Origin of the sequence: Sphingomonas hankookensis (genome assembly GCF_001619955.1) — a bacterium.
Taxonomy (GTDB): domain Bacteria; phylum Pseudomonadota; class Alphaproteobacteria; order Sphingomonadales; family Sphingomonadaceae; genus Sphingomonas; species Sphingomonas hankookensis_A.
The window spans coordinates 110887-166775 of sequence record NZ_LQQO01000001.1 but is presented as its reverse complement, the minus strand read 5'-3'; the positions used below and the strand labels follow the sequence as shown (position 1 = coordinate 166775).

At 68.0% G+C, this 55889-nt stretch carries 60 protein-coding genes and 1 tRNA gene (2 of these 61 only partly in view); 14 read left to right on the top strand and 47 right to left on the bottom strand.

The window, feature by feature from the left end:
- The 4 genes from AVT10_RS00875 to kduI form a co-directional block, all read right to left on the bottom strand.
- Nucleotides 1-249 carry the beginning of a PAS domain-containing protein gene (locus AVT10_RS00875; protein WP_066687089.1) on the bottom strand. It extends 2340 nt beyond the left edge of the window, so the window shows 249 of its 2589 coding nt (coding positions 1-249); the start codon lies at nt 247-249; the stop codon falls past the left edge of the window.
- A 54-nt stretch (nt 250-303) separates the two neighbouring features.
- Complete coding sequence (locus AVT10_RS00870) at nt 304-1305, bottom strand: sugar kinase (protein ID WP_066687087.1); 1002 nt, start codon at nt 1303-1305, stop codon at nt 304-306.
- Nucleotides 1302-2054 carry a 2-dehydro-3-deoxy-D-gluconate 5-dehydrogenase KduD gene (gene kduD, locus AVT10_RS00865; protein ID WP_066687083.1) on the bottom strand — a complete coding sequence of 251 codons (753 nt, stop codon included), beginning with the start codon at nt 2052-2054 and terminating at the stop codon, nt 1302-1304. The genes AVT10_RS00870 and kduD overlap by 4 nt, the downstream gene beginning before the upstream one ends.
- A gap of 104 nt (nt 2055-2158) precedes the next feature.
- The gene (gene kduI, locus AVT10_RS00860) at nt 2159-2998 is read right to left on the bottom strand and encodes a 5-dehydro-4-deoxy-D-glucuronate isomerase (protein ID WP_066687080.1); all 840 of its coding nucleotides are present in this window, start codon (nt 2996-2998) and stop codon (nt 2159-2161) included.
- A gap of 183 nt (nt 2999-3181) precedes the next feature.
- Here kduI and hemF point away from each other — a divergent pair, with 183 nt between their 5' ends.
- Together hemF and AVT10_RS00850 are read left to right on the top strand one after the other, a co-directional pair.
- Nucleotides 3182-4024, top strand: a complete 843-nt coding sequence (hemF, locus tag AVT10_RS00855; protein ID WP_066687077.1) for an oxygen-dependent coproporphyrinogen oxidase — start codon at nt 3182-3184, stop codon at nt 4022-4024.
- Between the two features lie 4 nt (nt 4025-4028).
- Entirely contained in the window at nt 4029-4622 is a 594-nt protein-coding gene (locus AVT10_RS00850; protein ID WP_066687074.1) for a GNAT family N-acetyltransferase, read from the top strand.
- Here AVT10_RS00850 and AVT10_RS00845 read toward each other — a convergent pair.
- Nucleotides 4595-5329: a hypothetical protein gene (locus tag AVT10_RS00845; protein ID WP_126012312.1), complete on the bottom strand. Its 735-nt coding sequence runs from the start codon at nt 5327-5329 to the stop codon at nt 4595-4597. The genes AVT10_RS00850 and AVT10_RS00845 overlap by 28 nt on opposite strands.
- Nucleotides 5326-6162, bottom strand: a complete 837-nt coding sequence (locus AVT10_RS00840) for a hypothetical protein (protein ID WP_066687068.1) — start codon at nt 6160-6162, stop codon at nt 5326-5328. Before AVT10_RS00840 ends, AVT10_RS00845 begins: the two co-directional genes overlap by 4 nt.
- 60 nt (nt 6163-6222) lie before the next feature.
- Between AVT10_RS00840 and lipB the strand changes: the two genes are divergently transcribed.
- The 4 genes from lipB (at nt 6223) to AVT10_RS00820 (ending at nt 8590) form a co-directional block, all read left to right on the top strand.
- The gene (lipB, locus tag AVT10_RS00835; RefSeq protein ID WP_066687065.1) at nt 6223-6909 is read left to right on the top strand and encodes a lipoyl(octanoyl) transferase LipB; all 687 of its coding nucleotides are present in this window, start codon (nt 6223-6225) and stop codon (nt 6907-6909) included.
- A gap of 89 nt (nt 6910-6998) precedes the next feature.
- Complete coding sequence (locus tag AVT10_RS00830; protein ID WP_066687061.1) at nt 6999-7271, top strand: hypothetical protein; 273 nt, start codon at nt 6999-7001, stop codon at nt 7269-7271.
- Between the two features lie 205 nt (nt 7272-7476).
- Nucleotides 7477-8148, top strand: a complete 672-nt coding sequence (locus AVT10_RS00825; protein ID WP_066687050.1) for a hypothetical protein — start codon at nt 7477-7479, stop codon at nt 8146-8148.
- Between the two features lie 307 nt (nt 8149-8455).
- The gene (locus tag AVT10_RS00820) at nt 8456-8590 is read left to right on the top strand and encodes an entericidin A/B family lipoprotein (RefSeq protein ID WP_066687046.1); all 135 of its coding nucleotides are present in this window, start codon (nt 8456-8458) and stop codon (nt 8588-8590) included.
- A 98-nt stretch (nt 8591-8688) separates the two neighbouring features.
- Here AVT10_RS00820 and tatC read toward each other — a convergent pair whose 3' ends face one another.
- The 37 genes from tatC to AVT10_RS00640 form a co-directional block, all read right to left on the bottom strand.
- On the bottom strand, nt 8689-9477 hold the full coding sequence (gene tatC / locus AVT10_RS00815; RefSeq protein ID WP_066687042.1) for a twin-arginine translocase subunit TatC: 789 nt from the start codon (nt 9475-9477) through the stop codon (nt 8689-8691).
- Nucleotides 9474-9884 (bottom strand): Sec-independent protein translocase protein TatB, encoded by a 411-nt coding sequence (gene tatB, locus AVT10_RS00810; RefSeq protein ID WP_066687039.1) that lies wholly within the window; start codon nt 9882-9884, stop codon nt 9474-9476. The genes tatC and tatB overlap by 4 nt, the downstream gene beginning before the upstream one ends.
- A 47-nt stretch (nt 9885-9931) precedes the next feature.
- Complete coding sequence (locus AVT10_RS00805) at nt 9932-10210, bottom strand: twin-arginine translocase TatA/TatE family subunit (RefSeq protein ID WP_066687035.1); 279 nt, start codon at nt 10208-10210, stop codon at nt 9932-9934.
- 38 nt (nt 10211-10248) lie between these two features.
- Nucleotides 10249-10815 (bottom strand): SMC-Scp complex subunit ScpB, encoded by a 567-nt coding sequence (gene scpB, locus AVT10_RS00800; RefSeq protein WP_066687032.1) that lies wholly within the window; start codon nt 10813-10815, stop codon nt 10249-10251.
- Entirely contained in the window at nt 10812-11543 is a 732-nt protein-coding gene (locus AVT10_RS00795) for a segregation and condensation protein A (RefSeq protein WP_066687029.1), read from the bottom strand. Before AVT10_RS00795 ends, scpB begins: the two co-directional genes overlap by 4 nt.
- A 32-nt stretch (nt 11544-11575) precedes the next feature.
- A complete protein-coding gene (locus AVT10_RS00790) occupies nt 11576-12007 on the bottom strand; it encodes a hypothetical protein (protein ID WP_066687026.1) in 432 nt (143 codons plus the stop codon).
- Nucleotides 12008-12072: 65 nt separating this feature from the next.
- Entirely contained in the window at nt 12073-13077 is a 1005-nt protein-coding gene (nagZ, locus tag AVT10_RS00785; RefSeq protein WP_066687023.1) for a beta-N-acetylhexosaminidase, read from the bottom strand.
- Nucleotides 13078-13123: 46 nt separating this feature from the next.
- Nucleotides 13124-13855: an SPOR domain-containing protein gene (locus AVT10_RS00780; protein ID WP_232307819.1), complete on the bottom strand. Its 732-nt coding sequence runs from the start codon at nt 13853-13855 to the stop codon at nt 13124-13126.
- On the bottom strand, nt 13855-15582 hold the full coding sequence (argS, locus tag AVT10_RS00775) for an arginine--tRNA ligase (protein ID WP_066687020.1): 1728 nt from the start codon (nt 15580-15582) through the stop codon (nt 13855-13857). Before argS ends, AVT10_RS00780 begins: the two co-directional genes overlap by 1 nt.
- A 62-nt stretch (nt 15583-15644) precedes the next feature.
- On the bottom strand, nt 15645-16790 hold the full coding sequence (locus AVT10_RS00770) for a DUF1501 domain-containing protein (protein WP_066687018.1): 1146 nt from the start codon (nt 16788-16790) through the stop codon (nt 15645-15647).
- Between the two features lie 3 nt (nt 16791-16793).
- Nucleotides 16794-18212 (bottom strand): DUF1800 domain-containing protein, encoded by a 1419-nt coding sequence (locus AVT10_RS00765; protein WP_066687016.1) that lies wholly within the window; start codon nt 18210-18212, stop codon nt 16794-16796.
- 72 nt (nt 18213-18284) lie between these two features.
- A complete protein-coding gene (locus AVT10_RS00760; protein ID WP_066687013.1) occupies nt 18285-19445 on the bottom strand; it encodes a deoxyguanosinetriphosphate triphosphohydrolase in 1161 nt (386 codons plus the stop codon).
- Entirely contained in the window at nt 19442-21376 is a 1935-nt protein-coding gene (locus tag AVT10_RS18650) for an SPOR domain-containing protein (protein ID WP_066687010.1), read from the bottom strand. Before AVT10_RS18650 ends, AVT10_RS00760 begins: the two co-directional genes overlap by 4 nt.
- Entirely contained in the window at nt 21373-21525 is a 153-nt protein-coding gene (locus AVT10_RS18010) for a hypothetical protein (RefSeq protein WP_157092656.1), read from the bottom strand. Before AVT10_RS18010 ends, AVT10_RS18650 begins: the two co-directional genes overlap by 4 nt.
- Nucleotides 21526-21689: 164 nt before the next feature.
- Nucleotides 21690-22091 carry a hypothetical protein gene (locus tag AVT10_RS00750; RefSeq protein WP_157092655.1) on the bottom strand — a complete coding sequence of 134 codons (402 nt, stop codon included), beginning with the start codon at nt 22089-22091 and terminating at the stop codon, nt 21690-21692.
- 11 nt (nt 22092-22102) lie between these two features.
- Nucleotides 22103-23611 carry a cell division protein FtsZ gene (gene ftsZ / locus AVT10_RS00745; RefSeq protein ID WP_066687005.1) on the bottom strand — a complete coding sequence of 503 codons (1509 nt, stop codon included), beginning with the start codon at nt 23609-23611 and terminating at the stop codon, nt 22103-22105.
- Nucleotides 23612-23721: 110 nt separating this feature from the next.
- Nucleotides 23722-24981, bottom strand: a complete 1260-nt coding sequence (ftsA, locus tag AVT10_RS00740; protein ID WP_066686999.1) for a cell division protein FtsA — start codon at nt 24979-24981, stop codon at nt 23722-23724.
- Between the two features lie 14 nt (nt 24982-24995).
- On the bottom strand, nt 24996-25928 hold the full coding sequence (locus AVT10_RS00735) for a cell division protein FtsQ/DivIB (RefSeq protein ID WP_066686997.1): 933 nt from the start codon (nt 25926-25928) through the stop codon (nt 24996-24998).
- Nucleotides 25925-26848, bottom strand: a complete 924-nt coding sequence (locus tag AVT10_RS00730; RefSeq protein ID WP_084401242.1) for a D-alanine--D-alanine ligase — start codon at nt 26846-26848, stop codon at nt 25925-25927. The genes AVT10_RS00735 and AVT10_RS00730 overlap by 4 nt, the downstream gene beginning before the upstream one ends.
- A gap of 172 nt (nt 26849-27020) precedes the next feature.
- Nucleotides 27021-27902 (bottom strand): UDP-N-acetylmuramate dehydrogenase, encoded by an 882-nt coding sequence (gene murB / locus AVT10_RS00725; RefSeq protein WP_126012323.1) that lies wholly within the window; start codon nt 27900-27902, stop codon nt 27021-27023.
- Nucleotides 27899-28093, bottom strand: coding sequence for a hypothetical protein (locus AVT10_RS00720; protein WP_066686993.1), 195 nt, complete (start codon nt 28091-28093; stop codon nt 27899-27901). Before AVT10_RS00720 ends, murB begins: the two co-directional genes overlap by 4 nt.
- On the bottom strand, nt 28090-29496 hold the full coding sequence (gene murC / locus AVT10_RS00715; protein WP_066686990.1) for a UDP-N-acetylmuramate--L-alanine ligase: 1407 nt from the start codon (nt 29494-29496) through the stop codon (nt 28090-28092). The genes AVT10_RS00720 and murC overlap by 4 nt, the downstream gene beginning before the upstream one ends.
- Nucleotides 29493-30638 carry an undecaprenyldiphospho-muramoylpentapeptide beta-N-acetylglucosaminyltransferase gene (murG, locus tag AVT10_RS00710; RefSeq protein WP_066686988.1) on the bottom strand — a complete coding sequence of 382 codons (1146 nt, stop codon included), beginning with the start codon at nt 30636-30638 and terminating at the stop codon, nt 29493-29495. Before murG ends, murC begins: the two co-directional genes overlap by 4 nt.
- The gene (locus tag AVT10_RS00705) at nt 30635-31858 is read right to left on the bottom strand and encodes an FtsW/RodA/SpoVE family cell cycle protein (RefSeq protein WP_198158476.1); all 1224 of its coding nucleotides are present in this window, start codon (nt 31856-31858) and stop codon (nt 30635-30637) included. The genes murG and AVT10_RS00705 overlap by 4 nt, the downstream gene beginning before the upstream one ends.
- Before the next feature lie 5 nt (nt 31859-31863).
- Nucleotides 31864-33225, bottom strand: a complete 1362-nt coding sequence (murD, locus tag AVT10_RS00700; protein WP_066686982.1) for a UDP-N-acetylmuramoyl-L-alanine--D-glutamate ligase — start codon at nt 33223-33225, stop codon at nt 31864-31866.
- Nucleotides 33222-34292 carry a phospho-N-acetylmuramoyl-pentapeptide-transferase gene (mraY, locus tag AVT10_RS00695; RefSeq protein ID WP_066688029.1) on the bottom strand — a complete coding sequence of 357 codons (1071 nt, stop codon included), beginning with the start codon at nt 34290-34292 and terminating at the stop codon, nt 33222-33224. Before mraY ends, murD begins: the two co-directional genes overlap by 4 nt.
- Nucleotides 34292-35662 (bottom strand): UDP-N-acetylmuramoyl-tripeptide--D-alanyl-D-alanine ligase, encoded by a 1371-nt coding sequence (locus AVT10_RS00690; protein WP_066688028.1) that lies wholly within the window; start codon nt 35660-35662, stop codon nt 34292-34294. Before AVT10_RS00690 ends, mraY begins: the two co-directional genes overlap by 1 nt.
- 1 nt (nt 35663) lies before the next feature.
- Nucleotides 35664-37079 (bottom strand): UDP-N-acetylmuramoyl-L-alanyl-D-glutamate--2,6-diaminopimelate ligase, encoded by a 1416-nt coding sequence (locus AVT10_RS00685; protein ID WP_066686979.1) that lies wholly within the window; start codon nt 37077-37079, stop codon nt 35664-35666.
- Entirely contained in the window at nt 37076-38791 is a 1716-nt protein-coding gene (locus AVT10_RS00680) for a peptidoglycan D,D-transpeptidase FtsI family protein (RefSeq protein ID WP_066686975.1), read from the bottom strand. The genes AVT10_RS00685 and AVT10_RS00680 overlap by 4 nt, the downstream gene beginning before the upstream one ends.
- Complete coding sequence (locus AVT10_RS00675; RefSeq protein ID WP_157092654.1) at nt 38788-39336, bottom strand: hypothetical protein; 549 nt, start codon at nt 39334-39336, stop codon at nt 38788-38790. Before AVT10_RS00675 ends, AVT10_RS00680 begins: the two co-directional genes overlap by 4 nt.
- Nucleotides 39337-39356: 20 nt before the next feature.
- On the bottom strand, nt 39357-40280 hold the full coding sequence (gene rsmH / locus AVT10_RS00670) for a 16S rRNA (cytosine(1402)-N(4))-methyltransferase RsmH (protein ID WP_420038490.1): 924 nt from the start codon (nt 40278-40280) through the stop codon (nt 39357-39359).
- Nucleotides 40281-40306: 26 nt separating this feature from the next.
- The gene (locus AVT10_RS18455; RefSeq protein WP_198158467.1) at nt 40307-40819 is read right to left on the bottom strand and encodes a division/cell wall cluster transcriptional repressor MraZ; all 513 of its coding nucleotides are present in this window, start codon (nt 40817-40819) and stop codon (nt 40307-40309) included.
- Nucleotides 40820-41171: 352 nt separating this feature from the next.
- Nucleotides 41172-41453 (bottom strand): hypothetical protein, encoded by a 282-nt coding sequence (locus AVT10_RS00660; RefSeq protein ID WP_232307818.1) that lies wholly within the window; start codon nt 41451-41453, stop codon nt 41172-41174.
- 12 nt (nt 41454-41465) lie between these two features.
- Nucleotides 41466-42458: a cysteine synthase A gene (locus AVT10_RS00655; RefSeq protein WP_066686960.1), complete on the bottom strand. Its 993-nt coding sequence runs from the start codon at nt 42456-42458 to the stop codon at nt 41466-41468.
- A gap of 84 nt (nt 42459-42542) precedes the next feature.
- Complete coding sequence (locus AVT10_RS00650) at nt 42543-43334, bottom strand: LysR family transcriptional regulator (RefSeq protein ID WP_066686957.1); 792 nt, start codon at nt 43332-43334, stop codon at nt 42543-42545.
- Complete coding sequence (gene apaG, locus AVT10_RS00645; protein ID WP_066686954.1) at nt 43331-43729, bottom strand: Co2+/Mg2+ efflux protein ApaG; 399 nt, start codon at nt 43727-43729, stop codon at nt 43331-43333. The genes AVT10_RS00650 and apaG overlap by 4 nt, the downstream gene beginning before the upstream one ends.
- A complete protein-coding gene (locus AVT10_RS00640) occupies nt 43726-44934 on the bottom strand; it encodes a trans-sulfuration enzyme family protein (protein ID WP_066686951.1) in 1209 nt (402 codons plus the stop codon). The genes apaG and AVT10_RS00640 overlap by 4 nt, the downstream gene beginning before the upstream one ends.
- 89 nt (nt 44935-45023) lie before the next feature.
- On the opposite strand from AVT10_RS00640, the gene recJ reads away from it, so the two are divergent.
- The 8 genes from recJ to AVT10_RS00600 all read left to right on the top strand — a co-directional run bounded on the left by recJ (nt 45024) and on the right by AVT10_RS00600 (nt 53617).
- Nucleotides 45024-46787: a single-stranded-DNA-specific exonuclease RecJ gene (gene recJ / locus AVT10_RS00635; protein ID WP_066686948.1), complete on the top strand. Its 1764-nt coding sequence runs from the start codon at nt 45024-45026 to the stop codon at nt 46785-46787.
- Between the two features lie 64 nt (nt 46788-46851).
- A tRNA-Glu gene (locus tag AVT10_RS00630) sits at nt 46852-46926 on the top strand.
- 308 nt (nt 46927-47234) lie between these two features.
- Complete coding sequence (locus AVT10_RS00625) at nt 47235-48161, top strand: cation diffusion facilitator family transporter (protein WP_066686946.1); 927 nt, start codon at nt 47235-47237, stop codon at nt 48159-48161.
- Nucleotides 48162-48285: 124 nt separating this feature from the next.
- Nucleotides 48286-48747: a MarR family winged helix-turn-helix transcriptional regulator gene (locus AVT10_RS00620; protein WP_066686944.1), complete on the top strand. Its 462-nt coding sequence runs from the start codon at nt 48286-48288 to the stop codon at nt 48745-48747.
- Nucleotides 48748-48774: 27 nt separating this feature from the next.
- Complete coding sequence (locus AVT10_RS00615) at nt 48775-49641, top strand: SDR family oxidoreductase (protein ID WP_066686941.1); 867 nt, start codon at nt 48775-48777, stop codon at nt 49639-49641.
- 144 nt (nt 49642-49785) lie between these two features.
- Nucleotides 49786-50292 carry a 2Fe-2S iron-sulfur cluster-binding protein gene (locus AVT10_RS00610; RefSeq protein ID WP_066686939.1) on the top strand — a complete coding sequence of 169 codons (507 nt, stop codon included), beginning with the start codon at nt 49786-49788 and terminating at the stop codon, nt 50290-50292.
- Nucleotides 50289-51278, top strand: a complete 990-nt coding sequence (locus tag AVT10_RS00605) for an FAD binding domain-containing protein (RefSeq protein ID WP_066686937.1) — start codon at nt 50289-50291, stop codon at nt 51276-51278. The genes AVT10_RS00610 and AVT10_RS00605 overlap by 4 nt, the downstream gene beginning before the upstream one ends.
- On the top strand, nt 51275-53617 hold the full coding sequence (locus AVT10_RS00600; RefSeq protein ID WP_066686935.1) for a xanthine dehydrogenase family protein molybdopterin-binding subunit: 2343 nt from the start codon (nt 51275-51277) through the stop codon (nt 53615-53617). Before AVT10_RS00605 ends, AVT10_RS00600 begins: the two co-directional genes overlap by 4 nt.
- On the opposite strand, the gene AVT10_RS00595 is transcribed toward AVT10_RS00600, so the two are convergent.
- The 4 genes from AVT10_RS00595 to AVT10_RS00580 form a co-directional block, all read right to left on the bottom strand.
- Nucleotides 53609-54313 (bottom strand): NAD-dependent deacylase, encoded by a 705-nt coding sequence (locus AVT10_RS00595; protein WP_066688027.1) that lies wholly within the window; start codon nt 54311-54313, stop codon nt 53609-53611. The two genes, AVT10_RS00600 and AVT10_RS00595, sit on opposite strands and share 9 nt — an antisense overlap.
- Nucleotides 54314-54373: 60 nt before the next feature.
- Nucleotides 54374-54805 (bottom strand): hypothetical protein, encoded by a 432-nt coding sequence (locus tag AVT10_RS00590; RefSeq protein ID WP_066686933.1) that lies wholly within the window; start codon nt 54803-54805, stop codon nt 54374-54376.
- Between the two features lie 395 nt (nt 54806-55200).
- Entirely contained in the window at nt 55201-55812 is a 612-nt protein-coding gene (locus tag AVT10_RS00585) for a TetR/AcrR family transcriptional regulator (RefSeq protein ID WP_066686930.1), read from the bottom strand.
- Between the two features lie 48 nt (nt 55813-55860).
- Nucleotides 55861-55889, bottom strand: partial view of a hypothetical protein gene (locus AVT10_RS00580; RefSeq protein ID WP_066686927.1) — the end only. 2311 nt of this gene lie beyond the right edge of the window; 29 of the gene's 2340 nt are visible here — the last part of the coding sequence; its start codon lies beyond the right edge, outside the window; the stop codon is at nt 55861-55863.

Sequence of the window (55889 nt, the reverse complement as noted above, 5' to 3'; positions counted from 1 at the left end):
ACGACAATTCCGCCCGATAATCTCCGCGCGAGCATAACCCGTCAGGCGGCAGAAGGCGTCGTTGACGAAAACCACCGGATTGTCGGGCAGCCGCGGATCGGTGATGAGCATCGGCATGCGGGTCGCCCGCACCGCCGCGACGAACGGATCGGTCCCGCCATCCGCGCCGGCGATTTCCAGCGCGATACGGCGGTCGTCGCTCGCCGCCTGCCCGCTCGTGTCACGCCCCTGTTCCACGTCGCCTCGCATCCATGGCAGAACGTGGCGCCCCACCGGCCGTTCCCCCGGCCCGCTATGCTCGGATCAGCGTCGAACGTCCAGTCCGCCGGACAGGAAATCATCGATATCTGCCTGACGGAACAGGTTGAAATCGCCCGGCAGCGAATGTTTGAGCGCGGCGACCGCCAGCCCCCATTCGGCGGCGGTCGCTTCGTCCCGGCCCGACATCAGGGCGTGCAGCACGCCGCTGGCAAAGGCGTCGCCGCCGCCGATCCGGTCGACGATGCCGGAGATCGCGACCTCCCCGATCTGTACCGCGCCCGTCGGCATATCGATCCGCGCCGACAGCCGGTGCCGGTCGGCATCGTCGACATGCCGCGCGGTCGAGGCGATGTGGCGGAGGTTCGGAAAGGCCGCGAACGCCGCCTCGGCCGCTTCGCGCCGCCGGTCCTCACCATCGCCCGAAAATTGCTTACCCAGCAGCAGCGAGACGTCGCGATGGTTTCCGAACAGCAGGTCCGCCATCGACACCAACCGGGTCAGCACAGCGCGCGGGTCGCTGTCCCACGCCTCCCACAGCCGGGCGCGGTAATTGCCGTCGAACGAGACGGTCAGCCCGCGCGCCCGGGCCGCTTCGGCGGCGGCGATGGCGGCGTGCGCGGTTTCGTGACCCAGCGCCGGCGTGATGCCCGACAAGTGCAGCCGCGTGCAGCCCGCCAGCAGTGCGTCCCAGTCCCAGGCCGCCGCCGGGGTCGTGGCAAAGCTCGATCCGGCACGGTCATAGACGATGTCGGACGCCCTGAGGCCCGCGCCGGGGCTGAGGAAATACAGCCCCATCCGCCCCTCGCGGGTTACGACGCGCGAACAATCGACGCCCTGCGCGCGGACGGCGGCAATGGCACCGCGCCCCAACGGATTGTCGGGCACCGCGCTGACCATCGCGCTCGCATGGCCCAAACTGGCGAGCCCGACCGCGACATTGGCCTCCGCCCCGCCGACATGGACGTCGAACCGCCCGGTCTGCATCAACAATTCGCGGCCCGGCGCGGTCAGCCGCAGCAGCAATTCGCCGAAACACAGGATCATCGCGCCAGCCACCCGCCATCGACCGCAAGGATATGCCCCTGCACATAGGCCGCGGCATCGGACGCCAGGAACACCGCCGCCCCGCCCAGATCGCCTGGGTTCCCCCAGCGTCCCGCCGGAATACGGTCAAGGATCGCGGCATTGCGCGCAGGGTCCGCCTGCAACGCAGCGGTGTTGTTGGTCGCGATATAGCCCGGCGCGATAGCGTTCACCGTGACGCCGTGCTTCGCCCATTCGTTCGCCAGCAGTTTGGTGAGGCCACCGATACCCGATTTGGACGCGGTATAGCTCGGTACGCGCACCCCGCCCTGAAAGGTCAGCATCGACGCGATATTGATGATGCGCCCCTGCCCTTGCGCGATCATGTGGCGCCCGGCGGCCTGACACAGGAAGAACACCGATTTGAGGTTGGTGTCGACCACGGCGTCCCAGTCCTCCTCGGTAAAGTCGACCGCATCGGCGCGGCGGATGATCCCGGCATTGTTGACCAGGATGTCGAGCCGCCCGAGCCTTTCCAGCGTCTCCGCCACGACCCGATCGACCGGCGCGATGGTCGACAGGTCGGCGGAGACGATTTCCGCCCGGCGGCCGAGCGCGCGGACCTGTTCGGCTGTGTCGGTGGCGGGCGTGCGGCCAATCAGGGCGACATCGGCACCGGCGGTGGCCAGGGCGACGGCGATCGCCTGACCGATACCGGTATTGGCCCCGGTGACGGCCGCGACCCGGCCCGAAAGATCGAAGGGATTCATGGCAACTCCTTGGTTTCCCGCTCGGGCGGGATGCAGGCTATCGCGCGGCGCCCGTTCATTCGCATCGCGTATACCCGCGCAGGCGGGGATCCCCAGGGGTCAACTCACGCCAACTGGCAGATGTCGAGCACCTTCATGTCGGTATAGTCCTGGTTCTCCCCAGCCATCGCCCAGATGAAGGCATAGGCGCGGGTGCCCGACCCCATATGCACCGACCAGGGCGGGCTGATGACGGCCTCTTCGTTCCCCATGACGATGTGGCGCATTGCTTCGCCCTCGCCCATGTAATGGAACACCTTGTCATTGTCGGTGGGCAGTTCGAAGTAGAAATAAATCTCGCTGCGGCGTTCGTGGATGTGCGGCGGCATGGTGTTCCACACGCTGCCGGGCTTCAGCACGGTCAGGCCCATCACCAGCTGCGCCGAATCGCACACGCCGGGAATGACCAGCTGGTAGATCGTCCGCTCGTTCGATTCCTCGAGGCTGCCGCGATCGAGCGCGTTGGCATCGGCGATGCCCAGCTTGCGGGTGGTGAAGCCCTTATGCGCGGGGCACGACGCGATGTAGAAGCGCGCACCCTTGCCTGCAAACTCGACGTCGACCGCACCCATGGTGACGTAGACGCAGTCCTTGTTGCCAAGGATGAACACCTCACCGTCGACGGTCACGCTGCCCTCGGCCGAACCGACATTGACCACCGCCATCTCACGGCGTTCGAGGAACGGATGGCCCTCCGCCGATTTCGGCTCGGTCTGCGCTGGCAGCTTCACCGGCGCATCGCCGACCGCCACACCGCCGATCACGAACCGGTCGGCATGGGTGTAGTTCAGCACGCACTCGCCCTCGCGGAACAGCCCGTCGATCAGGTAGCGGTCGCGCAGCTCCTCGTTCGACACGCATTCCATCATGTCCGGGTGGGTGGCATAATAGGTACGGTCGAACATCACTCTCTCCTGATGGTAACCGGTATCAGCGGCCTTTGGCGGCCGAACCGGCATTCCTCGCTCTGATTGGCGCCTCTTCTACCGGCGAACCCTGCTGACGTCGACCCCGTTTTTGACACCGGTTTCCTGTGCTCATAACGAGAGGCTTTGCGAGCGCGTGCGTTCCGGCCTAAGTCGCGTGCCATGCAACCGCTCGATCTCCAGCAACAATCCGCCCGTACCTGGTTCGAATCGCTGCGCGACCGCATCTGCTCCGCGTTCGAAGCGATCGAACGCGAGGCGGGATCGGACGCCGCCTTCGCCTATACCCCATGGGACCGGGTCGATCCGTCGGGTGCGCCGGGCGGCGGCGGCGTGCGGGGCGTGATGAAGGGAAAGGTCTTCGAAAAGGTCGGTGTGAACGTCTCGACCGTCGGCGGCACCTTCGAGGGCGAATTCGCCAAGTCGATCCACGGCGCGGCGGACGACCCGCGCTTCTTCGCGACCGGCATCAGCCTCGTCGCGCACATGACCAATCCGCATGTCCCCGCGGTGCACATGAACACCCGCTTCCTCGTGACGACGAAGCGCTGGTTCGGCGGCGGAGCCGATCTCAACCCGCCCATCCCCTATGCGGAGGACACCGCGGATTTCCATGCCGCGATGCAGGCGGCGTGCGACGCGCACGATCCGGCGCATTACCCCAAATTCAAACAATGGGCCGACGACTATTTCTACATCCCGCATCGCGGCGTCCATCGCGGCGTCGGTGGCATTTTCTACGACCATCTGGGCAATGATTGGGACGGTGATTTCGCCTTCACCCGGGATGTTGGAGAGGCGTTCCTGTCGATCTATCCGCAGCTGGTGCGGCGGCGCAGGGCGATGCCCTATGACGATGCCGACCGGGCGCGACAGCTCGAATGGCGCGGCCGCTATGCCGAGTTCAACCTGGTCTATGATCGCGGCACGCTGTTCGGCCTGAAGACTGGCGGCAATATCGATGCGATCCTGATGAGCCTGCCGCCGCTCGCGACCTGGAGCTGACGCCATGGGGTTGATACCGGTCAAGCCGGGCGAGGTCGCGACCATCGTCACCTCGCTGGAGATGCTGGAGCGGCCGCGCCCCGCCCCGCTGCCGCCCTCTCCGCTGCGGCTGGTGCGCTGGGAAAGGCCGGGCGTCGATCGGTATCGCGCGCTGTTCCGGCGGGTCGGCGGGCCGTGGCTGTGGTTTTCGCGGCTGGTGATGGACGACGACCGGCTGACCGCGATCATCCACGACGATGCCGTCCGCATCTGGGCCGTGGTCGACCGCGCGGGGATCGAGATCGGGATGCTCGAACTCGACTTTCGCACGGCGGGCGAATGCGAGCTGTCCTATGTCGGCCTGATCCCCGAACTGGCCGGCAAGGGCCATGGCCGCTGGCTGATGGCGCATGCGCTGGCGATGGCGTGGGCGAAGGACGTGCGGCGGGTATGGGTGCATACCTGCACGCTCGACCATCCCGGCGCGCTTGGCTTCTATCGCCGGTCGGGCTTCGTGCCGTACCAGCGCACCATCGAAACCTTCGCCGACCCGCGAATCGCCGGGGCGTTGCCCGACGATTGCGGCGCGCATTACCCCTTGCTGGCTAGCCGGCGGTAGATCGTCGCGCGGACCAGCGTATAGGCGATAGCCGCCGCCATCGACATTGCCGAGATCGCGATCGCGATGATGCCGGCGGTAAACGGATTGGTCCCGCCCGCCGACGCCGCGCGGGCGATGCTCTGCAGCGCCGACTGGATGAAATAGGCGCCAAGGTGGATCAGCGCCCAGAGCGACAGCAGTTGCAGGACCCGACCGCGCGTCAGATCGAGCGCCCGCCCGACCGCATCGCCGAACCGCCGCTCCGGCTCGGCCAGCAGCACCGGCATCACCATCGCCGCGCGACCGATGACATAGAGCCCGGGCACGATGAACAGCGCCACGCCGCACACCAACGCGATGTTGAGTAGCATCGTCGCGGCGATCAGTACCGGCAACCGCCGCGCGACGATCCGCAGCGCGTCGCCGACGGTGGGCCGCGCCGGATCGAGCAGCAGCGCGAGCAGCACGGCGACGCCGACCAGTTCCGCAACCATCTGAAACGCCAGTAACGGGGCATTGTCGACCAGGAAGGACTGCATCGACGCCATCAGTGCCTGATCGTCCTTCGGCTCGACCGGTACCGTAACGCTCGACTCGCGCATGAACAGCGCCAACGCCAGATTAGGCAGGAAGAAGAACACGCCCCCGACCGCGGCGATCACGTCGCGGTCCCGCTTCCAGATCTGTACCGCGTCGTGACAGGCGGCCGCGACGTTCAACCTCATGCGAAGACGGCCGCGTCGTCCTGCTGGCCGACGACTTCGCGGTACAGCTTGCCGACGAACGCGCTCTGGTACAGCGCCAGCGCCGCGCTGACCGCTGCCACGGCAAACGCCCCGGCGATGATGGCCGGCGACAGGCCACCGTCGTTGGCGGTGAACAGCCCGATCAGGCCGCCGACCACGAACTGCGCCGCCGACACCGCGACGCCGGCGACGATGCCGTAGAGGATCAGCACGCCGATCAGCTTGAACGTCATGCCGCGCGTCACGGCGAAGGCGCGGCCGATCGCGCCGACGCCCCGCCGCTCATGCGCGACCACGGCGTTGATCGGCAGCAACCGGGCCGACACCCACAGCAGGAACAACGCGAGCACAAAGAAATACAGCAGCGCGAAGCCGAGCTTGCCGATTTCCGAGGGCTGGGGCGGCACGCCGTTCATCACCGATGTGAAGTCGAATCCGCTCGCAACGGCCAGGACGACTCCGGGGATCGCCAGCACCGCCAGGATCGCCATCAGCACGATGCTGACCCCGATCATCGGCAGGAAGCGCGTGCGGGCCAGCGACAGCGCGACGCGATGCTGTTCCTGTCCGTTGGGCTGCGCCGAGAACGCGACCAGATAGAGCGCGCCCCATAGCGACACGACGGCGGTCACCAGCGACAAAACTCCCAGTAGCGCCGCCATGCCGCCAGTCGCATCGGCGCGGACGCCGTTCAGGCTGCCGCTGAGCGCCGGCACCGCGAATTGCGTGACCAGCAGCACCGGCATCAGTTCGCCGGCATGGTCGCGCACGAAATCCACGGCGCGGTCCCAGATCGTCCCGATCTTTGCCATCGTTGCACTTGCTCCCCTTTTATCCGATGGAAGCTCTACCCATCCTGATCCTGAATGAAAATGGCCCCTGACCCCCACGTCCCGCCCGTCGCGACCGCGCAGCAGATCGAATGGCGCCCCGAAACCGGACAGATCGACTACCCCGTGGCGCTGGCGACCATGGAGACCCGCGCGACCGCGATCGCCGATGGCATGGCGGCCGAAATGATCTGGCTGCTTGAACATCCGCCGCTCTACACCGCCGGCACCAGCGCCGACCCCGCCGAGTTGCTCGACCCGCGCTTTCCCGTTCATGCCGCGGGGCGCGGCGGGCGCTACACCTATCACGGTCCTGGCCAGCGGATCGGTTACCTGATGCTCGACCTGACGCGGCGCGGACGCGACGTGCGCCGCTTCGTCCATGCGGTGGAGTCGTGGGTGATCGGTGCGCTGGCGACCTTCGACATCCATGCCTATGCCGTGCCCGATCGCATCGGCATCTGGACGTCCGATGGCGGCACCGAAGCGAAGATCGGCGCGATCGGCGTACGGGTGCGCCGCTGGGCGACGCTGCACGGATTTTCGGTCAATCTGGCCCCAGATTTGTCACATTTCGGGGGCATCGTCCCGTGTGGGATCGCCGAATTTCCCGTGACCAGCGCAGCGGCGCTTGGAAAGACGGTCGACCCGGGAATGTTCGATGCAGCGCTCGCCGCCGGGTTGCCGGCTTTTCTGGACGGGCTGTACCCCCCTGCGAAAGAGGCTTGAGGGCAAGCACCCCTTCGACTAATGTCCAGCACGGATTGGGTATTAACGGCAAAAGAAACGCCGCCTATCCATAGCTTAGGGAGCTTACCATGCGTGCATTCTCGAAGATCCTGACCGGTTCGATCATCGCCGGCGCGGCGCTGGCGCTGTCGGCTTGCGGCGGCAACACCGAAACCACCGCCGACAACGCGACCATCACCGACCTGAACTCGACCGACATGATGGACGGCACGATGTCGGACAACATGACCGCCGTTGACGGCGCCATGGGCAACGACACCATGATGATGTCGAACGACAGCATGATGATGTCGAACGACACCATGATGTCGAACGAAGCCGGCATGACCAACGCCATGTAATCAGCCGATTTCGGCTATTCTGGCGAGGGGCCGTCCGGGCGACCGGGCGGCCCTTTTCGTTATCCGTCCCCGGCCGGCCGGATCGTTACGCCCCTGTGCGGCGAAACGTGGCGATCCGATGCAAGTTGGGGCTTGGGTCGCCACGAAAAACGCCTTAACCATCGCTGCTTGCCCTGGCGCCAAGCCCGCGCCGTGAAAGGAAGAGATGAGCGTAGTGCGTACCCTGGTCCTGGCCGCTGCCGCCGCCCTGACCGTCGCGGCATCCCCCGCGTCGGCCCAATTTTTTTTCAAGCCCTATGATCTGGAGGGCCCGCGCGTCACCGGGGAGGAACCGGGCGTCACGACGCAGGTGCTGCCCGGCGCGACCCCGGCCGAGCTGCGCGCGGCGGTGCTGTGGAACATGCGCTCGGCGCTGAACGTCGCGGCGCTGCAATGCCAGTTCGAACCGACGATGCAGACGCTGAACAACTACAACGCGATGCTGTTCGACCATGCCGACGAGCTGAAGGACAGCTATGCCGCGCTGGACAAGTATTTCGATCGGACCACCGGTTCGCTGAAGGCCGGCCAGACCGCGCTCGACCAGTTCGGTACGCGGGTGTATTCCAGCTTCTCGACCGTGTCGGCGCAGCTCGGCTTCTGCCAGGCCGCGAACGAGATCGGGCAGGAAGCGCTGTTCGTGCCGCGCGGCTATCTGGGCGAATTCGCCCAGCTGCGGATGCGCAAGCTGCGCAATTCGCTGGTTCCCTACGGCGAACAGCAGTTCACGCGGCAGATTCCGTATATGCGCCCGGTGCGCCTGTACCAGTTCGAAAACCCGAAATGCTGGCGCAAGGGCATCTGGCAGACCAAGAAGTGCGGCGCGTTCCCCAGCTGACGCCGCTTTCCAAAAAAAAACGCGGAATACCGGAACCAAGGATAAGGCCTGCCGTTATCACCCTCGGATAGCGATCTTATGCCCCCCCGCTCTCGCTATCCGCTAAAAGGACCCGGTAGGCGCAAACCCTCCCCCCCCCCCCGGTAGTGCCACCGGGTCCATATACTGGTTTCACCTAAGCGACCCGTCGGCCTCAAAACCGGCGGGTCGCTTTTTGCTGGCCATCCCATTTCCATGCCGGAACGAATATTTTCGCCAAACATTCTTTCGCCGGAGCGAGCGAGTCTCGCGAAACCGGGAGATCGATATGCGTAAGATTCTGAGCCTTGCCGTAGTGGCCGGCGCCCTGGCCGTCAGCGCCTGCAACACCGTCGAAGGTGTCGGTAGGGACGTGTCGTCGGCCGGCAACGCCGTCGCGGGCGCCGCCAAGGACAGCAAGTAAGTCGCATCCGGCGCTAGAGACGCCGGAACGACAAGGGCGGCCCGGACCATGTCCGAGCCGCCCTTTTTCGTGTCGGACGCCAGAGAGCCACGCCGGCGTCAGATGGTCTGGTCGTCGACCTCGCTGACTTCGTCCGTAGCGGGATCGCGCTTCGCCCGACGCTTCTCGGTGAACCAGATCGCGATCAGCGCCAGTTCGTAGAGCAGGATCAGCGGTACAGCGAGCAGGAACTGTGACCCGATGTCCGGCGGCGTCGCGACCGCAGCGATCGCGAAGGCGGCGACGATCGCGTACCGCCGCGCCCCGACCAGCTGCTTGCGCGTAACGATGCCGGCCAACTCCAGCAGCATCAACAGCACCGGCAACAGGAAGGCAAGGCCGAACGCGAACAGAAACTGCATCACGAACGAGAGGTAATTCTCGATCGAGGGCATCGCCTCCTGCTCGACGCCGCCCAGATTGCCCTGATATCCGAGCAGGAAATGCAGCGCGACCGGGATGGTGACGTAATAGGCCAGCGCAGCACCGGCGATGAACAGCACCGGCGTCGCCAGCAGGAACGGGAACAGCGCCTTCTTTTCGTTGCGGTACAGGCCCGGTGCCACGAACTGCCAGAGCTGGTTCGCGATCACCGGAAAGGACAGCATCATCGCGGCGAAGAACGCCACCTTGATCTGGACGAAGAACGCCTCGAAAATCTGGGTGAAGATCACGCGCTTCTGCCCCGCCGCCAGCAAGGGCTTGAGCAGGAACGTCAGGATCTGGTGCGAAAAATAGAAGCAGAGCGCAAAGCACGCGGCTACCGCGACCACCGAATAAAGCAGGCGACGGCGCAATTCGATCAGGTGATCGAGCAAGGGTGCCTGGCTGTCGTCGATATCGTTCATGACGGGGCCTTGCCATCAGCGGCGGGCGGATGGTCGCCGGGTGCTTCACGCAGTTCGGGCCGTTCGACCATCACCGGAGCCGGATCGTCCTCGGGCGATGCCGGAGCGGGATCATGGACCGGCGGCGGCGGCGAAGGCGCGTCGATCGGGTGCACGGCCGCCGGCGGATCGGCGGGATGCTCGCGCATGATCCGGGCGTTTTCCTCCGCCCATTTCTTTTCCATTTCCGCCAGTTCGGCTTCGCGCACCATCGTGTCGAAACCTGAGCGGAACTGGCGCGCGACGCCACGCGCCTTGCCGACCCACAGGCCGACGATACGCATGGCCTTCGGCAAATCCTTGGGACCGATGACGACCAGCGCGACCAGCGCGACGACCATCAATTCGGTGGGAGCGATATCGAACATCGGCGCTCAAGGTCGGGCGGGCGCCACGGCCCGCCGGGGAATGGAAGTCAGCGGTCGCCGTGTGGGCGGTCGTCGCGAACGGGGTCGCGGTGCAGCGGGTCTCGCGGCGCCGGATCACGATCATAGCCAGTATCGAGCGGACGCTGTTCCAGCCGTTCGCGCGGACGCGCGGGCGGCGGCACATCGTCATCCTCGGCCATGCCCTTCTTGAAGCTCTTCAGCCCCTTGGCCACGTCGCCCATCATGTCGGAAAACCGACCCTTGCCGAACAGCAGCAGGATCGCGACGCCGACGATAAGCCAGTGCCAAATGCTAAGACCACCCATCGTCTACACTCCAAGCGAAACGGATCGTTGCCGTCCACTTAGTCGCTATCGCCGCCGCTTTCCAGCACGCTTGCAAAGGCATCGTCGATTGGTTCGAGCAGACTCGCCGCGCGCAAATCGTCGATCCCCGGCAGGTCGCGGCGACTGTTCAGCCCGAAATGGTCGAGAAACGCCTGCGTCGTTGCGTACGCCAGCGGACGGCCCGGCACCTCGCGCCTGCCCGCCGGTCGGACCCAACCCGCCGCCAGCAACACATCGATCGTGCCCTTGGAAATCTGCACGCCGCGGATCGATTCGATGTCCGCACGGGTCGCCGGCTCATGATAGGCGATGATCGCCAGTGTCTCGATCGCGGCGCGCGACAGGCGGCGCGACTCGTCGCGGTCGCGGCGCAGGAAATGGGCTAGGTCGGGCGCAGTTTCGAAATGCCAATGCTCTCCCCGCCGGACCAGGCCGAAGCCGCGCCCGGCATGATCCGCCTCGATCGTGGTGAGCGCGGCACGGACATCCCCGTCCCCGACATAGGCGGCGATCATCGCGACCGTCATCGGTGCTTCGCTGGCGAACAGCACCGCCTCTACCGCACGGACGAACGGATCGGTCATGCGATGCGCCGGATATCGATCGGCCCGAACGGCGCATCCTGCCGGATCGCCACCCGCCCCTGCCGCGCAAGTTCGAGCGTCGCCAAAAAGGTCGATGCGAGCGCCGAACGCCGATAGCGCTCCTCGGCATCGATCGGCAGGAAGGCGGCGATCGAGGTCCAGTCGATCCGCGTGCCGAGCATCGCCTCGACCCGTTCGATCGCAACCTCCAGCGTCATCACCGGTCGCGTCGCGACGACATGCAGCACCGGGCGGGTCCGGGCGCTGATCCGGCCATAGGCTTCGATCAGATCGTACAGGCCGGCGTCCCACCGCGCCTTGCGCACGACGTTCAGCCCTTCGGGATCGCCACGCAGGAACACGTCGCGGCCGATGCGGTCGCGCGCCATCAATCGCGCGCCGGCCTCCCGCATCGCATCGAGTCGTTCGAGCCGCAGTTGCAGGCGCAGCGCCAATTCCTCCGGGTCGGGATCCATTTCCGGTTCGCGCGGCAGCAGCAACGCGGATTTCAGATAGGCAAGCCACGCCGCCATCACGAGCCAGTCGGCCGCCAGTTCGAGCCGCAGGGCAGTGACCCGATCGATCCAGCGCAGATATTGCTCGACCAGCGCAAGGATCGATATCCGGCGCAGATCGACCTTCTGCGTCCGGGCGAGCGCCAGCAGCAGGTCGAGCGGCCCTTCCCACCCGTCCAGTTCGATCGTCAGTACCGGCGCATCGGCGTCCATGGCGCGATCCTACCGGCTCGCCGCGCGATCCGTCACCGATATTCGTGCGTGACGTCCTGATGCACGCCGCGCAGCCGGACGGCTCGGCCGTTCTCGATGTCGGGGGCGGCAACGATACGGAGCCAGCGGAACGGCTGACCGGGCGCGTCGACCGCCGCATCGATGGTGAAGCCGCGGTGGTGGCGAATGGCATGGCTGCGCAGCCGTTCGACGGCCGCGCGCGATTCGGGCCGATACATCGGCAGGACACATTCGCGCTTCGGGGGTACGCCGATCGGCAGCCCGAACAGGAGGAAGGTCGCTTCGGACCAGGTCAGTCGGTTCGTCGTCAGATCGCAGGAGAATGGGCCGTCGCCGGCCAGACCGGGGCTGTAGCCGATGTCGAGCAGCCCTTCGGACAGGCGCAGTCCCCGTTCGAAGATCGGCCAGCTATGATGCAGGGGCAGAGGCTCGGTCGGCAGCATCTTCCGGTTCCCAGGCGGCAGGCGCGGGCAGGATAATACCGCCTGGTTAAGAACCGATAAGCGCCTTAGGCAAGCGCCAGCAGGCGGTCGCGCGTGTCGACCAGTTCGGCGAGCGGAACCGGGCTGGCAGTGCCGATCCCCGCCATCGCACGGTCGAGGCGCGCGCGGGACACCGGTGCGATATCGTCCAGCCGATCCGCGATCGCTGCCATCTCCTCCATGCGCGCCCAGCAGTCGAGCACGACATCGCAACCCGCGGCGATGGCGTCCGCCGCCTTGTCGGCGGGCGCACCGCTCAACGCCTTCATGTCGATGTCGTCGGTCATCAACAGCCCGTCGAAGCCGATCCGCCCGCGGATGATATCGCGGATGACCGTTGGCGACAGGGTGGCGGGCAGCGCCGCGTCCCATGCCTCGAACACGACATGCGCGGTCATCGCCATCGGCGCGGAAGACAGCGTCGCAAACGGCGAGATATCCTGTTCGAGCGCATCGGCGGGTGCGGAGACGCGCGGCAGCTCGAGGTGGCTGTCGACCGTCGCGCGGCCATGGCCCGGCATGTGCTTGACGATGCCGACCACTCCGGCCGCGGCCAGTCCGTCGAGCGTCGCGCGGCCAAGTGCTGCGACCTGCATCGGGTCCGCACCGAAGCTGCGGTCGCCGATCGCGCCGGTCATATCGGACTGCGCCACGTCGAGCAGCGGCGTCGCATCGACCGTCACCCCGACCTCCGCCAGCATGACGCCCAGTGCCTGCCCATTGGCCTTCGCCGCCGCGATGGCGGAGGACGGCGCACGATCGTACAGCGCGGCGAAGGCCGAGGGGGCGGGAAAGGCGGGCCACACCGGCGGCTGCATCCGCGCAACGCGACCCCCTTCCTGATCGATCAGGATCGGCAGGTCCGCCCGCCCCGACAGATCGCGCAATGAATCGGTCAGGGCGCGCATCTGATCCCGATCGACGCAGTTGCGACCGAACAGGATATAGCCGAGCGGATCGGCCGCGCGGAACAGCGCGGCTTCGTCGGCGGTCAGCGTCGGGCCGGACAGGCCAAAGATTACGGGCTTCATAGGGTGACGGCTACCGCAGGTCCCCGACCGCGACAACCGGGGTATGTCATCGGGCTATGAAGCAATTCTCTCCAGCCAGCTTGAGCTTGCCACAGAGGTCCGACGCCTGGTTCGCGCTGCCCGCATTCACGCGCAGGCGATAGACGGTCTTGCCCTTCACCTCCGCCGTCTGCACCGACTTGCCCAGGGGAGCCAGATAGGCGAAGCGGCGCGACAGCTGGTTCCACGCGGTGTTCGCCACGCCCTCGCTCGGGAAGGAGCCGAGCTGCACGACCGAACCGCCGGCACCCGGCGCGGTTTCGACCGGCGCGGCCGCCGCTGGCGCACGCGCTTCCAACCGCGTAGTGGTGGTCGGCACGGCCGTCGCCACCCGCCCGGTGCCGCTGCTGGTCGGACCGGCGGCAGGCGCGGCGGCCTTGCCCTGGATCGGTGCTTCGGGAACGGCGTTCAGGTTGACCGACGCGTTGCCCCCAGTCGCCCCCTCGCTGGTCGCGATCGCGGTGTCGCTGTCGCCGGTCACGCGCATGCCGTCGGCTTCCTGCGGGCGGGTCTTGTACGGACCCTCCGGCGCGGCGATCAGGTCGCCGGTGCCGCTGGCGGTCGGCGCGCCTCGATGGCGCAGCAAGGCAAAGGCGATCGTGCCGACCATCAGCAGGCCGATCAGCACGATCAGCACCGTGCGCCAGATCGGACGCGCGGGTTCCGGCTCCGGCTCCGCGCTTTCCAGCCAGGGCAGGCGTTCGTGGTCGGGATCGCCGGATGCGATCATGTCCGCCATCACTTCATCTCCTCGACCGCCTCGACACCCATGATGGCCAGGCCGTTGCGGATAATCTGCCCGATCGCGCGGGCGAGGAAAAGCCGCGCCTGCGTCAGCGCAGGGTCGTCGACCTGAAGGTACCGACGGGACGGATCGTCATTGCCCAGATTCCATGCCGCATGGAACTCCGCCGCCAGATCATAGAGATAGAAGGCGATCCGGTGCGGTTCGCGCGCCGCCGCCGCGCTTTCGACGACACGCGGGAACTGCGCCGCGCGCTTCACCAGCGCCAGCTCGACCGTATCGAGACGGGACAGGTCGGCGTTCGCGTCCTCGGCAATGCCCGCCTCCGCCGCGCGGCGGACGAGCGAATGGACGCGGGCATGGGCGTATTGCACGTAGAAGACCGGGTTGTCCTTCGACGCCTCGACCACCTTGGCGAAGTCGAAGTCCATCTGCGCATCGGCCTTGCGCGTCAGCATGGTGAAGCGGACGACGTCCTTGCCGACTTCGTTGACGACATCGGCCAGTGTCACGAAATTGCCGGCGCGCTTCGACATCTTGACCGGTTCGCCGCCGCGCAGCAGGCGTACCATCTGCACCAGCTTCACGTCGAAGCGGGTCTTGCCTTCCGTCAGTGCCTGCACCGCCGCGACGATCCGCTTGACCGTGCCGGCATGGTCCGCGCCCCAGATGTCGATCAGCTGATCGGCGCCCTGCGCCTTCTGGAAATGATAGGCGAGGTCGGCGCCGAAATAGGTCCAGCTGCCGTCCGACTTCCTGATCGGGCGGTCCTGGTCGTCGCCGAACTTCGTCGAGCGGAACAGCGGCAGTTCGACCGGTTCCCAGTCGTCGGGCAATTCGCCCTTCGGCGCCTCGAGCACGCCGTCATAGATCAGGTCACGTTCGCGCAGCCATGCCTCCGCCGCTTCGGGCTTGCCGGCCGCCTGCAGGTCCGCTTCCGACGAAAAGACGTCGTGGTGGATGCCGAGCAGTTGCAGGTCGGCGCGGATCATTTCCAGCATCGCTGCCACCGTCTTGGTGCGGAACAGCGCCAACCATTCCTCTTCGGGCGCATCGACGTAACGGTCGCCAAATTCGGCCGCGAGCATCTGCCCGACCGGGACCAGATAGTCCCCGGGGTACAGCCCTTCCGGGATGGTGATCGTCTCCCCCAGCGCCTCGCGGTAGCGCAGGTGCGCCGAGCGGGCGAGGACGGCGACCTGCCCGCCGGCATCGTTGACATAATATTCGCGGATGACGCGCGCGCCGTTCCATTCCAGCAGGCTTGCGAGCGCATCGCCCACCACCGCGCCGCGGCAATGGCCCATGTGCATCGGGCCGGTCGGGTTGGCCGAGACATATTCGATGTTCACCACCTGCCCCGCGCCGACCTGCGACCGGCCATAGGCGTCGCCGGCGTCGGCGATCGCGGTCAGTTCACCGCGCCACGTGTCGTCGGTGAGCGTCAGGTTAATAAAGCCGGGGCCGGCGACCGAGGCGCTAGCGACTTCGGGAAGGCCGGCAAGCTCGGCGACCAGCAGCTCGGCCAGCGCGCGCGGATTGGTCCTGGCCGGCTTGGCCAGCACCATCGCGGCGTTGGTCGACAGGTCGCCATGGGTCGTGTCACGCGGCGGTTCGACCGTGATCGCGCGTCGCTCCAACCCCGCCGGCAGGTCGCCACGGGCGACGAGCGTGTCGAGCGCGCGGTCGAGATGGGCGAAGAAACGGGGGTACAGCGTCATGGCGGTTCCGGTCGATTGATCCAAACGCGCCGCTTAGCCGATACCGCCGCCCCTGCAAAGGATCACGCCCGGATCAGTCCCGCAACCGGACGCCGGCCCGTGCTGCCGGGAAACAGGGTGGCCATGGTCCGCGCCGGATCGATACCGAAATGCCCGGCGACCGCGCCGGCGATCAGCGCGTCGAGATCGGTGGTCGGGGTCAGGTCGCGATCCTCGTACAGCTTGGTCAGACCCGGCCAATCGGCGACGACACGCTTGCCGATCACCGTGCCGCCCAGCAGCATCGTCGCGGTGGCAGTGCCGTGATCGGTGCCGCCGGTGCCGTTGATCCGCGCGGTACGGCCGAATTCGGTCGCGACCAGCACCAGCGTCTGGTTCCAGGCGGAGCCTAGACCGGTCTTGAGTGCGCCCACCATCGCATCCAGCGCCTTCAGTTGCGTGTTCAGCCGGCCGCGCTGCCCGGCATGGGTATCCCAGCCGCCGGTCTCGATCATCGCGATCCGCGCGCCATCCGCCGGGGCGAGCAGTCGGGCCGCCAGCGCTCCGGTCGCGGCGGCATTGCGACCGGCCTCGCCGCCCGCCTCCTGCGCCAGTTGCCGGGTCTGCATGGCTTGCGCCCATAGGCCGTGGAGCTGCGGATCTTCGGCATAGAGTTGCGTCACCCGCCCCAGCAGGTCGCCCGACGCGTCCGGGAGTGCCGACGGGGCGTAAGATGCGACTTCCTGCGTGCCCCGCAGCGCCAACGGCACCGTGGCGGCGACGGCGATCGCGCGTGCGGTGTCGCGGGGCAGCAGCGTCAGCAGCCGATTGAGCCACCCGTCGCGCACCGCATAGGCCTCCGCGCCGCCGGTCTCCAGCACGTTCTGCCCGTCGAAATGCGACCGGTCGCGATAGGGTGAGGCGACGGCATGGGCGAACAGCGCCTCCCCGCCATCGTACAGTCCGGCCATGCCCGACAGCGCCGGATGCAGCGCGAACATCGCGTCCAGCTTGCGCGCCGCCGTCGCGTCCTCCGCCCAGGCGCCGCGCAACGGTGCGAAGCCGGGATCGCCGGTCGGCATCAGCATCGCGAGGCCATCCGCAGCGCCGCGCTGGATGATGAACACGAAGCGCCGGTCGGTGGCGGCGCGGGCATAGGCGAGGCGCGGGGCGAAGGCGGTGGACAGGACGCCCACGCCGCCGATCAGGAAGGTTCGCCGGTCGGTCATGGCTTATCTCCGCAGGAACTGGGGCGCGACGAACAACAGCGCGAGGCCCTGTGCCGGGCTTTCGGCGCGAGCGATGGCGGCGGCAGTTGCGGATGCGAGACTGTCGGGAAACAGCCGCGTCGCCAGTGCGCGCGGATCGGGCGGTTCGCGCAAGCGGCCGACGAGACGTTCCGCCGCCTCGACCCGGCGCATCAGCGCGTCCGGTCCGGCCCAGCTGGCGGCGATGTCGTCGAACCCGATCGGCTGCCCCGGCCGCCAGATCGGCTGGCCGAGTTGCGCGAAGAGATTGACCAGCCCCCGTCCTTCCGTAGCGGGCGCATCGATGGCGCGGAGGGTGGCGACGGTCCATTCCCATGGGGTACGGAACTTGGCCGGGGCCGTCGTCCAACCTTCAGGGGCGGCGACCAGCGCGCGGTAGACGGTCGGCAGGTCACCACGCGACGACAGGAATGCCTGTTCGACCCGCGCGACGGCGGCAGGCGGCGGATCGTCGGCAATGAAGTGGCGGACCAGTTTCGTCGCGATGTGCTTCGCGGTCGCGGGATGGACCGCCAAATCGGCGAGCACCGCGGCCGACTGCCCTGCCCCGCCTTCGGCATAGCGCTTGCCGAGAATCTGACGCCCGCCCGGCTGGTGCAGCGCCGGGGCGAACACCGCCTCGCCCGGCTGGCGCGGCACGATCCGCGGCCCGCCCCGTCCCAGCCCGGCCACGGTCCAGCCGGTGAGCGCACGCGCCAGTTCGGTGACGTCGGCCTGCGCATAGCCGGTCCGGACGCCCAGCGTGTGCAGCTCCAGTATCTCGCGCGCCAGATTTTCGTTCAGCCCGGCGCGGCCGCCCATCCGCCGCTGGCCGAACGGGCTGTCGGGACCGACCGACTGCGCCTGATCAAGGTATAGCAGCATCGCCGGATGATGCTCGACCGCCAGCAGCAGGTCGTGGAAACGCCCCAGGACATGCGGGCGGATCGCGTCGAATTCGAAGGCGGCGGCAAGGCCGGTCACCTCCAGCTTGTCCGCCGATACCGCGAAATGGTTCGACCAGAAATGGGTGAGGCGTTCGACGAAGGGCGTGTCGCTGGCCACCGCAGCCGCGGTCCGGGCGGCAACGCCATCGAGGTAGAATTGGCGGACGCCGCGCCGGATCTGCGCCGCGCAAATGTCGGGCGGGTCGGCCGCCATCGGCATGGCGGCGGCGTCGGTCATGGCCGCCCGGCGTTCCTGCCGGACCATGCGCAGTTCGCTGCGGGCCTGCGCGACCGCCTGCCCCGCCACGCCGCTCGTCGCGATGCCGCCCAGCGCGGGCGGGCGCGGGTTCCAGCGATCGAACTGGTCGACCAGCCAGCGTCTCGGATCGGCCGGCGGCACCGCATCGCCGCGCGCGCCCAGCCCGAACCGGTTCCATGCAATCTCCGCAAGCGCCATCGCCCACGACTCCGCTGCCCATCTCGAGGCACCAGTCAGCGCCCGACTTGTCGCAGAGTTATGCCAGCGGCGTCAGAATCCGTCGGGCAGGTCGATCGGGCCGACGACCTGCCGATAGCTGCGCACCGCGAACCGGTCGGTCATGCCGGCGATATAGTCGGCGATGTGGCGACTGCGCTCCGGCTCCGCCTCCGGCAGCGTCTCGCGCCAGCCATCGTGCATCGCCGACGGATCGGCATGATAGGCCGCGAACAGGCCGGCAACGACCGTTTCCGCCATCGCCGCCGCCGCCAGCTGACGCGGGTGGTGGTAGAGATTGGCGTACATGAAGCGCTTCAGCGTCCGCTCGGCTTCCGCCATCTCGGGCGAGAAATGGGCGAGGCACTGGCCCGCCGCGCGGACGTCGGCGACGGTTTCGACGCCCGCGACGCCCACGCGACGCTTCGTCTCGGCGATAAGGTCGTTGACCATCGATCCGATCTGCGAGCGGGTGAGTTCACCGACCAGCCGCGCCGCTGGCACGTCCGGAAAGCGGGCGCGGACGGCATCCCATCCGGCGGCGACGAACGGCACCTCCAACAACTGGTCGAGCGTCAGCAGCCCGGCGCGGAGACCATCGTCGATGTCGTGATTGTCATAGGCGATATCGTCGGCGATCGCCGCGATCTGCGCCTCCAGCGACGGCCATTCGTTCAGGCGCAGGCCGTGTGCCGCGTCGGCTTCGGCCAACGCCCAGCCGGGGGTCGGGATCGGGCCGTTATGCTTCGCCAGCCCCTCCAGCGTGTCCCAGGTCAGGTTCAGCCCCCGCCAGCGCGGATAGGGGCTGTCGAGCCAGGTCAGCGTGCGCAACGTCTGACCATTATGGTCGAAACCGCCATGGGTCGCCATCGCCGCCTCCAGCGCGTCCTCCCCGGCATGGCCGAACGGTGGGTGGCCGATATCGTGGGCGAGGCACAAGGCCTCGGTCAGATCCTCGTTCAGGCCGAGCGTGCGGGCGACGGCACGGCCGATCTGCGCGACCTCAAGGCTGTGGGTCAGCCGGACGCGGAAATGGTCGCCATCGGGCGCCATGAACACCTGCGTCTTGTGGCGGAGACGCCGGAAGCTGATCGAATGGATAATCCGGTCGCGGTCGCGCTGGAACGCGTCGCGCGGGCCGCGAGTCGCATCGCCCGGTTCGGGGTGGAGCCGCCCGCCATGCGCCTGCGGGTCGGCGGCATAGGATGCCCTCACTTGACCGGGACCCGCGCGACCTTCTGCCCCGCCTCGCTGGTGAAGGTGAAGGCCTGCACCCCCGATTTGCGCAGCGTGTTGACGAAGTCCTGCGCCTCCGCATCGCTCTTGAACGGCCCGGTCAGAAGGCGGTTGGTGGCGCGCAGCGGCGTGGTCCATGCCTGCCGACCCTTCAGCGCCGGCGCCTTGCCGGCCATGATGCCCCATGCGGCGGGCAGGCCGGCGACATTGGCGCCACCGGCGACCTGTACCCAGTGGCGTTCGGGATCGGCGCGCTTGGCCTGCGCCTCGCGCGCGGCTTCGGCGGCGGCGGCCTTCTTCTCATCGGCGATCCGCTTGGCTTCGGCTGCCTTCTTGGCGGTGGCGGCACGCGCGGCGGCGAGCTTCTTCGCCTCGGCGGCTTCGGCGGCGCGGGCGGTGGCTTCACGCGCCTCGGCGGCACGGCGCGCGGTCTCCGCGTCGGCGGCTAGGGCGGCGCTGCTGGCCGGAGCCGCGACCGGCGCCGGCGGCGGGCCGACGCCCAGTTCGGACGCCGGGATATCGAGGTTGCGGATGATGCGGGCGAGCACGTCGTCGTTCGACGGCGTGCGAGCCGCGACCGTAGCGGCGGCGCTGGAGACGGCGGGGGCTGCGGCCGGCGGGGCAACGCTGGCGACTTCCACCGGAGCGGCGGCGGGCGGTGTCGGGGCGGGTTCCGCCGGGCGATCGACGATGGTCACCGGAACCGGGGCGGATGCGACCTGGACCGGCGGACGGGCAGCCTGTTCGGCGCGGTCGCGGGCAGCGAGCGCTTCGGCAGCGAGGCGGCGTTCCTCAGCCTGACGTGCGGCGACGCGCTGTGCCTCGACCCGGGTCGCTTCGGCGATGCGCGCCTGTTCGGCCTGTTGCGCGGCGACCTGCTGCCGCTGGGCCAGCGCAGCGCGGCGGGCGGCTTCGTCGGCACGGGCCTGGGCGAGCTGTTGCGCCTGGACGTCGGCGGCGCGGCGGGCGGCATCGGCCTGGGCCTGTTGCGCCGCCTGTGCCTGCCGCTGCCGCTCGGCCCGGCGTTCGGCCATGGTAGGCGCGCGCGTGACGGTGCGCGCCGTCGTGGCGACCGGCGCTGCGGGGGTAGCGGACGCGAGCGCGACCGGCGCGGTTCGGACCGGCGCGGGCAGCGGCGGGGCTAGCCGGGCGTCGGCCAGCCGTTCCGGGCTGGGCGCGAGACGACCGTAATGGACGGCGAACGCCCGGTCCGCGCCGGCCAGCTGTGGCAGGCGGCGGAAGAAGGGCGAGAGGCTGGCCGAGAAGCCCGGCAGCATGCTGGCGGTGATCTTGTCCGCGCCGGCCGCATCGCCCGACATGGCGAGGACGAAGGCCCGCACCCGCCAGGCGGCACGGTCGCCCTTTTGCAGCAGCGGGTTCAGCACCGCGGTCGATTCGGCGAGGTTGCCGTCGATGCCGAGCGACAGGGCAAGGCGGCGGGTGAGTTCATCGTCCTCGCCGGCCCGCAACGCCTGTCGATAGTCGGCCTGCGCGAGCGAACCGCGACCGAGCAGGTCATAGGCCAGACCGCGCTCGGCGAGGTAGGGCGTCATCGACACTCCGGCCCGCTCGGCGGAGGCGAACATCGCCAGCGCCTCGCCCGGACGCTCCATCGCCACCAGCGAAATGCCGCGCGCGGCGCGGATGCGGGGGTCGTTGGGCGCGACCTTTTCGGCACGCGCAAGGAACTGCATCGCCGCGTCGGTATCGCCCAGTTTGCCCGATAGCCGCCCCGCCTCGATCAGCGCCGAGACGTCGTTCGGGCTGCGACCGAGGATGCGCATCTGTTCCGACAGCCGGTCGGCATTGGGGGTCAGCGGCTGGACGATCGCACCGGGCTGCGCCAGCACGGGCAGAGGCGCGGCGGTGGCGAGCAGAAGCGCGACGCGGAGCGGGTTGAACTGGGTCATGGGCCGGTCCGCTTAACCATGTAGCGGCTGAACGGGGAATGTTCAGGTGTCGTCGCGGCGACGAAGTGAGTGGTGGTGACGATGAAGCGAGCCGGCCGGGTCCAAAGTTCACTAAGTTCACACTCGTGCGCGTTTTGCGCGTCGTCCATGCCGGGGCGTTACGGCATCATTTGTTACATTCGCTCGAGCGACCGAATGCGCGGCAGGGTCAGGCCAATACAGGCGGCAGCGAAGTCAAGAAGCGTCGAGCCGCACTATGGCACGGTCAGGCACTGTAGGAAATGGTTCGCTCAGCGAACGACCGGTGACGCCGTCAGTGATCGACGACAGGTCGCGCTGCGATCCAGAGAAGCCCGACCGATCCGACGACGAACCCAAGGAATACCGACTGCCAGAGCAGCGCTGAACCGAAGCCGGCAGCACCCGCCATCCGGGTCGCGGCGATATTGATGGCCACGTCGCTGACCATGATCGCGACGGCGAGGAGCAGGCCCGGGCGTATGCGTCCGGTGGACAATAGCACGACCACGGCAAGGTCGAGGAACAGCAGCGCCGACCAGTAAATTTCGAACGCCGGCATCGGCGCCCAGCGATACGGACGCCAACCGCGGGTCAGGAAATCGCGAGCGTGGTTGAAGGCTCCAGCCGAGAAGCCGACTATCTGAACGGCCAGCGCGAAGCGAGCCGCCACGTGGAACGTTGCACGTGGCGGCATCGCCGAAAGTGTTACTGGTTGTTCTGGCGGTGCAGGAAGCGCGGGATGTCCAGCGGTTCCTTGGCATCGTCGGTGCCGCGGGCGGGTGCGCGGCCGGCATTGGCCATGCGTTCGAACAGCGTGCCGCCGGGCTTGCGCGCCGGGGCCGCTTCCTCGCGTGGGGCTTCGGCCGGAGCGTCCGGGGTCAGCCAGCGGCGGCGGCCGTCGTTCGACGAGGTACCGAAGTCGCTCGCCGGGGTCGGCGCGGGCATCGGGGCTGCGGCCTGTTCGGCGCCCAGCACCAGTTCGTCCTCGTCCTGCGCCGCCGTGGCGGGCGTGTCATAGGCCGAGTGCGGCACGACGCGTTCCGACACCGACGGCTGGCTGATGCCCTGCGGGAAACGATCCATCGGCGCAGGCGCCGGCGCTTCTTCCAGATGTTCGGCGGCGGCACCGCTCGGCGCGACCGGGGCGGCGGCGTGAGCGGTCGGCGCGGCCGGCCGGCGCGGCGCGTTGAACGAGAAGGCGCGGGTCGGTTCGGCCTGGGCCGGAGCCGGCTGGGCCTGTGACGGGGCTTCGTCCTCGATGCCGGTCGCGACGACCGAGACGCGGATCTTGCCTTCCAGTTCGGTGTTGAACGCCGAACCCCAGATGATGTTGGCGTCGTCGTCGACCAGTTCGCGGATGTGGTTCGCGGCTTCGTCGACTTCGAGCAGGCGCATGTCGTCGCCGCCGGTGATCGACACGATCACGCCCTTGGCACCGTTCAGCGACACGCCGTCGAGCAGCGGGTTGGCGATCGCCTGCTGCGCCGCCTCGATCGCGCGGTTGTCACCTTCGGCCTCGCCGGTGCCCATCATCGCCTTGCCCATTTCCTGCATCACCGACCGCACGTCGGCGAAGTCGAGGTTGATCAGGCCGGGCATGACCATCAGGTCGGTGATGCCGCGCACGCCCTGCTGCAACACTTCGTCCGCCATTTCAAAGGCTTGCTTGAAGGTCGTGTTGGCGTTCGCGATCAAGAACAGGTTCTGGTTCGGGATGACGATCAGCGTGTCGACGTACTTCTGAAGTTCCTCGATGCCGGCCTCGGCCGACTTCGCGCGGCGCTTGCCCTCGAATGCGAAGGGACGGGTCACGACGCCGACGGTCAGGATGCCCATCTCGCGCGCGGCCTTGGCGATCACGGGAGCGGCGCCGGTGCCGGTGCCGCCGCCCATGCCGGCGGCGATGAAGCACATGTGCGCGCCCTCAAGCGACTTCTGCACCTGCTCGATCGTTTCCTCGGCCGCCGCACGTCCGATTTCGGGACGGCTGCCGGCGCCCAGCCCTTGCGTGATCTTCGCACCCAGCTGAATACGCTGCGGCGCTTCCGACTGCTTCAGCGCCTGCGCGTCGGTGTTGGCGACGAGGAACTCGACCCCCTGCACCTCGGCACGGATCATGTTCGCGATCGCGTTGCCGCCGGCCCCGCCGACGCCGATCACGGTGATGCGCGGGGTCAGTTCGTCGACGTCGGGTGCCAGAAATTCGATGCTCATACTCGGTCTCCCTGTCCCGGCCGGCACCGGGCGCGTAATTCGATAGGCGGTTGTGCATCAAGCCGAAGGACGATCCTAGCCCCTCCACCCGGCCTGATGGTAATAAATCGTCAATAGTTGGCGCGGAATGCGGTCAACAGACGCTGGAACAGCGCCCCCGTACTGGGGCGCGACACCATTTGCTGGGTCGGCTGCAACGCGCGCAGGTCGACCGGGTTCGACGCGGCGAACATGGCGAGGCCGGCGAGCGTCGCGAATCCGGGGCCCGAATGCGCATCGGGCAGCGCGGCGAGGCCCCGCGCACGGCCGACCCGGACCGGGCGACCCAGCGCCTGTTGCGCATAATCGGCGATGCCCTTCAGCTCCGCCCCGCCGCCGGTCAGTACGACCTGTCGCCCGACCGGATCGTCGAAGTTCAGGCGGCGCAGTTCCTTCGAGATTTCGGCGACCAGCCGTTCCAGCCGCTGGCGGATCGTGGTGATGAGCTGTGCGCGGGTGATGCGCGTGCCCTCCGCATCCTCGTCGGCGCGCACGGGTGCGACGTCGATCATGTCGTGATTGTCGCGCGGGGACATGTTGGCCGAACCGTAGAAGCATTTCAGCCGTTCGGCCTGCGCCCGGTTGGTGCCGAAGGCGGAGGCGACGTCGTCGGTGATGTCGCTGGCGCCCATCGCGATCGAGGCGAGGCCGGTCAGGACGCCGTTGGCGAACACCGAGACGTTGGTGATGCCCGCGCCGATTTCGACCAGCGCGACGCCCAGTTCACGCTCCTCTTCGGACAGGCAGGCCAGCCCGGTTGCGACCGGCGCCGCGACGATCGACTTGGTTTCGAGATGCGCCGAGCGGACGCACAGGTCGAGGTTGCGGACCGGCGATCCTTCGGTGGCGACGACATGGATCTCGACGCCCAGCCGGTCGGCGTGCAGCCCCTTCGGCTCCTTCACCCCGCCAAGGCCATCGAGCGTATAGCGCATCGGCTGGGCATGCAGCACCATGCGCTGGCCCGGATCGATCGCGTTGCGACCGGCCTTCAACAGCGCGTCGATATCCGACTGTTCGACGCGGTGGCCACCGAGGTCCACTTCCAATTTGACGATATCGGACACGAGGCCGCCGGCCGAGAAGCTGACCCACACATCCTCGATATTGAAGCCGGCGATACGTTCGGCCTGTTCGACCGCTTCGCGGACCGCCGTCTCGGTCGCCTTCATATCGGCGATATAGCCGCGCTTGACGCCACGGCTTTCGCGCTGGCCGGTGCCGAGCACGGTCAGTTCGCCGCCCTCACCCGGCTTCGCGATCAGCGCGGACACCTTCGACGTGCCGATGTCGAGCGCGGTGATGATCCCTTCCGGTGCTACCTTCGCCATGGTCCTGCCCCCTGTCAGTCGCCTTCGACCGGTTTCGCGATCGACGCGGCATTGCCCTGTTCAGTGCCGTCGTCACCGTTATCCGGTGTCGCATGCTTCATCCGCACGACCAGCTTGGTCGGGTCGCGCAGGTCGAACCGGTCATAGCCCTTGCCCAGCAGGCCGAGCGTCCCGTCGAGTTGCGCGAACTTCACCAGCGCGCGGGCCGATTCCTTGTCGCCTTCGGGCAGGACCAGCCGCTCGCCGGTCTGGAAAAGAATGTCCCAGCGGCGATTGCCGACCCACACCGCCGCCTTCACGACGGGCTTGAGGGCGGGTGCTGCGGCCATCAGCTTGCGATAGGCCGGTTCCTGCGCATTGGCGCCGTCGCCGATGACCAGCGGCAGGCGCGGCATCTTGTTGGGCTGTACGCCGTCGAGGAGCACGCCGCCCTCATCGATCAGCATCAGTTGGCCCTTGTTCTGCCACACGGCGGCGGGGTCGCGTTCGACCACATCGACGACCAGCGTATCGGGCAGCCGGCGCGAGACGCGGGCATCGGCGATCCAGCCATAATCGAGCAATTTCTGCCGCGTGGCGTCGAGATCGACCAGCGGCATTGCCCGCGAGCGCTGGTCGAGCGCGACAGCATAAACCGAGGTCGCGTCCATCCGCTTGAGGCCGGTCACCTCGATCTGTTCGACGCGAAAGCCCGCCGCACCGACCGCTTCTGCCGCGGCAACGCCGATCGCGCCGAACAGGCCGAACCAGTTGGCAAGCGCGAGGGCAATCGCGCCGGCGCCGGCGGTGAGGCTCCAGCCGACGATGCGACGCGCCGTCGCCGCCCCGCCGGGAAGCGCGGCGACCGCCTGATCGAGGACCGAGGCGCGCACCGGGCGCTTGGCCTGCACGCGGCGCTTGGGCTTGACGGTGCGGGTCTGGACGACGCGCTTGCCGGTCTGGGTCATCGCATCGCCTCTTCCACGATCCAGCCTACAAGGGCTTCGTAGCTCATGCCGACATGGCGCGCCTGTTCGGGGACGAGGCTTAGCGGGGTCATGCCCGGCTGGGTATTGGTTTCGAGCACGAAGAGGCCGTCGATGCCGCGTTCGTCGTCCCAGCGGAAATCGGTGCGCGAGGCGCCCTTGCAGCCCAGCACGCGGTGGGCAGTGACGGCATAGGCCATGCACGCCTGCGCGATGTCGTCGGGAATGTCGGCGGGGCAGACATGTTCGGTCAGGCCGTCGGTGTACTTGCTGTCGTAATCGTAGAAACCGCTCTTGGGCTTCAGTTCGGTCACGCCCAGCGCGCGGTCGCCGAGCACGGCGGTGGTCAGTTCGCGGCCACGGATGAAGGGTTCGGCAAGGAGTTCGTCGAATTCCTGCCACGGACCCTTCGAGGCTTGCGCGATCGGATTGCCGTAATTGCTGTCGTCGGTGACGATGGCGACGCCGACCGAGGAGCCTTCGCTCACCGGCTTCAGGACATAGGGGCGTGGGAGCGGGTCGCGTTCGAACAGTTCCTCGGTCCTGACGATGCGCCCGCCGGGCATCGGGACGCCCGCGGGCACGAGCGCGTGCTTGGTCAGCACCTTGTCGATTGCGATGACCGAGGTCGCTAGGCCGCTATGAGTGTAGCGCAGCCCCATCAGGTCCATCATGCCCTGCACCGTGCCGTCCTCGCCGGGTGAGCCATGGAGCGCGTTGAAGACGAGGTCGGGCTTCGCTTCGGTCAGGCGGGCAGCGATGTTCCGGTCCATGTCGATGCGGGTGACCTTATGGCCGAGCGACTCCAGCGCAGTCGCGACGCCGGCGCCGGACATGAGCGAGACTTCGCGTTCCGACGACCAGCCGCCCATGAGGACGACGATGTTGAGGGGGTCGGTCACGCGGTCGGTTCCTTCGTTATGTTGCAAGTTCCGTTTGCTTCGAGCGCAGGGTCGAGCCTGTCGAGACCCGAAGTCGAGAAGGCGGTGGTTGTGGCACGGGCGTTCTCGACGGACGCTTCTCGACTGCGCTCGAAGCTGCTCGAACCGAACGGGGAGGTTGAGTGCGGGGCCATCACGCCCGCCCTACCCGCTGGATTTCCCATTCCAGCGTTACGCCCGATTGCGCCAGCACCTTCCCGCGGACTTCCTCGCCCAATGCCTCGATATCGGCGCTGGTGGCGTTGCCGGTGTTGAGCAGGAAATTGCAGTGTTTTTCCGATACCTGCGCGTCGCCCTTGCGCAAGCCCCGACAGCCAGCGGCGTCGACGAGCGCCCACGCCTTGCGCCCGTCCGGGTTCTTGAAGGTGGAACCGCCGGTCTTGCTGCGGAGCGGTTGCGAGGCTTCGCGGGCCGCCGCGATGCGGTCCATTTCGGCCTGGATCGAGGCCGGATCGCCCGTCTCGCCGCGAAAGGTCGCGGACACGACGATCGCGCCTTCGGGCAGGTCGCTATGGCGGTAGCGGTAGTTGACGTCGGCGTTCGAAAACGTCGTCAGCGTGCCGTCGCGGGTAACGACCTGCGCCTCGACCAGCACGTCGGCTACCTCGCGGCCATAGGCGCCGCCGTTCATCCGCACGAAACCACCGACCGTTCCGGGGATCGAACGCAGGAACTCGACCCCGGCGATCCCGGCATCGCGCGCGGTCGAGGAGACGAGAATGCCGCTCGCCCCGCCACCGCAGGTCAGCGTCAGCCCGTCCGCCGCAACCTTGGCGAACGGTTTGCCGAGGCGGACGACGACACCGGGCACGCCGCCATCGCGGACGATCAGGTTGGAACCGAGGCCCAGCCCCATCACCGGCACCGACGGGTCGAGCGCCCGGAGGAAATTGCAGAGATCGTCCGTGTCGGCCGGTTCGAACAGCCACTCAGCCGCGCCGCCCGCCTTGAACCAGACGAGGGGCGCGAGCGGGGCGTTCGCGGTCAGCTTGCCACGGACCGGCGGAAGGGTCATTTTCCGCTGCCCCAGAAGCGCGCCCATGCGGTCCAGGCTTCGGCCTGTGCATCGGCGATCTGCTTGCCGACCTCCGCCATGTCGCGCGTCTCGGCAGTGTCGAGCAGCTTCTTGGCGGCGTCGAGCTGCGCCTGTTGCGCGCGCAGGATTTCGCGCTGCATCTCGATCGCGGTCGAGAACCAGTCGCTCATGCGAGCCGCTCCTGAATCGCAGCGGGCAGGCCGGCAGCGATCTTGGTAATGTCACCGGCGCCGAGGCAGACGATCAGGTCGCCGTTTTGGCCCTCAGCGGCCAGCGCGGCGGCAAGAGCATCCTTGTCCGCAGCGACCTGTGCCGAGCGGTGGCCGCGCAGGCGGATGCCGTCGACCAGCGCCTCGGCACTGACGCCCTCGACCGGCGCTTCGCCGGCGGCATAGACGGGAAGGACATGGACCGCGTCGGCATCGTTGAACGCCTGTGCGAACTCGTCCATCAGCGCGCCGAGCCGCGAGTAGCGATGCGGCTGGACCACGGCGATCACCCGGCCGCCGGTCGCTTCGCGTGCGGCGGACAGGACGGCGCGGATTTCGACCGGATGGTGGCCGTAATCGTCGATGACGGTCATGCCGGCGACTTCGCCGACGCGGGTGAAGCGGCGCTTCACGCCCCCGAACTTGGCAAAGCCCTGCGCGATGGTCGCGTCGTCGAGGCCCAGCTCGACCGCGACCGCGATCGCTGCCAGCGCGTTCTGGACATTGTGGCGACCGGCCATCGGCAGCTGGATGCCCTCGATCGTCCGGGTCTGGCCGTCACGGTCGCGGACCACGCAGTCGAAGCGGTTGCCGTCGCGGCCCGCCGTCACCTCGACCCCGCGCACGTCGGCCTGCGCAGCAAAGCCATAGGTGACGATGCGGCGGTCGCGGATGCGTGGGATCAGCGCCTGCACTTCGGGATGGTCGAGGCACAGCACCGCCGCGCCGTAGAAGGGTACGTTCTCGATGAATTCGACATAGGCGTCCTTCGCCCGGTCGAAGCTGCCATAATGGTCGAGATGTTCGGGGTCGATGTTGGTGACGACCGCGATCGTGCCGTCGAGGCGCAGGAAGCTGCCGTCGCTCTCGTCCGCCTCGACCACCATCCAGTCGGACGCGCCCAGCCGGGCGTTCGAGCCGTAGCTGTTGATGATGCCGCCGTTGATGACGGTGGGGTCGACGCCGCCGGCATCGAGCAGCGCGGCGATCAGCGAGGTCGTGGTGGTCTTACCATGCGTCCCCGCGACCGCGACGGTCGATTTCAGCCGCATCAGTTCGGCCAGCATTTCGGCGCGGCGGACCACCGGGATGCGCTTGGCCAGCGCATGGTCACGTTCGGGATTGCCGGGCTTGATCGCGGTCGAGGTGACAACGACCGCCACGCCCTCCACATTCTCCGCCTTGTGGCCGATATGCACGTCGATGCCGCGCGCGCGCAGGCCGTCGACGACATAGCCCTCGGCCACGTCCGATCCCTGCACCTTATAGCCGAGATTATGCATCACCTCGGCAATGCCCGACATGCCGATGCCGCCGATGCCGACGAAATGGATCGTGCCGATGTCGGTCGCGACGCCCTTCACGCAAATGCTTCCTTCTGTCGTTTGGCGGGGGTGATCTTGCCCACTTTCGCCTTGGGTGCGTCGACGCTCTCGACCAGGTCGGCGAGGTCGCGGACGGCGAACGGCCGGCCGCAGCTGCGCGCGCGCGCCGCCGCATTGGCGAGCGCTGCGGGGTCGAGGCCGAGCTTCTGAATCTGCTTGGCGAGTTCGGTCGCAGTGAATTGCGTCTGCTGGATCGACCGCGCGCCGCCGGCGCCCACGATTTCGCGGCAATTGGCGGTCTGGTGATCGTCGGTCGCACCGGGCAGCGGCACGAGGATCGCGGGACGGCCGGCGGCTGTCAGTTCTGCGATGGTCGACGCCCCCGCCCGGGCGATCACGACATGGCTCCATGCCAGCCGGTCGGGCAGATCGGGGAGATAGGTCGCGATTTCGGCGGGGATGCCGTGTTCGGCGTATTTGGCGCGCACGGCGTCGATATCCTCGATCCGCGCCTGATGCGTCACCTGCATCCGGCGGCGGAACGCAACGGGCAGCAGCGCGAGGCCGTCGGGGACGACCTGGCTCAAAATGCTCGCCCCCTGGCTGCCGCCGGTGACCAGCACGCGGAAGATGCCGTCCTCATCCAGCGCCGGATAGGGACGTTCGCGCAGGGCGAGGACGCTCTCTCGCACCGGATTGCCGACCAGATGGGTCTTGGGGACGTGGCTGTCCTTAAGACGGTCGACCCGTTCGTAGCTGGTGGCGATGCCATGCACGCTGCCCGCGACCAGCCGGTTGACCCGGCCCAGCACGGCATTTTGTTCATGGATGATCGTCGGCACCTTCTGCGCGAAGGCCGCCAGCAGTGCAGGGAGCGCTGGATAGCCGCCGAAGCCGATCACGGCGGAGGGGCGGAAAGTCTTGTACAGCTCGATCGCCATCGACCGGCCGGCCAGCATCTGCCGCGCGGCCTTCGCCCAGCCGATCGGACCGCCCGACAGGCGTCCGGCCGGCAGGACATGGGTCTGGATGCCATCGAACAGGTCGGGAAAGCGCACGCCGCGTTCGTCGCTGACCAGCGCGACGCGGTGGCCGCGCCGGGTCAGTTCGGTCGCCAGCGCCGCGGCCGGGACCATATGTCCCCCGGTGCCCCCGGCGGCCAGGACATAATGCTTGCTCATTTCGCTCCGCTCCAGCGCTGTGGGCCGTAAGGTGAGCGGCTCAGATACGGGTTCCGGCGTGTGAAAGCGAGCAGCAGTCCCATGCCGATCGACAAGGCGATCATCGACGACCCGCCGTACGAGATGAACGGCAGCGTCATCCCCTTGGACGGGGCGATGCCGACATTGACCGCCATGTTGATGAGCGCCTGCGCCCCGAACTGGACCGCAAGGCCGGCGGCGGCGAGCAGCTTGAACGCATCCTCTTCGTCGAGCAGGCGGACGAAGACGCGCACGACAATCGCGAGGAAGATGATCGCGATGATCGCGCAGGCGATCAGGCCGAACTCTTCGCCGACCACCGCAAAGATATAGTCGGTATGTGCCTCGGGTAGCTTGAACTTCACGCGCCCGCCGCCCGGGCCGGTGCCGATTACCCCACCCGCGGTCAGCACGGCATGCGCCATGTCGACCTGATAGCTGTCGGTCGCCGCGCTTTCGGGATCGGGGAACAGGAAGCCGTCGATGCGGACGCGGGCGGTGCCGTAGAAGGTGTAGGCGGCCGCGACCATGCCAATGCCGGCGGCGCCGAGCATCGCCATGGTGCGGACCGGAATGCCGGAGATGATGAGCAACGCCGCCCACACGCCGCAGAAGATCACCGTCTGCCCGAAATCGGGCTGGAGCATCAGGCAGCCGGCAATGACCGCGGTCAGCGCGCCGGTGACCCACAGCATCGGCAGCTGCGGGTCCTTCGCGCGTAGCGACAACAGCCATGCGGTCGTCACGATGAACATGGGTTTCAGGAACTCGGACGGCTGGAACTGCCCGACCCCGAGGTTGATCCAGCGCCGCGCGCCGTTTGCCTCCACGCCGACGAACGGGGTGACCATCAGCGCAAGAACCAGGACGCCCGCGCCGAGCAGGCACAGCCGCCGCGCCAGCGTGACCGGCAGCATCGACACGACGATCATCACCGGGAAGGAGAGTGCGATCCACCCGGCCTGTCGCCAGAAATACATCATCGGCGGGACGGTGACGTCACCACCCGAATAGCGCACGGCGGATGCGGGCGACGCGGCGGCGACCGCGACGAGGCCGATGGCGATCAGTACCATCGCGATCAGCAGCAGCACCCGGTCGACTTCGCGGAACCACGCGCCGATCGGCGAGCGCGCGCTACGGCCCTGCAGCGTCTCCACCCGCTGGCGCAGCGCCCGGACATCGCGCCCGCGACCCATATCCGTCATTGCAATGCCCCCACTGCCGCCGCGAAGGCGCGGCCCCGCGCTTCGAAATCGCTGAACTGGTCGAACGACGCGCACGCCGGCGACAGCAATACGGTATCGCCGGGTCGCGCGGCTGTCGCGGCCAATTTCACCGCCTCGTCCAATGTGTTGGCGATGGTTACGGCCATGTCGGGTTGCAGAAGTTCGGCAAAGCGCTGCGCGGCGGTGCCGATGGTATAGGCGTGGACGACATTGCCGAAACCGGGGCGGCAGGCATCGAGGTCGTCCGACTTGGCAAGCCCGCCGACGATCCAGTGGATGCGTGCGAACGCGTTGAGCGCGGGCGCGGTGGAATCGGGGTTCGTCGCCTTGCTGTCGTCGACATAAGCGACGCCGTTCACGTCGGCGACGTGCGCCATGCGGTGTGGCAAGGCCCGGTAGCTTTGGAGGCCGGCGCGGATGGTGTCGGTGTCGAGGCCCAATGCCTCGCAGACGGCGATGGCGGTCAGCGCGTTCTGGGCGTTGTGCGGGCCGGCGAGCGCGGGACCGAAAGCCGGCGCTTCGGCCGGGACGGCGATGCGGACGGCGTGCGGAACGGTGTCCGCAATCGCGGCAGACGCCGCATCGCCTGTGCCGATCACCGCAACACGACCGGACGACTGCATCGCGAACAGACGGGCCTTGGACGCGGCATAGGCTCCGAAACCGGCATAGCGGTCGAGATGGTCGGGGGTGATGTTGAGCAGCACCGCGACGTCGCAGTCGAGGCTGCGGGTCAGGTCGATCTGGTAGCTCGACAGTTCGAGGACATAGACGCCGCCGGCGGGCAGCGGGTCCTGCGCGAGGATCGGCAGGCCGATATTGCCGCCCATGCGTGTGGGGATGCCGGCCTGTTCGAGGATGTGGTGGATCAGCGCGGTGGTGGTCGACTTGCCGTTGGTGCCGGTGATGCCGACGACCTTGTGCGGCGGCAGGTCGGCGCGGGCCTGGGCGAAGAGTTCGATGTCGCCGATGATGGGGGTGTCGCCGGCGTGGGCGGCGATCGGGTGGCGGTTGAGCGGTACGCCGGGAGACACGACGACGCCATCGAAGCCGGTGAGGTCGATCGACAACGGATCGGCGATGACCAAAGCCCTCTCCCCCATGGGGGAGAGGGTTGGGAGAGGGGGTGTCGCGAGTGCTGTCGTCGGAGAAGAAGGAGAAGTCCCCTCTCCCCGCGAGCGGGGAGAGGGAGAAAGGGCGTCGCGCTTCGCCCCATCTCCATCCCACGCAACGACTTCCGCGCCACCCGCCAGCAACGCGCGCACCGTCGCGGCGCCAGAGCGAGCCAGCCCCAGCACCGCGAACTTCTTCCCCGCCCAGGCGGCAGCGGTGATCACCGCAGCTTCAGCGTCGAGAGGCCGGCGAGCGCCAGCACGAAGGCGATGATCCAGAAGCGGATCACGACCGTGGCCTCAGCCCAGCCGAGCTGTTCGAAATGATGGTGGATCGGCGCCATGCGGAAGATGCGCTTGCCGGTGCGCTTGTACCAGAACACCTGGATGATGACGCTCAGCGCCTCGACCACGAACAGGCCGCCGATGATCGCCAGCACGATTTCATGGTGCGACGACACCGCGATCGCCCCCAGCGCACCGCCCAGCGCCAAGCTGCCGGTATCGCCCATGAATACCGCCGCCGGAGGGGCATTGTACCACAGGAACGCCAGCCCCGCGCCCACGATCGCGCCGCAGAACAGCGACAGGTCGCCCGCTCCCAACACGTGCGGGATGCCGAGATAGGCGGCGAACTTGGCGTTGCCGACCATGTACACGATCAGCATCAGCGCGACCGAGGCGATGATGACCGGCATCGTCGCGAGGCCGTCCAGCCCGTCGGTCAGGTTCACGGCGTTGCCGAACGCGACGATCGTGAAGGCGGCGAAGACGATGTAGAACGGCCCGAGATCGATCGCGACGTTCGAAAAGAACGGCACGTAGAGCATCGTGCCGGTCTGGCGGATGATGATCCAGCTGGCGATGCCGGCGATCAGAAATTCGAGCAGCAGGCGCGTGCGGCCCGAAACGCCCGCCGTGCTGGCCTTTCGCACCTTGTCATAATCGTCGAGGAACCCGATCGCCGCAAAGCCCAACGTCACGAACAGGCACGCCCAGACGAAGGGGTTGGCGAGGTCCATCCACAACAGCACCGACGTCGCGAGCGCGGTCAGGATCATCAGCCCGCCCATGGTCGGCGTGCCGCGCTTGGCGAGGTGGCTTTGCGGCCCGTCGAGACGGATCGGCTGCCCCTTGCCCTGTCGCACGCGCAGCCAGCCGATGAAGCGCGGCCCGATGACGAGGCCGATCAGCAGCGCCGTCGCCGTCGCCGCGCCGGTGCGGAACGACAGATAGCGGAACAGGTTCAGCACCCCGGGAAAGCCGAGATATTCGGCGATTTCGTACAACATCAGTCCTGGCCCCACAGGTCGGCGACGACCCGCGCCAGCCCCACCCCGTTCGATCCCTTTACGAGCACCGCATCGCCCGGCGCGATCAGGTCGGACAGGACCCGTGCGGCGGCGGCGGCGTCGGGCACATGGACGGTTTCGATGCGGCCCTCAAGCGCCTTGGCGAGGGGAAGCATGCCCTCCCCCACCAACACGGCGCGCGAAACGCCCGCTTCGTCGATGGGGACCGCCAGCGCGGCGTGATAGGCGTCGGACGACTCGCCCAGCTCGCGCATTTCGCCCAACACCGCGATGCGCCGGTCGGCGCGCTCGGCGGCGAGTACCTTCAGCGTCGCACGCATCGATGCCGGGTTGGCGTTGTAGCTTTCGTCGATCAGCAACGCGTCGCCGCCCGCCAGCTTCAGCTTGCGGCGGGCACCGCGTCCGGCAAGCCCCTCTAGGTCGGCCAGTGCAAGGCCAGCGACGCCAAGGTCACCGCCGATCGCATCGACCGCCGCCATCACCGCCAGCGAATTGGCGACCCAATGTTCGCCGGGCGGGGCGAGGGTGTAGCTGACCTCACGCGATCCCAGCCGCGCGGTGACGAAGCTATCGCCGCCCGACATGCGGACATGCTCGATCGCGCGGACATCGGCCCCTTCGCGCAGGCCGAAGGTGACGATCCTGCCGGCATGGGGCCGGGCTGCGGCGATCAGCGTGTCGCGATGCGGGCTGTCGAACGGCACGATGGCAATGCCGCCCTCGACCAGCCCTTCGAAGATTTCACCCTTGGCGCGAGCGATGGCGTCTTCACCGGTGAAGAATTCGGTGTGCGCGGGGGCGATGGTGGTGACGATGGCGACTTCGGGGCGAACGAGGCGGGTCAGCTGCGACAGCTCGCCGGCATGGTTCATGCCCATTTCGAACACCGCCGCTTGGGTAGCGGCCGGCATCCGCGCGAGGCTCAGCGGCACGCCGGTATGGTTGTTGTAGCTCTTGACCGAACGATGGGCGTTGCCGTGGGTAATGCGGTCGAGCGCGGCGAACAGCGCTTCCTTGGTCCCGGTCTTGCCGACCGATCCCGTCACGCCGATGATCCGCGACGACGTACGGGCGCGCGACGCGGTAGCGAGCTGGTTCAGCGCGACGGTGGTGTCGTTGACCAGCACGTGCGGCCCGTCGACCGGCCGCGACACGATCGCGCCTGCAGCCCCTTGCGCGAACGCCTGCCCCACGAAGCGGTGGCCGTCGGTCGCCTCGCCGGAAAGCGCGACGAACAGGTCGCCCGGCCCGACCTCTCGGCTGTCGAAAGCAACACCGTTCACGGTGAAATCGGCGGAAGCGGTGCCCCCGGTCGCGGCGGCGATGGCGGCGGCGGTCCAGAGCGGCACGTCAGCCCGCACAGTCACGCGCCACCTGTACGTCGTCGAACGGCAGGATCATGTCGCCGACGATCTGGCCCTGTTCATGGCCCTTGCCCGCGATCAGCACGATATCACCCGGCTGCGCCATGTCGCATGCCGCACGAATGGCGGCACGACGGTCGCCGATCTCGGTCGCGCTGGGAGCGCCTGCCAGCACCTGCGCACGAATCTGCGCCGCATCCTCGGTCCGGGGATTGTCGTCGGTGACGATCGCGACGTCGGCCTGCGCCGCCACGACCTCGCCCATCGGCGCCCGCTTGCCGTTGTCGCGGTCGCCGCCCGCGCCGAACACGACGATCAGCCGCCCCTCGGCATGGGGACGCAACGCGGCGATGGCCGCTTCGAGCGCGTCGGGGGTATGTGCGTAATCGACATAGACCGGCGCGCCATTGGGCAGGATCACCGCACGCTCCAGCCGCCCGCGCACCGGCTGCAACCGGGCGAGGCCCGCCAGCGTCGCCGCCAGCGTGCCGCCGGTCGCCAGTACGAGGCCGGCGGCGGTCAGCGCGTTTGCCGCCTGATAGGCGCCGATCAGCGGCAACTGCACCTTGTGGGTCGCGCCCTCCGCCTCGATCGTCAGCGCTTGTCCGAGCAGGCTCGGTTCGCGGCCGACCAGCCGCAGCGTCTCGCCATGTTCGCCGACGGTGATCAGGCGGTTGCCGCGGACGCGGGCAAGGTCCATCACGCGGTCGGCATGGGGATCGTCGATCCACACGACCGCTACGCCGTCATCGGCCAGCACTTCGGAAAACAAACGCAGCTTGGCGGTCAGATAGCTCGCCATGTCGCCATGATAGTCGAGGTGATCGCGGCTGAGATTGGTGAACGCCGCCGCACGGACCGGCAGCCCTTCGGTGCGGTATTGCGACAGGCCGTGGCTCGACGCCTCGAACGCGACATGGGTCACGCCTTCGCGCGCCAGCCCTGCGACGTTCGACAGGAAGGTGACGATGTCGGGGGTGGTCAGGCCGGTGACGACGCGTTCGTCGGCGGTGGTCACCCCCAGCGTCCCGATCGACGCGGCGTGGTGCCCCTGCATCCGCCACAGCTGGCGCACCATTTCGACGGTGCTGGTCTTGCCGTTGGTGCCGGTCACCGCGACGCAGGTCGGCGGGAACGGCGCGAAGAACTGCGCGGCGGCGCGGGCAAACGCCTCGCGCGGGTCGCGTGCCGCGATGTGGACCGCGCCCTCGACCACCGCTTCTGGCCGGGCGACGACAGCGATCGCGCCAGCGGCGATGGCGGCGGGGATGAAGTCCTCGCCATTGACCCGCGCCCCGTCGAACGCGCCGAAGATCGTGCCCGGTGCGACCTTGCGATGATCGATCGCGAAGCCGGTCACCGTCTGCGGTTCATCGCCGCCCGTGATGGTTCCTAATTTCATTCGACGTTCGCCAGCTTCTTCGCATCACCCGGCGCCCGCCACAGCAGCGAGCGCAATCCGGCGAGGTCAATATCGGCATTGGCGTCGGGAATCACCCCCAGCAACGGGCCGGTGCGCGAAATCACTCGGCTGACGACCGGCGCAGCGGTCCAGGCGGCGGTGGTGAAGCCGAAGGTTTCCTTCGTTCCCTTCGGGCTGTCGAGCATCGCGATCACGACATAGCGCGGGCGATCCATCGGGAAGACGGCGGCGAAGGTCGAAACGTTGACCTTCTTAGAATAGCCGCCGCCCGCGCCCACCGTTTCGGCGGTGCCGGTCTTGCCACCGACACGGAAACCCGGTGCCTCCGCCTTGCGCCCGGTGCCGTCGGTGACGATCAGCCGCAGCAGCGCGCGCATCTTCGCGCTGGTCGCCTCGGTAAACACCCGGCTGCCGGCCGGCGCCTCGCCCGGCTTCAGCTTCAGCATGGTCGCCGGACGCCAGATGCCGCCATTGACCAGCGCGGCATAGGCGCTGGCGAGGTGCAGCGGCGTGACGGCGATGCCATGGCCATAGGCGGTCGTCATCGTCGTGGTCCGGCCCCAGTAATGCGGCCAGATGGTGCGCGACTTTTCGAGTTCGATGTCAGGTGCGGTATCGAAATGGAGCGCACGGAACAGCTTTTCCATGCGCGCCTGCCCCATTTCGTCGGCGATGCGTGCCGTCGCGATGTTCGACGAATGGACCAGCGTCTCCGGGATGTTGAGCCAGCGCTTCTGCGCATGGTCGTCGCGGATGCGAAAACCCCCGACCGCAAGCGGCTGCGTCGCGTCATAGCGCTTCGACAGCGACGGCGCGACGCCGCTGTCGAGCGCGGCAGCCATGGTCAGCGGCTTGAACGCCGATCCCAGTTCGTACACGCCCTGCGTCACCGTGTTCATCTGCCCGGTATTGGCGGTCACGGCATTGGGATTGAAGGTCGGGAGCGAGGTCATCGCGATCACCTCCCCCGTGTCGCTGTCGAGCACGATGCCGCCGGCGCCGCGCGCCTGGAACACCGCCATCGCATTGGCGAGTTCGCTTTCCAGCGCAGCCTGCACCCGCAGGTCGAGGCTGAGCGCGACCGGCCGCCCGCGCTCGGCCGGGTCGACCAGCCGCGCGTTCAGGAACTTCTCCATGCCGCGCACGCCGCGACCGTCCATGTCGAGATAGCCGAGCGCATGCGCCGCCATGGCGCTTTGTGGATAGAGGCGTTCGGGTTCGCGGCCGAGCGCGATGCCCGGCTCGCCCAGCGCGTTCACCGCCTGCACCAGTTCGGGCAAAGCGCGACGGCGCAGATAGACGAAATTGCGATCGAGGTTCAGCTGCGCATAATAATAGCCGGCATCCTGTTCCGGCATCAGCGCGGCGAGTTGCCCCGCCAGCTGCTTCTTGTCGCCGATCACCTTGTCCGGGCGCACCGCGATCGACCAGGCGTCGATGGTGCGGGCGAGCGGCGCGCCGTTGCGGTCGACCAGATCGCCGCGCAACGGCACCAAGGCCGCCTCCGCCGCGATGGCCGAACGCGGTTCGGCGGCGACCGCCAGCAGCATCAGCCGCGCGAGGATGACCGTGACGCCCGCCGCGAACAGCAGCATCAGCACCATCAGCCGGTAATGGGCGATGTTGACCAGGGTGTGCCGCGCACCGTCGGCCCGTTGCTGATGAAGAGGGGGCGCCACGACGACGATCACGGACGGGCCGCCTCCTTGCGGGCGGAACGGGCGAGGTCGGCCATCGTCGCGTCGCTGAGCAGCGTGCGGTCGAGCATCGCCACCGCCCGCGCCTTGGCGGGGATCACCGCCGCCGTGCGGACCGCGCCGACCGGCTTGGCCGCCGCCTTGGCCTTGTCCGCCTTGACCGGGGTCGCGGCAGGCGCGGTCGCTTCGGCAAGGGTCGGTTCGGGCACGGCGGCGATTTCCATCGGTGCGCTCGGCACGACATAGGCCAGCGCGACATTGCCGCCCTCGGTCCGGCCCGGCAGCGACGCCAGCTGATGCTCGCCGCCGACGAACTGTTCGGCGCGCGGCGCGGCGAGCGCCAGGACGTCGCCGTTCCAGCGTTCGAGCTGCGCCATGTTCGCGCGGGTGTCGAATTCGGTTTCCAGCGCGCGGATGTCCTTGCGCGCCTGCACGATCGAGCGTTCGACCGCCTCGACCCGGCTGCGTTCCGCCGCCCCTTGCGAAATGACGAGGTAGAAGGCCGGCGCCATCACGCCGACCGCGACCAATTTACCCAAAGTCCCGAACCCGAACGCACTCATCCCATCGCACTCCCGTTCGAACTCCACGGCGCGGACGCCGTGCGAACCCCGACCCGCAGAGTCGCCGACCGCGCGCGGGGGTTGACCGATACTTCTTCGTCACTCGGCCGCACCGCCTTCGCGATGTCGGTGAAACTCGGAGCCGGACCCTGCGCCACCACCGGACGGTGGCGCGACCCGGCCGGCATCGCGCCGCCGCGCTCCCGCAGGAACCGCTTTACGATGCGATCCTCGAGGCTGTGGAAGCTGACCACCGACAGCCGCCCGCCCGGCCGCAACACCCGCTCCGCCGCGTCGAGCCCGGCGGTCAGCTCGCCCAGTTCGTCGTTCAGGTGGATGCGGATCGCCTGGAACGCGCGGGTCGCCGGGTCCTTCTTCTCATGCGGACGATGGCCCAGCGCCCGGCGGACGACCGCGGCGAGCTCACCGGTCCGCGCCAGCGGCCGCGCCCCGACGATGAAGTTCGCGACGCGGCGATGGCGCGGTTCCTCGCCATAGCGGTCGAGCACGTCCGAAATCTCTGCCTCGGCGGCGGTGTTCAGCCATTCGGCCGCAGTGATGCCTTCCCGGCTCATCCGCATGTCGAGCGGACCGTCCTGTTGAAACGAGAAGCCGCGATCGGCCTGGTCGAGCTGCATCGACGACACGCCGATATCCATGACGACGCCGTCGACCGCGTCAATGCCGCGCGCCGCCAGTTCGCTGGCCATCGCCGAAAACGGCGCACGGATCAGCGTCAGCCGGTCGCCTGCTTCGGCGAGCAGCGGCGCGGCGGCGTCATGCGCGGTCGGATCGCGGTCGAACGCGATGACCCGCGCACCGGCGGCCAGCATCGCGCGGGTATAGCCGCCCGCACCGAAGGTCGCGTCGACATGCGTCTCGCCCGGCTGGATCGCGAGCGCCGCGACCGCTTCGGTCATCAGGACGGGGATATGCGGCGCGTCGCTCACACCAGCCCCTTTTCTTCCATCAGGAACTCGCACAGCTCGCGCGTGTCGGCGTCGATTTCCGTGTCGGCGATCAACGTGTGCGGGTCCCAGATGTTGAACGTGTCGCCGCGCCCGTGGAAGAACGCCCATTTGTCGATCTTCGCGCGGCGGCGGTAAAAGGTCGGCAGGACGAAGCGCCCGGCGCTGTCGAACGGCGCGGTCTCAAGATTGCCGAACGCCTTGCCCGCGACGTTGTAATCGGTGTCGACATCCTCGTCGCTGCCCTGGGGTTTGCGGGAGTAGAGGATCTTCGGCCAGGCGGCATCGAACGCGCTGAGGCAGACATGCTTGCCGTGCCGCTTGAGCAGGAGTTCGCGGGCGTCGGCGTTCTTCTCCAGCACCGAGCGCAGCTTGGCAGGCACTGCGACGCGACCCTTCGCGTCGACCGCCTGTAGCCCGTAGCTCAGGTAGAGTTCCCTCTCCAACACAGCCCCATTTCGGTCACGCAGGACGTGCGTCGCGCCCGGCAAATACGCGCCGCGCGGTTTGAATCGACGATCCCAGGACCTGCCCCCTGTGACGTCCGAGACGTACCAAAATGCAACCTGGGTAACAATGGGCGAAGTTGGGTGAGAATGGGAAAAAGCACCACTGGACGGGCAGTTTTGGGATGTACGTTGTTTGTTCGCCCATCTTTTGCGGACGTGCCGATTGGATGACGCCCCACCGGTGGTTGGGCGACACTGGGCGAGGATGGGAAAACGGCAGAGCGCTACGTCACCCCAGCGACGGCTGGGGTCTCGTGCGGCTCGTGCTGTGCGCAATCACCGGAAGATCCCAGCTTTCGCCGGGGTGACCTGTACGATCAGGTACGAAGGGGGTTCAGCGAACCTCGGGCAAGCCCGTGCTGTTGCTTGGCGCGGCGCCGGGCGAGATGCCGAGTTCGGCCAGCGGCTCGTCCGGATTGCCGGTGGGCGTCAGGTTCGCGACAGCGACATTGGCCTGTTCATCGACCGCCGTCACATCCTCGCCGATCGGCGGTTCGTCGATCGCCGAGCGGAACAAGGCGCTGGCGAGCACGATCAGCAGCACGACCAGCACCAATCCGGTCGCGCCGACGCGCAGGCGTTGCAATAACTGGGATTGATCCGATCGCGGCGTCATCTGGGCGCGGTGTTACGCCGAAGTCGCCCCGCTGTCGACCGCCAACCCCTTCGCCGCCAGCCATTCGGGATTGTACAGCGTGGAGAGATAGCGGAACCCGGTGTCGCACAGGATCGTCGCCACCCGGCTGCCCGGCCCCAGTTGCCGCGCCAGCAGCACCGCGCCCGCGACGTTGATGCCCGACGACAGGCCAAGGCACAGCCCCTCCTCCGCCAGCAGCCGGCGAACCCAGACCATGCCCTCCTCGTCCGACACGCGAAACTGGGTATCGATCGGCGCGCCGTCGAGGTTGGCGGTGATCCGCCCCTGGCCGATCCCTTCGGCGACCGACGTTCCTTCGGACCGCAACTCGCCATGGGCATAATAGTCGTACAGCGCCGCGCCATGCGGATCGGTCAGCGCGATGGTGACCGATTCGTCCTTCTCCTTCAGCCCCAGCCCGACGCCGGCCAGCGTGCCGCCGGTTCCCGCCGCACAGGTAAAGCCGTCGATCCGCCCGCCCATCTGCTCCCAGATTTCGGCCGCCGTGCCGGTGATGTGCGCGCGGCGGTTGGCGATGTTGTCGAACTGGTTCGCCCAGATCGCGTTCGGCGTCTCCTCGGCGATCCGGCGGCTGGTGTGCACGAAATGGCCGGGGTTGGAATAGGGTGCGGCGGGCACCAGCACCAGCTCGGCGCCCAGCGCGCGGAGCGTGTCCATCTTCTCGCGGCTCTGCGTCTCGGGCATGACGATGATCGAGCGATAGCCCTTGGCATTGGCGACCAGCGCCAGCCCGATACCGGTATTGCCCGCCGTCCCTTCGACGATGGTGCCGCCGGGCTGGATCAGGCCGCGCGCCTCCGCATCCTCGACGATCGACAGCGCGGCACGGTCCTTCACGCTGGCGCCGGGATTGGCGAATTCGCATTTGGCGAAAATCTCCGCCCCCGCCGCCTCGCTCGGCCCCTTCAACCGGACGAGCGGGGTATGGCCGATCAGGGCGAGCGTATCAGTGGCGGTGTGCATGGCTTCCAGATGGCGCGGGACGCCCGCCGGGGCAAGCGCGCGGCGTGGTAGAATGGGTTGAGGGCAGGCAATGCGGGCTATGCCCTACCCCGCCAGCGCGTCGACCAGCGCCTTTACCTTCGCCTGTCGCCACTGCGGCAACGGCGCCACCAGCCAATAGCCGAGCCGCCCCGACTTCGGCTCCCCGACCACCACGACCCGTCCGGCCGCCACATCATCGCGTGCGAGCAGTTCGGGAACGGTCGCCCGGCCCAGCCCCGCTGCCGCCGCGTCGATCGCCAGCCCGGCATCGGCGACCCGTACCAGCGCCGAAGCATCCTCGGGGTTGCAGCCGGGCCAGCCGATCCGCGTATCGGCACCGCCGCCTGCGCGCTCGACGGTTACCATTCCGTCCGATTCCAGCGCCTCGCCCTCATGCGCGCCGGGTCCTTCGCCCCAGCGGATGGCGAGGTCGAGATTGGCTTCGGTGAAGTCGAGCGCGTCGTCGGCCGCGACCAGCGCAAAGCGCAGTTCGGGGTCGGCGGCGGCGATGCGCGACAGGCGCGGCAACAGCCATTTCTGCGTCAGGTCGCGCGGCGCGGCGATGGTCAGCGACTTGGACGACTGCCCGGCCTGCATCGCGCGGACCGCTTCCTCGAACTGCAGGAACCCGCCGCGCAGCGCCGCCAGCCCGGCCTCGCCCTCCGGCGTCAGTTCCAGACCGCGCGTGGTGCGCCGGAACAGCACGACGCCCAGCGTATCCTCCAGCGCGCGGACCTGCTGCCCGACCGCCGCCGGGGTCACCGCCAGTTCGTCGGCGGCACGGGTGAACGACAGATGGCGCGCGGCGGCATCGAGCACGCGCAGGCCGTTGAGCGGAAGATGCGTCCGCTTCATGCGCCGACCGCCGGGGCCAGCAGGGCAAAGCGCGGGATCGTCACGTCGAACGTCTCTCCATCATCGGCCAGCATGTGATAGCTGCCCTGCATCGCCCCGCTGGAGGTCGACAAGGGACAGCCCGATACATAGTCGAAGCTGCCGCCGGGTTCGATCACGGGCAGTTCGCCGATCACGCCTTCGCCCTCCACGCTATGCCGTTCACCGCGTCCGTCGGTGATGATCCAGTGGCGGGTCAGCAGCTGGACGGTACGCTCCGACCCGTTTTCGATGCGGATATGATAGGCCCAGAACCAGCGGCCCTGCGCAGGCTGCGACTGTTCGGGCAGATAGGTCGCCGATACCCGCACCACGATACCGCCGGTCGTCGCCTCGTGCGGGAACAGCGCTTTCATAGGGCGACCGCCCGCAATGCCTGGTCCAGATCGGCGATCAGGTCCTCGGCGTCTTCGAGGCCGACATTGATGCGGATCATGCCTTCGGAAATGCCCATCTCGATCCGCTTTTCCTCGGCCACGCCCGAATGGGTGGTGGAGGCCGGATGCGTCATCAGCGAGCGCGAATCGCCGATATTGTTCGAGATGTCGATCAGTTGCAGCGCGTCGAGCAGCCCGTGCGCCTGGGCACGCCCGCCATCGAGTTCGAACGAGAAGATCGGCCCGGCCATCTTCATCTGCCGCATGCACAGTTCATGCTGCGGATGGCTGGGCAGGCCCGGCGCGTTGATCTTGGGCACGCGCTGTTCGAGGAAGCTCGCGACCTTCAGCGCGTTTTCCGACTGGCGCATCACACGCAGGTCGAGCGTTTCCAGACCCTTCAGCACCACCCACGCATTGAACGCGCTGAGCGTCGGCCCGGTATTGCGCGTGAAGGGCAGCAGCACGTCGTCGATGAACGCCTTCGTCCCGCACACCGCGCCGGCGAGGACGCGGCCCTGCCCTTCCATCAGCTTGGTGGCGCTATAGGCGACGACGTCGGCGCCGAAATCCATCGGCCGTTGCAGCGCGGGGCTGGCAAAGGCGTTGTCGACGACGGTGACGATGCCCCGCTCGCGCGCCGCCGCGCAGATCGCGGTCAGGTCGGCGACGTCCATCGTCGGATTGGCCGGCGTCTCGAAGAACCAGACCTTCGTATTCGGCCGGCTGGCATCGATGAACGCCTGCGTATCGCGCGCGTCGACCACGTCGGTTTCGATCCCGAATTTGGGCAGCAGCGTATCGGTCAGCCAGCGGCACGAGCCGAACGCGGCGCGCCCGCCGACCAGATGGTCGCCCGCCGACAACTGGCTGAGCAATGCCGCCGTCATTGCCGCCATGCCGGTCGCCATCGTCCGGCATGCCTCCGCCCCTTCGAGCAGCGCGATGCGTTCTTCGAGCATCTCGACCGTCGGGTTCTGCAACCGTGAATAGGTCATGCCGACCTGCTCGCCCGCGAACCGCGCGGCGGCATCGCCCGCGCAGTCATAGGCATAGCCCGAAGTGAGGAACAACGCCTCCGACGTCTCGCCATATTCGCTGCGCGCGGTGCCGCCGCGCACGGCCTGCGTTGCGGGGCGCCAGTTGGCGGTGATGCTGCGGTCTTGTCCGGTCTTGCGCTTCATGGGCAGGGTCTTTGCGCGCTTGGGGCAAGAATTTCCAGAGGAGATGCGCCCCGCTGGACCGCTCCCTGCCCAACGGGTACAGCGCGGCGATGCGTTCCGTACTCAATGTGCATCGCTCGATCCTGGGACAGCCGTGGCGCTGGCGCGGGTTGGAGGGCGATGTGTGCGACGACGGGTTCGTCGCCGACGATCTCGTCACCCGTATCCTGCTGGCTCGCGGCTGTCCGCGCGAAGGGCTGGCGGCGCACAAGGCGCCCAGCATCCGCGAATTCATGCCCGACCCGTCGATCTTCCGCGACATGGATCGTGCCGCCGAACGACTGGCCGATGCGGTGATGGCGAAGGAATCGGTCGCGATCTTCGGCGATTACGATGTCGACGGCGCGACGTCTTCAGCATTGCTGGTCCGGCTGCTACGCGACCTGGGCCTTGCCGCCCGCCCCTATATTCCCGACCGGCAGCTGGAGGGATATGGCCCCAACGCCCCGGCGATGCTGCGGCTGGCCGGGGAAGGAGCGACGCTGATCGTCACCGTCGATTGCGGCGCACAGGCGTTCGATGCGCTCGCCGCTACCCGCGATGCCGGGGTCGATGTGCTGGTGGTCGACCATCACCAGTGCACGACGCAGCTTCCGCCTGCGCTGGCGGTGGTGAACCCCAACCGTCTGGACGAGGGCGAAGGTGCGGCGCATGGCCATCTGGCGGCGGTCGGTGTCGCGTTCCTGCTGGCGGCGGCACTCGTGCGGACGTTGCGCGCGCGCGGCTTCTTCGCAGGGCGCGCCGAACCGAAGCTGCTCGACTTGCTCGATCTGGTCGCGCTTGGCACCGTGGCCGATGTGGCGCAACTGCGCGGACTGAACCGGGCGTTCGTGGCGCAGGGGCTGAAGGTCATGGCCCGGCGGCAGAATATCGGCCTCGCCGCACTGATCGAGGCATCGCGCCTGACCCGCGCGCCGACCTGCACCGATCTCGGCTTCGCGCTCGGGCCGCGGATCAATGCCGGCGGGCGCGTCGGCAAATCGGACCTGGGCGTCCGGCTGCTGACGACGCAGGACCCGGAGGAAGCGCGTGCGCTGGCGGTCGAACTGGATCGGCTGAACGAGGAACGCCGCGTGATCGAAGGCGATGTGCAGGCGCAGGCCGACCTGTCGGCGCGCGCGCAGGACTCGCGCGGCTGCGTGGTGGTCAGCGGGCGCGGCTGGCATCCCGGCGTCATCGGCATCGTGGCCGGGCGGCTGAAGGAAAAACTCGGCCGTCCCGTCCTGGTGATCGCGATCGACGACCATGGCGTCGGCAAGGGATCGGGCCGGTCGATCCCCGGCGTCGACATGGGGGCGACGATCCTGGCCGCCAAGGAGCTGGGGCTGGTCAGCGCGGGCGGCGGCCATGCCGCGGCGGCGGGCGTGACCGTTGCCGAGTATGCGATCCCCGCGCTCGCCGACTTCCTCCACACCCGCATGGCCGAACCGGTCGAGCGCGCCCGCGAGGACCGCGCGCTGCTGGTCGACGCGGTGCTTGCCCCCGGCGGGGTCAGCCCGCTGCTGATCGAAGCGTTGGAGGCCGGTGGCCCCTACGGCATGGGCTGGCCCGCGCCGCGCGTGGCGGCAGGACCCGTGCGGATCGTGAAGGCCGATGTCGTCGGCAACGGCCATGTCCGCGCGATCCTGACCGGCGACGACGGCCGCCGGTTCAAGGGCGTGGCGTTCCGCCAGGCCGAAACCGAGCTCGGCATGGCACTATTGGGCGCCCCACCGCACCGCAAGCTATGGCTGGCGGGCCGGGCAAAGCTCGACGACTGGGGCAGCCGCCCCGCCGCCGAACTGCACATCGACGACATGGCCTGGGCGGATTGAGAAAAATGCAAAAGTCTGTTGACCAATCCAAATCCCTCCCCTAACAGCCCGCTCACGCCTTCACGGCCCCTTCGTCTAGCGGTTAGGACGCGGCCCTTTCACGGCTGAAACACGGGTTCGATTCCCGTAGGGGTCACCATTCCAGCGATATTTCGCGGAAGGTGCGGCAACCTTTTCCCTTATGATTTGCGCGTCGCTGCGAACGCTACCCCCGGTGCATGAGCGGGTTGCTTTAGGACATTTGCCCGGATTTGAATGCGTCCGACCGGCTACCTCCGGCCATCGCGTGACGACACCGCCTCCAACGATCCGCAAAGGCGCCGATCCTGCTTCGGACGCCATTGCTGCTCCGCCTCGTCGCCGGGCGTTCCACTAGCGAAACCGCTAGTCCCGGGTTTTGCGGGAATGGCGATGACAGCGGCCCTCGAAATGAGGCACAGGTGCGGCATGAAGACCGAACAAGGTATACTGCGCCTGTCCGTCGTCGTTACCATCGTGTTGGCGATGGCCGGCGCCGGTATTGGCATCGTGGTCGGGTCGTCGGCTATCGTGTTCGACGGGGTCTATGGCTTGATCGACGCGGCGATGACCGGGATGGCATTGCTCGTCGCCCGGTTGATCGCCGCCTCCAATACCGCCGACGCGGCGGGCGGCATCTACAGCCGGCGCTTCACCATGGGGTTCTGGCACCTCGAACCGCTCGTGCTGGGGGTCAACGGCACCCTGCTGATCGGTGCGAGCGTCTATGCGATCATCAACGCCGTCGGCGCGATCCTTTCCGGCGGCCATGCGCTCGCCTTCGGGCCGGTAATGGCCTTTACCGGCGCCAGCCTGCTGGTCGATATGGGCATGGCCGTACTCGTCCGGCGCGCCAACCGTTCGATCGGATCGGCCTTCGTCGCGCTCGATGCGCGGGCATGGGCGATGACATCGGCGCTGAGCGGTGCGCTGTTCCTGTCATTCATCATCGGCTTTGCCGTACAGGGCGGGCCATATGGCTGGATCGCGCCCTATGTCGATCCGATCGCGTTGATCCTCGTCTGCGTCGTCATCATCCCCGGGCCGTTCGCGACCGTGCGCAAGGCGCTGTCCGAAATCCTGCTGGTGACGCCCCGCGACCTGTGGACTCAGGTTGAGGAAGTTGCCGGCAAGGTGGTCGAGCAGCACGGTTTCGTCGGCCACCGCGCGTTCGTCGCCCGGGTCGGCCGGGGCATCCAGATCGAGCTTGCCTTCATCGTTCCCGAACATTGGCCGGCCCGCCGGCTGGAGGAATGGGACCTGCTGCGCGACGCCATTGGCGATGCGTTGGGCAAGGATAGCCCCGACCGGTGGCTGACGATCGTGTTCACCACCGATCCCGAATGGGCCTATTGACCGGGGCCGGCACCGTCGCCTCGCCCTTCTGAACCCAAAGGACTGCAGGGTAGCCACTTGGCTATGGAACCAACCCGGCCCATCCTGATTATGACAACATATTGTCAACTTGAGTACAGCGGCTATGTCCGATCTTCACCCCGATGTCCGCGAACTCGCGCTGTCGGTCTTCGGCGCCAATGGGCGGCTGGTCAGTGCGGGTAACGATCTGGTCGCCGCGCTCGGGTTGACCAGCGCGTGGTGGCAGGTGCTGGCCGCCCTGCACTATTCGCCCGCCCCGCATACCGTGGCGTCGATCGCCCGCGCCATGGGGCTGACCCGGCAGGCGGTGCAGCGCATCGCCGATCTGCTGGCCGAACGGGGGCTGGTCGCCTTCTATCCCAACCCGCATCACCGCCGGGCCAAGCTGGTCGTGCTGACGCCCGCCGGATCGACGACGCTGATCGGCGCCGAGCAGGCCGTCGCACCGCTGGACGAAGCGATCGTCGATCGGATCGGCGTGCCGCGCATCCGCGAGGCGATCGCGACGCTCCACGCCATGATCGCGGTGATTTCGGAGCGGCTCGACCCGTCCGACGCTCTCTAGTTCCTCAACGTCGAAGGACCCTCCCCCATGATTCTGATCTCCGGAGCCACCGGCGGCATCGGTGGCGAAGTGTGCCGGCTGCTCAAGGCCGCAGGAACGCCGTTCCGCGCCATGGCGCGCAAGCAGGAACAGGTCGACGCGTTCGCCAGGCAGGGCATCGACGGCGTCCTCGGCGACTTCGATCGGCCGGAGACGCTGGCGGGCGCGATGCAGGGTTGCGACACGATGTTCCTGATTACGCCGCCCACCCCGAACCAGTTCGCGCAGGAAACCGCAGCGATCGACGCGGCCAAACGCGCGGGGATCGGCCGGATCGTCAAGATTTCCGCATCGGACGGGAATGTGCGATCGCCGGTGCCGTGGGCGCGGACGCATGCGCTGATTGATCATCATCTGCGCGCGGCAGGCATCGGCTGGACGATCCTGAAGCCCACCGCCTTCATGCAGAATTTCCTGTGGTTCAAGGACCCGATCGCCCGGGGCTTCCTGCCGCAGGTGACCGGCACGGGATCGGTTTCCTGGATCGATACGCGCGACGTCGCCCGCGTCGCCGCGACGGTCCTGATGCAGGATGGCCATGACAGCGCGACCTATTTTCTGACCGGGCCGGAAACGCTCGACATGAAGGAGGCCGCGAAGCGCCTGTCGGCGGCGGTCGGCCACAAGGTCCGTTATCTCGACCTGCCGACCCCGCTATTTCGCGCGCTCCTCCGCCTGACCGGCAATTCGCGCTGGATGGCGAAGGGACTGGTGGTGCAGTTCGCCGACGTCGTCGCCGGGCATCACGACATCGACCCGACGTTCGAGATCGAACGCCTTACCGGACAGGCACCACACAGCTTCGCGGACTTCGTTCGCGATCATCGTGATAGCTTTGCGCGACCGGGTAGCTGATTGCGGACAGCCGGTCTGCGCGAGCGAGTTTCGCGCAGGCCCGCCGGCTACCGCAGCGTCCGTACCGTTCGACCGAAACTGCTCGACGGCAGGCCCGCAACCTGTTCTGCTCCTGCGCGTCAGCTTCGGAATCGGAGACTTGCCATGTCGTTGATCGTCAATGGAAAGGAAGTGGCGCTCCCCGCCGATCCCCGCGTCTCGCTGCTGGAACATCTGCGCGAGGGGCTGCACCTGACCGGCACCAAGATGGGCTGCAACCAGGGCGCATGCGGAGCCTGCACCGTGCTGGTCGATGGCGAACGCATCCTGTCGTGCCTCGCGCTGGCGGTGCAATATGCCGGGCGGCAGATCACAACGATCGAAGGGGTCGCGGACGGCGACGCGCTCCACCCGCTGCAACAGGCGTTCATCGACCATGACGGCTTCCAGTGCGGCTATTGCACGCCGGGGCAGATCTGTTCGGCGATCGGCATGGCGGCGGAGGCACGGCGCGGGGTGCCGAGCGTGGTGACCGACGACCTGTCGGCGACGGTCACGCTTACCGGCGAGGAGATCCGCGAGCGGATGAGCGGCAATCTCTGCCGCTGCGGCGCGCATAACGGGATCATCGATGCCATTCGCGCGACCGTCGCGGCGGAGGTCGCGGCATGACCCCGTTCACCTATGCCCGCGCCACCGATCGTGCCGAGGCGCAGCGGATGGGCGGCGCGAACGGTGCCGCCTATCTCGGCGGCGGCACCAATCTCGTCGACCTGATGCGCGAGCGGCTGGCCGAACCGTCGATGCTGGTCGATGTCAGCGCCCTGCCCGCCGCGATCGACGAAACCGCCGAGGGCGGGTTGATGATCGGAGCCGCCACGCGCAACACCGCGCTCGCCGAACATCGGCTGGTGCGCCGCCGCTACCCGATGCTGACCCGCGCGATCTTGGCCGGGGCGTCGGCGCAGATCCGCAACATGGCGACGGTCGGCGGCAACCTGCTCCAGCGGACGCGCTGCACCTATTTCTACGATGCCGAAGGGTCGCGCTGTAACAAGCGTGCGCCCGGCACCGGTTGCGACGCGCTGGGCGGGTTCAACCGCATCCATGCCGTGCTGGGGGCGTCCGACGCCTGTGTCGCGACGCACCCGTCCGACATGTGCGTCGCGCTGACCGCGCTGGACGCCATCGTCCATGTCGACGGCGCGACGGGATCGCGGACGTTGCCACTTGCCGAGTTGCACCGCCTGCCCGGCGACCGGCCGGATCGGGATACGGTGCTGGAGCCCGGCGACCTCGTCACCGCGATCGAGCTGCCGCCGCTGCGCTTCGGTGCGAATTCGACCTATCGCAAGGTCCGCGACCGTTCGAGCTATGCCTTCGCGCTCGTCTCGGTCGCGGCGGCAGTCGAGATGGACGGCGACCGCATCGCCGACCTGCGCATCGCGTTCGGCGGCGTCGCGCACAAACCGTGGCGCGCCTCGACCGCTGAGACGATGCTGCGCGGGCGCCCGGCCGGTCATCAGGCGTTCCTCGACGCCGCCGCCGCCGAATTTGCCGATGCACAGCCGCTGCGGGACAACGGCTTCAAACCGGCACTGGCCGGCCGGACGATGGCCGCCGTGCTGGGCGCGCTGACCAAGGGAGAAGCGGCATGAGCATTGTCGATTCCGCCAAGCAGAAGATGCAGGGGCTGGTGATGGGTACGCTGCAAAAGGTCGTGCCGCTCGCCCCCGACCGCTGGATGCCCGGTGGCACCCCCGACCCGCTGATCGCGCGCAAGCACGGTTTGATCGGCAAGCCCGTCTCGCGCCTCGACGGCAATCTGAAGGTGACCGGCGGCGCGGCCTTCGCGGCGGAGCACCGCTTCGATGGCATGGTCTATGCCGCGCTTGCCTATTCGACGATCGCGCGCGGACGGATCGCGGCGATCGATACGCAGGCGGCGGAGGCGGCGCCGGGCGTCTTGCTGGTGATGACCCATCGCAACGCCCCGCACATGGCCAAGGCGCCGATGTTCGGCAGTTCGCCGAGCGCCGTCGGTCCCCACGACCTCGCCATCTTCCAGGACGACCGCATCCACTGGAACGGGCAGCCGGTCGCCTGCGTCCTGGCCGAAACGCAGCAACAGGCGGATCACGCCGTCGCGCTGCTCGACGTGACCTATGCCGCAGCGCCGTCGACCACCGACCTTGCCACGGCAAAGGCGAACGGCACCGAACAGGCGCTGTTCATGGGCCAGCCGCTGCGCAACGCGATCGGCGATGCGGAGGGGGCGCTGGCAAAGGCGGCGCACCGGGTCGACCAGCGCTATCGCACGCCGCGCCACAACCACAACCCGATCGAACCCCATGCCGCGACGCTGAAATGGGACGGCGACCGTCTGATCATTCGCGACGCCAGCCAGATGGTGACGCAGCAGGCGCAGACCATGGCCGACGTCTTCGGATTGAAGCCCGACCAGGTCCGCCTGACCTCGCCCTATGTCGGGGGCGGTTTCGGCTGCAAGGGGCTGTGGGATCATCAGGTGATCGCCGCCGCCGCCGCACGCCTGTCCGGTCGGCCGGTCCGCATCGCCCTGTCGCGCGAGGGGATGTACCGCACCGTCGGCGGACGCACGCTGACCGAACAACGGGTGGCGATCGGCGCGAGCGCGGACGGCCGGTTCGAGGCGCTGGTCCATACCGGCCTGTCGGTGATGACGCCGCACAACGCCATGCCCGAACCGTTCATCCTCGGCACCCGCAGCGCCTATGCCGTGCCGAACCTGCTGCTGCAGGTCGACGTGGCGCGGATGAACATGATCGCCAACACCTTCATGCGCGCGCCGGGCGAGGCGGTCGGCACGTTCGCGCTGGAATCGGCGATCGACGAGCTGGCGGTCGACCTGGGCATCGATCCGGTCGAACTGCGCATCCGCAACGAGCCGGACAAGGACCCGACCAGCGGCCTGCCCTTCTCCTCGCGCCATATCGTACAGGCCTGGCGTGACGGGGCGCAGCGCTTCGGCTGGGACGCCCGCCCCGCCGCCCCCGGCGCCCGGAGCGAGGGCGAATGGCAGATCGGCATGGGTTGCGCGACCGGCACCTATCCCTATTACCGCATGCCCGGGGCCAAGGCGCGCATCACGCTGCGCCGCGCAGGCGATGAGATCTATGCGAAGGTAGAGGTCGCCGCCGCCGAAATGGGCATGGGCACCGCGACCACAACCGCGATCGTCGCCGCCGAACGCCTCGGCCTTCCGCTGGATCATGTCGAGGTTGGCTATGGCGACAGCGACATTCCCGGCGCGATCATGGCCGGCGGTTCGCAACAGACCGCCGCGATCGGCGCGGCGGTCATGTCGGCGCATGCCGAACTGGTGACGACCCTGCTGAAGCTGGCCGGCAACGACTCCCCGCTGGCCGGCCTGTCGGCGGACGAGGTCGGCAGCGACGGCGGCGCGCTTGCGAAGCTGGATGACCCGACCCGGCGCGAACGCTACGCCTCGATCCTCGCCCGAGCGCAGCGTGATAGCGTCAGCGTGACCAAGGCCGGATCGATGCCGTTCGAATTCATGCACTGGTCGATGCATTCGCACAGCGCCCTGTTCTGCGAAGTCGGCGTCAACCGCGTCACCGGCGAGATCCGTATCCGCCGCTTCCTCGGCTCGTTCGACTGCGGCCGCATCCTCAACCCCCGCACCGCCGCCAGCCAGTTCAGGGGCGGCATCGTCATGGGGCTGGGCATGGCGTTGATGGAGGAAACGCACTTCGACGAACGCAACGGCCGGATCATGAACCCCAGCTTGGCCGAATATCACGTCCCCGTGCATCTCGACGTGCCGGAGATCGACGTGATCTGGACCGACATTCCCGATCCGCACGCACCGATGGGTGCGCATGGCATCGGCGAGATCGGCATTACCGGCGTCGCGGCGGCGGTCGCCAACGCGGTCTACAACGCGACCGGCACCCGCGTCCGCGACCTGCCGATCACGCTCGACCGGCTATTGTGACGATAGCAGTTCGGCGACCCAGGCGGGCACCAGCTCGCCCGCCGGGCCGAGCCGGCTGTCGTCGAACCGGTCCGACCCGGCCGATCGCTCCAGATTGAGTTCGAGCGTCGCCGCGCCGCGATCGTTCGCCCATTCGACGAAGCCGGCGGCGGGATAGACCGCGCCCGACGTGCCGATCGACACGAACAGGTCGCACGCGCCGATCGCCTCGACGATCCGGTCCATCGCATAGGGGATTTCGCCGAAGAACACGATGTCGGGCCGCAGCGCCGGTGCATCGCACGTGCCGCAGCGGCTGCCCGGCGGCAGCGGCCCGCTCCATTCCTGGCGCGCGCCGCACTGCGCGCACAATGCGGACCTGAGCGCGCCGTGCATGTGCAGCAGCCGCTCCGTCCCCGCCCGTTCGTGCAGATCGTCGACATTCTGCGTGACGATCAGCAGCTCGTCGGCCCATGCACGGTCGAGCGCCGCCAGCGCATGATGCGCCGCATTGGGCTCCACCGTCGCCAGCGCCGCGCGCCTGAGGTCGTAGAAGCGATGGACCAGCGCCGGATCGGCCCGCAGCGCCGGTGGCGTGCACACATCCTCGACCCGGTGCCCTTCCCACAACCCGCCGGGGCCGCGAAAGGTGGCGATGCCCGATTCCGCCGATACGCCGGCTCCGGTCAGGACCACGATATTACGGATCGCACGCATGGTCGTGGCATAGGCGACCGAAGCGGCGTCCGGAAGGGTGTCGGACGCCGCCACTGACGATTACAGCCCCGACACCGCCCATTTGTCGCGCGCGGCGCGTTCGTCGCGGCTGCGCGCCGCACCGATGCTGGCGAGCATGGTTTCATACTGATCGGTGGTGAACCCTGCGCGCAGGAACGCCGTCAGCTCCTCGGCCGGGACCGCGAAGCCGCGATGCCAGCTGAGCACCGCCATGCGCCGCAATGCCTCCAGCTTCGGATCGGCCAGCGTCGGCGACCGCCCGCCCCGCCCGAACACCTTGCCCAGCGCGATCGACAGCGCCGACGGCTCGCGCAGCGAGGAAAGGCGATCATGCTGCGCCAGCGCCACGACCGACCATTCGAGCGCGGTCAGCCCGGTCGCCGACGCCTTGCGCTCCCGCGCCGGTGCCACGACCGTGGCATCGGTATAGGGCGCGAGAACCGGATCGCCGGAAAAATGCAGATAGGCCATGGATATCCTCCCGAAATGGCCAGCGCCCTCCGACCGGCGGCACGATGATGCCGCCGCCCGCCCCCGTTGGGTCCGTGGCGCTGTGATGATGACGCCGACCATCGATCGCCCGGACACGATGGTCAGGACGGAAAACGGTCTGTCGATGAAGCTAAGCGGTTGGGCGTGCCGTCCGGTTACGGGGACGGCGCGCGGAAAACAGGTTCGGTCATAGCGGCATCCTTGCGAAAGCCGGGCAATGCCGAGTCGGCCGCCCCTTCTATACTGACTGGTATATTAACGGCCGGCCGACTCGTCAACGACTTTCTGTACCGCTCGGTAGTATAATATTTAGGTCCTGATCCGGTCGCGTAAAGGCACGGCGCCGCGTCGATCCAGCTATGCCGGATCGAACGCTAACGCCCCGGCCACATCATCAGACTGGTCGCCACGACCCGTTCCAGATCGGCACGCGTCGCGCCCGAACCGGCCTGCACCGCCATCCCCTGAAAGATGGCGAAGAGATACCCGGTCAGCCCGGCGATATCGACATCCTCGGGCAGGTCGCCCTCACGCTTCGCCTGTTCGAACCGTTCGACCAGCGCCGCCTGCGACGACGCGCGACGCTGCATTACATCGGCCTTGATCGATTCGGCCTCGGCCCCGCACGCGCTCATGCTGATGACGCCCAGGCACCCCTTGGGATCGCAGCTGCTCATCTGCGCATCGATCGCGCCGCGCAGCAGATGCTCGACCACCGCGCGCGCGGTCGGCTGTTCCAGCGCCTTGCGCATATATTCCAACTTCTCGGCCTCGTAGAGGTCGAGCGCCTTGTGGAACAACGCCTCCTTGTTGCCGAACGCGGCATAGAGGCTGGGCTTGGTGATTCCCATCGCCTCGGTCAGGTCGGCCATCGACGCGCCTTCATAGCCCTTGGACCAGAAGACGCCGAGCGCCGCCGCCAATGCCTGATCGACACAGAATTCGCGTGGCCGCCCCTTGGGTGCAGCGGTGATCACATTTTCCATAACGACCGGTACATATTGCTTTTGGCCGTTTTCACAAGCCCCGGCGGACTAGCGCACCCGCAACACCGCGTCGGCGG

Coding starts and splice junctions, on each gene's coding strand:
- AVT10_RS00870 (WP_066687087.1), bottom strand. CDS start 1,305: ATGATCCTGTGTTTCGGCGAATTGCTGCTGCGGCTGACCGCGCCGGGC.
- kduD (WP_066687083.1), bottom strand. CDS start 2,054: ATGAATCCCTTCGATCTTTCGGGCCGGGTCGCGGCCGTCACCGGGGCC.
- kduI (WP_066687080.1), bottom strand. CDS start 2,998: ATGTTCGACCGTACCTATTATGCCACCCACCCGGACATGATGGAATGC.
- hemF (WP_066687077.1), top strand. CDS start 3,182: ATGCAACCGCTCGATCTCCAGCAACAATCCGCCCGTACCTGGTTCGAA.
- AVT10_RS00850 (WP_066687074.1), top strand. CDS start 4,029: ATGGGGTTGATACCGGTCAAGCCGGGCGAGGTCGCGACCATCGTCACC.
- AVT10_RS00845 (WP_126012312.1), bottom strand. CDS start 5,329: ATGAGGTTGAACGTCGCGGCCGCCTGTCACGACGCGGTACAGATCTGG.
- AVT10_RS00840 (WP_066687068.1), bottom strand. CDS start 6,162: ATGGCAAAGATCGGGACGATCTGGGACCGCGCCGTGGATTTCGTGCGC.
- lipB (WP_066687065.1), top strand. CDS start 6,223: ATGGCCCCTGACCCCCACGTCCCGCCCGTCGCGACCGCGCAGCAGATC.
- AVT10_RS00830 (WP_066687061.1), top strand. CDS start 6,999: ATGCGTGCATTCTCGAAGATCCTGACCGGTTCGATCATCGCCGGCGCG.
- AVT10_RS00825 (WP_066687050.1), top strand. CDS start 7,477: ATGAGCGTAGTGCGTACCCTGGTCCTGGCCGCTGCCGCCGCCCTGACC.
- AVT10_RS00820 (WP_066687046.1), top strand. CDS start 8,456: ATGCGTAAGATTCTGAGCCTTGCCGTAGTGGCCGGCGCCCTGGCCGTC.
- tatC (WP_066687042.1), bottom strand. CDS start 9,477: ATGAACGATATCGACGACAGCCAGGCACCCTTGCTCGATCACCTGATC.
- tatB (WP_066687039.1), bottom strand. CDS start 9,884: ATGTTCGATATCGCTCCCACCGAATTGATGGTCGTCGCGCTGGTCGCG.
- AVT10_RS00805 (WP_066687035.1), bottom strand. CDS start 10,210: ATGGGTGGTCTTAGCATTTGGCACTGGCTTATCGTCGGCGTCGCGATC.
- scpB (WP_066687032.1), bottom strand. CDS start 10,815: ATGACCGATCCGTTCGTCCGTGCGGTAGAGGCGGTGCTGTTCGCCAGC.
- AVT10_RS00795 (WP_066687029.1), bottom strand. CDS start 11,543: ATGGACGCCGATGCGCCGGTACTGACGATCGAACTGGACGGGTGGGAA.
- AVT10_RS00790 (WP_066687026.1), bottom strand. CDS start 12,007: ATGCTGCCGACCGAGCCTCTGCCCCTGCATCATAGCTGGCCGATCTTC.
- nagZ (WP_066687023.1), bottom strand. CDS start 13,077: ATGAAGCCCGTAATCTTTGGCCTGTCCGGCCCGACGCTGACCGCCGAC.
- AVT10_RS00780 (WP_232307819.1), bottom strand. CDS start 13,855: ATGGCGGACATGATCGCATCCGGCGATCCCGACCACGAACGCCTGCCC.
- argS (WP_066687020.1), bottom strand. CDS start 15,582: ATGACGCTGTACCCCCGTTTCTTCGCCCATCTCGACCGCGCGCTCGAC.
- AVT10_RS00770 (WP_066687018.1), bottom strand. CDS start 16,790: ATGACCGACCGGCGAACCTTCCTGATCGGCGGCGTGGGCGTCCTGTCC.
- AVT10_RS00765 (WP_066687016.1), bottom strand. CDS start 18,212: ATGGCGCTTGCGGAGATTGCATGGAACCGGTTCGGGCTGGGCGCGCGC.
- AVT10_RS18650 (WP_066687010.1), bottom strand. CDS start 21,376: ATGACCCAGTTCAACCCGCTCCGCGTCGCGCTTCTGCTCGCCACCGCC.
- AVT10_RS18010 (WP_157092656.1), bottom strand. CDS start 21,525: ATGGACGACGCGCAAAACGCGCACGAGTGTGAACTTAGTGAACTTTGG.
- AVT10_RS00750 (WP_157092655.1), bottom strand. CDS start 22,091: ATGCCGCCACGTGCAACGTTCCACGTGGCGGCTCGCTTCGCGCTGGCC.
- ftsZ (WP_066687005.1), bottom strand. CDS start 23,611: ATGAGCATCGAATTTCTGGCACCCGACGTCGACGAACTGACCCCGCGC.
- ftsA (WP_066686999.1), bottom strand. CDS start 24,981: ATGGCGAAGGTAGCACCGGAAGGGATCATCACCGCGCTCGACATCGGC.
- AVT10_RS00735 (WP_066686997.1), bottom strand. CDS start 25,928: ATGACCCAGACCGGCAAGCGCGTCGTCCAGACCCGCACCGTCAAGCCC.
- murB (WP_126012323.1), bottom strand. CDS start 27,902: ATGACCCTTCCGCCGGTCCGTGGCAAGCTGACCGCGAACGCCCCGCTC.
- AVT10_RS00720 (WP_066686993.1), bottom strand. CDS start 28,093: ATGAGCGACTGGTTCTCGACCGCGATCGAGATGCAGCGCGAAATCCTG.
- murG (WP_066686988.1), bottom strand. CDS start 30,638: ATGAGCAAGCATTATGTCCTGGCCGCCGGGGGCACCGGGGGACATATG.
- AVT10_RS00705 (WP_198158476.1), bottom strand. CDS start 31,858: ATGGGTCGCGGGCGCGATGTCCGGGCGCTGCGCCAGCGGGTGGAGACG.
- mraY (WP_066688029.1), bottom strand. CDS start 34,292: ATGTTGTACGAAATCGCCGAATATCTCGGCTTTCCCGGGGTGCTGAAC.
- AVT10_RS00685 (WP_066686979.1), bottom strand. CDS start 37,079: ATGAAATTAGGAACCATCACGGGCGGCGATGAACCGCAGACGGTGACC.
- rsmH (WP_420038490.1), bottom strand. CDS start 40,280: ATGACCGAAGCGGTCGCGGCGCTCGCGATCCAGCCGGGCGAGACGCAT.
- AVT10_RS00660 (WP_232307818.1), bottom strand. CDS start 41,453: ATGACGCCGCGATCGGATCAATCCCAGTTATTGCAACGCCTGCGCGTC.
- AVT10_RS00655 (WP_066686960.1), bottom strand. CDS start 42,458: ATGCACACCGCCACTGATACGCTCGCCCTGATCGGCCATACCCCGCTC.
- AVT10_RS00650 (WP_066686957.1), bottom strand. CDS start 43,334: ATGAAGCGGACGCATCTTCCGCTCAACGGCCTGCGCGTGCTCGATGCC.
- apaG (WP_066686954.1), bottom strand. CDS start 43,729: ATGAAAGCGCTGTTCCCGCACGAGGCGACGACCGGCGGTATCGTGGTG.
- AVT10_RS00640 (WP_066686951.1), bottom strand. CDS start 44,934: ATGAAGCGCAAGACCGGACAAGACCGCAGCATCACCGCCAACTGGCGC.
- recJ (WP_066686948.1), top strand. CDS start 45,024: ATGCGTTCCGTACTCAATGTGCATCGCTCGATCCTGGGACAGCCGTGG.
- AVT10_RS00625 (WP_066686946.1), top strand. CDS start 47,235: ATGAAGACCGAACAAGGTATACTGCGCCTGTCCGTCGTCGTTACCATC.
- AVT10_RS00620 (WP_066686944.1), top strand. CDS start 48,286: ATGTCCGATCTTCACCCCGATGTCCGCGAACTCGCGCTGTCGGTCTTC.
- AVT10_RS00615 (WP_066686941.1), top strand. CDS start 48,775: ATGATTCTGATCTCCGGAGCCACCGGCGGCATCGGTGGCGAAGTGTGC.
- AVT10_RS00610 (WP_066686939.1), top strand. CDS start 49,786: ATGTCGTTGATCGTCAATGGAAAGGAAGTGGCGCTCCCCGCCGATCCC.
- AVT10_RS00605 (WP_066686937.1), top strand. CDS start 50,289: ATGACCCCGTTCACCTATGCCCGCGCCACCGATCGTGCCGAGGCGCAG.
- AVT10_RS00600 (WP_066686935.1), top strand. CDS start 51,275: ATGAGCATTGTCGATTCCGCCAAGCAGAAGATGCAGGGGCTGGTGATG.
- AVT10_RS00595 (WP_066688027.1), bottom strand. CDS start 54,313: ATGCGTGCGATCCGTAATATCGTGGTCCTGACCGGAGCCGGCGTATCG.
- AVT10_RS00590 (WP_066686933.1), bottom strand. CDS start 54,805: ATGGCCTATCTGCATTTTTCCGGCGATCCGGTTCTCGCGCCCTATACC.
- AVT10_RS00585 (WP_066686930.1), bottom strand. CDS start 55,812: ATGGAAAATGTGATCACCGCTGCACCCAAGGGGCGGCCACGCGAATTC.